The 55,030-nt window shown below is 67.5% G+C and carries 53 protein-coding genes, 1 tRNA gene and 1 pseudogene (1 of these 55 cut by a window edge); 34 read left to right on the top strand and 21 right to left on the bottom strand.

Translation table 11 applies throughout. From position 1 onward, the window contains the following. From petA to ACE3P6_RS06850, 7 genes are all read right to left on the bottom strand, one after another. Positions 1-99, bottom strand: partial view of a ubiquinol-cytochrome c reductase iron-sulfur subunit gene (petA, locus tag ACE3P6_RS06880; protein ID WP_374393082.1) — the 5' end (the start) only. It extends 474 nt beyond the left edge of the window; 99 of the gene's 573 nt are visible here — the first part of the coding sequence; it begins with the start codon at positions 97-99; its stop codon lies beyond the left edge, outside the window. A 191-nt stretch (positions 100-290) separates the two neighbouring features. Further along, entirely contained in the window at positions 291-899 is a 609-nt protein-coding gene (locus tag ACE3P6_RS06875) for a glutathione S-transferase (RefSeq protein WP_374393079.1), read from the bottom strand. Beyond that, the gene (locus ACE3P6_RS06870; protein ID WP_374393076.1) at positions 896-1,195 is read right to left on the bottom strand and encodes a hypothetical protein; all 300 of its coding nucleotides are present in this window, start codon (positions 1,193-1,195) and stop codon (positions 896-898) included. Before ACE3P6_RS06870 ends, ACE3P6_RS06875 begins: the two co-directional genes overlap by 4 nt. A gap of 57 nt (positions 1,196-1,252) precedes the next feature. Next, a complete protein-coding gene (locus ACE3P6_RS06865; protein ID WP_374393073.1) occupies positions 1,253-1,756 on the bottom strand; it encodes a hypothetical protein in 504 nt (167 codons plus the stop codon). A 75-nt stretch (positions 1,757-1,831) separates the two neighbouring features. Continuing rightward, complete coding sequence (locus ACE3P6_RS06860) at positions 1,832-2,458, bottom strand: FMN-binding negative transcriptional regulator (protein WP_374393071.1); 627 nt, start codon at positions 2,456-2,458, stop codon at positions 1,832-1,834. Between the two features lie 336 nt (positions 2,459-2,794). Beyond that, positions 2,795-2,920, bottom strand: coding sequence for a type B 50S ribosomal protein L36 (gene ykgO, locus ACE3P6_RS06855; protein WP_023666132.1), 126 nt, complete (start codon positions 2,918-2,920; stop codon positions 2,795-2,797). A 71-nt stretch (positions 2,921-2,991) separates the two neighbouring features. Beyond that, positions 2,992-3,066 (bottom strand) — tRNA-Val (locus ACE3P6_RS06850). A 165-nt stretch (positions 3,067-3,231) separates the two neighbouring features. Between ACE3P6_RS06850 and ACE3P6_RS06845 the strand changes: the two genes are divergently transcribed. Both ACE3P6_RS06845 and ACE3P6_RS06840 read left to right on the top strand, forming a co-directional pair. Then, positions 3,232-4,101, top strand: coding sequence for an N-formylglutamate amidohydrolase (locus ACE3P6_RS06845; protein WP_374393068.1), 870 nt, complete (start codon positions 3,232-3,234; stop codon positions 4,099-4,101). Between the two features lie 65 nt (positions 4,102-4,166). Beyond that, positions 4,167-5,003, top strand: coding sequence for an alpha/beta fold hydrolase (locus ACE3P6_RS06840; protein WP_374393065.1), 837 nt, complete (start codon positions 4,167-4,169; stop codon positions 5,001-5,003). A 260-nt stretch (positions 5,004-5,263) separates the two neighbouring features. On the opposite strand, the gene ACE3P6_RS06835 is transcribed toward ACE3P6_RS06840, so the two are convergent. Continuing rightward, the gene (locus ACE3P6_RS06835) at positions 5,264-6,520 is read right to left on the bottom strand and encodes a DNA polymerase IV (RefSeq protein ID WP_374393062.1); all 1,257 of its coding nucleotides are present in this window, start codon (positions 6,518-6,520) and stop codon (positions 5,264-5,266) included. A 115-nt stretch (positions 6,521-6,635) separates the two neighbouring features. Between ACE3P6_RS06835 and ACE3P6_RS06830 the strand changes: the two genes are divergently transcribed. The 7 genes from ACE3P6_RS06830 to ACE3P6_RS06800 all read left to right on the top strand — a co-directional run bounded on the left by ACE3P6_RS06830 (position 6,636) and on the right by ACE3P6_RS06800 (position 15,081). Next, positions 6,636-7,736 carry a GSCFA domain-containing protein gene (locus tag ACE3P6_RS06830; RefSeq protein ID WP_374393059.1) on the top strand — a complete coding sequence of 367 codons (1,101 nt, stop codon included), beginning with the start codon at positions 6,636-6,638 and terminating at the stop codon, positions 7,734-7,736. After that, on the top strand, positions 7,729-8,472 hold the full coding sequence (locus tag ACE3P6_RS06825; RefSeq protein ID WP_374393056.1) for a hypothetical protein: 744 nt from the start codon (positions 7,729-7,731) through the stop codon (positions 8,470-8,472). Before ACE3P6_RS06830 ends, ACE3P6_RS06825 begins: the two co-directional genes overlap by 8 nt. Positions 8,473-8,531: 59 nt before the next feature. Then, complete coding sequence (locus tag ACE3P6_RS06820; protein WP_374393053.1) at positions 8,532-9,278, top strand: hypothetical protein; 747 nt, start codon at positions 8,532-8,534, stop codon at positions 9,276-9,278. Further along, positions 9,279-10,217: a hypothetical protein gene (locus ACE3P6_RS06815; protein WP_374393052.1), complete on the top strand. Its 939-nt coding sequence runs from the start codon at positions 9,279-9,281 to the stop codon at positions 10,215-10,217. A gap of 235 nt (positions 10,218-10,452) precedes the next feature. After that, positions 10,453-11,343: a glycosyltransferase family 2 protein gene (locus ACE3P6_RS06810; protein ID WP_374393049.1), complete on the top strand. Its 891-nt coding sequence runs from the start codon at positions 10,453-10,455 to the stop codon at positions 11,341-11,343. Further along, positions 11,343-12,758 (top strand): hypothetical protein, encoded by a 1,416-nt coding sequence (locus ACE3P6_RS06805; protein WP_374393046.1) that lies wholly within the window; start codon positions 11,343-11,345, stop codon positions 12,756-12,758. Before ACE3P6_RS06810 ends, ACE3P6_RS06805 begins: the two co-directional genes overlap by 1 nt. Position 12,759: 1 nt before the next feature. Further along, complete coding sequence (locus tag ACE3P6_RS06800) at positions 12,760-15,081, top strand: sulfatase-like hydrolase/transferase (protein ID WP_374393044.1); 2,322 nt, start codon at positions 12,760-12,762, stop codon at positions 15,079-15,081. Here the strand turns inward: ACE3P6_RS06800 and ACE3P6_RS06795 are convergent. Then, entirely contained in the window at positions 15,065-16,087 is a 1,023-nt protein-coding gene (locus ACE3P6_RS06795; protein WP_374393042.1) for a TerC family protein, read from the bottom strand. The two genes, ACE3P6_RS06800 and ACE3P6_RS06795, sit on opposite strands and share 17 nt — an antisense overlap. Before the next feature lie 295 nt (positions 16,088-16,382). Between ACE3P6_RS06795 and aroC the strand changes: the two genes are divergently transcribed. Beyond that, on the top strand, positions 16,383-17,483 hold the full coding sequence (aroC, locus tag ACE3P6_RS06790) for a chorismate synthase (protein ID WP_374393041.1): 1,101 nt from the start codon (positions 16,383-16,385) through the stop codon (positions 17,481-17,483). Between the two features lie 57 nt (positions 17,484-17,540). Further along, complete coding sequence (locus tag ACE3P6_RS06785) at positions 17,541-17,936, top strand: DUF1761 domain-containing protein (RefSeq protein ID WP_374393038.1); 396 nt, start codon at positions 17,541-17,543, stop codon at positions 17,934-17,936. 267 nt (positions 17,937-18,203) lie between these two features. On the opposite strand, the gene ACE3P6_RS06780 is transcribed toward ACE3P6_RS06785, so the two are convergent. The 4 genes from ACE3P6_RS06780 to ACE3P6_RS06765 all read right to left on the bottom strand — a co-directional run bounded on the left by ACE3P6_RS06780 (position 18,204) and on the right by ACE3P6_RS06765 (position 22,073). Next, complete coding sequence (locus tag ACE3P6_RS06780) at positions 18,204-19,403, bottom strand: MFS transporter (protein ID WP_374393036.1); 1,200 nt, start codon at positions 19,401-19,403, stop codon at positions 18,204-18,206. Positions 19,404-19,478: 75 nt separating this feature from the next. Next, on the bottom strand, positions 19,479-19,820 hold the full coding sequence (locus tag ACE3P6_RS06775) for a DUF2853 family protein (protein ID WP_374375389.1): 342 nt from the start codon (positions 19,818-19,820) through the stop codon (positions 19,479-19,481). A gap of 94 nt (positions 19,821-19,914) precedes the next feature. Further along, positions 19,915-20,316: a GtrA family protein gene (locus ACE3P6_RS06770; RefSeq protein WP_374393034.1), complete on the bottom strand. Its 402-nt coding sequence runs from the start codon at positions 20,314-20,316 to the stop codon at positions 19,915-19,917. Beyond that, positions 20,313-22,073 carry a hypothetical protein gene (locus ACE3P6_RS06765; protein ID WP_374393031.1) on the bottom strand — a complete coding sequence of 587 codons (1,761 nt, stop codon included), beginning with the start codon at positions 22,071-22,073 and terminating at the stop codon, positions 20,313-20,315. The genes ACE3P6_RS06770 and ACE3P6_RS06765 overlap by 4 nt, the downstream gene beginning before the upstream one ends. 298 nt (positions 22,074-22,371) lie before the next feature. Between ACE3P6_RS06765 and ACE3P6_RS06760 the strand changes: the two genes are divergently transcribed. Next, positions 22,372-23,565: a glycosyltransferase family 2 protein gene (locus tag ACE3P6_RS06760; protein WP_374393029.1), complete on the top strand. Its 1,194-nt coding sequence runs from the start codon at positions 22,372-22,374 to the stop codon at positions 23,563-23,565. A 62-nt stretch (positions 23,566-23,627) separates the two neighbouring features. On the opposite strand, the gene ahcY is transcribed toward ACE3P6_RS06760, so the two are convergent. Next, positions 23,628-25,028, bottom strand: coding sequence for an adenosylhomocysteinase (gene ahcY, locus ACE3P6_RS06755; protein WP_374393027.1), 1,401 nt, complete (start codon positions 25,026-25,028; stop codon positions 23,628-23,630). A gap of 124 nt (positions 25,029-25,152) precedes the next feature. On the opposite strand from ahcY, the gene ACE3P6_RS06750 reads away from it, so the two are divergent. Both ACE3P6_RS06750 and ACE3P6_RS06745 read left to right on the top strand, forming a co-directional pair. Next, positions 25,153-26,097, top strand: coding sequence for a glycosyltransferase (locus tag ACE3P6_RS06750; protein WP_374393024.1), 945 nt, complete (start codon positions 25,153-25,155; stop codon positions 26,095-26,097). 6 nt (positions 26,098-26,103) lie between these two features. Next, complete coding sequence (locus ACE3P6_RS06745; RefSeq protein WP_374393022.1) at positions 26,104-26,694, top strand: hypothetical protein; 591 nt, start codon at positions 26,104-26,106, stop codon at positions 26,692-26,694. Positions 26,695-26,707: 13 nt separating this feature from the next. Here the strand turns inward: ACE3P6_RS06745 and ACE3P6_RS06740 are convergent, their stop codons facing one another. Beyond that, complete coding sequence (locus tag ACE3P6_RS06740) at positions 26,708-26,866, bottom strand: hypothetical protein (RefSeq protein WP_374393020.1); 159 nt, start codon at positions 26,864-26,866, stop codon at positions 26,708-26,710. 97 nt (positions 26,867-26,963) lie between these two features. Here ACE3P6_RS06740 and ACE3P6_RS06735 point away from each other — a divergent pair, with 97 nt between their 5' ends. Beyond that, positions 26,964-27,839 carry a LysR family transcriptional regulator gene (locus ACE3P6_RS06735; RefSeq protein ID WP_374393017.1) on the top strand — a complete coding sequence of 292 codons (876 nt, stop codon included), beginning with the start codon at positions 26,964-26,966 and terminating at the stop codon, positions 27,837-27,839. Between the two features lie 3 nt (positions 27,840-27,842). Here ACE3P6_RS06735 and ACE3P6_RS06730 read toward each other — a convergent pair whose 3' ends face one another. The 3 genes from ACE3P6_RS06730 to ACE3P6_RS06720 form a co-directional block, all read right to left on the bottom strand. After that, positions 27,843-28,157, bottom strand: coding sequence for an H-NS family nucleoid-associated regulatory protein (locus ACE3P6_RS06730; RefSeq protein WP_374376274.1), 315 nt, complete (start codon positions 28,155-28,157; stop codon positions 27,843-27,845). 70 nt (positions 28,158-28,227) lie between these two features. Next, positions 28,228-28,779, bottom strand: coding sequence for an ActR/PrrA/RegA family redox response regulator transcription factor (locus ACE3P6_RS06725; RefSeq protein ID WP_374376276.1), 552 nt, complete (start codon positions 28,777-28,779; stop codon positions 28,228-28,230). A gap of 30 nt (positions 28,780-28,809) precedes the next feature. Beyond that, entirely contained in the window at positions 28,810-29,436 is a 627-nt protein-coding gene (locus ACE3P6_RS06720) for an SCO family protein (RefSeq protein ID WP_374393014.1), read from the bottom strand. 91 nt (positions 29,437-29,527) lie between these two features. Here ACE3P6_RS06720 and regB point away from each other — a divergent pair, with 91 nt between their 5' ends. The 13 genes from regB to ubiB all read left to right on the top strand — a co-directional run bounded on the left by regB (position 29,528) and on the right by ubiB (position 47,755). Further along, entirely contained in the window at positions 29,528-30,919 is a 1,392-nt protein-coding gene (regB, locus tag ACE3P6_RS06715) for a sensor histidine kinase RegB (protein ID WP_374393011.1), read from the top strand. A gap of 71 nt (positions 30,920-30,990) precedes the next feature. Further along, positions 30,991-32,559 (top strand): PAS-domain containing protein, encoded by a 1,569-nt coding sequence (locus ACE3P6_RS06710; protein ID WP_374393007.1) that lies wholly within the window; start codon positions 30,991-30,993, stop codon positions 32,557-32,559. A gap of 37 nt (positions 32,560-32,596) precedes the next feature. Beyond that, positions 32,597-33,061, top strand: coding sequence for a tRNA (adenosine(37)-N6)-threonylcarbamoyltransferase complex ATPase subunit type 1 TsaE (gene tsaE / locus ACE3P6_RS06705; protein WP_374393004.1), 465 nt, complete (start codon positions 32,597-32,599; stop codon positions 33,059-33,061). Continuing rightward, entirely contained in the window at positions 33,054-34,070 is a 1,017-nt protein-coding gene (locus ACE3P6_RS06700) for an aminoglycoside phosphotransferase family protein (protein ID WP_374393001.1), read from the top strand. The genes tsaE and ACE3P6_RS06700 overlap by 8 nt, the downstream gene beginning before the upstream one ends. Next, entirely contained in the window at positions 34,046-34,750 is a 705-nt protein-coding gene (locus ACE3P6_RS06695) for a nucleotidyltransferase family protein (protein WP_374392998.1), read from the top strand. The genes ACE3P6_RS06700 and ACE3P6_RS06695 overlap by 25 nt, the downstream gene beginning before the upstream one ends. Beyond that, positions 34,743-37,637, top strand: a complete 2,895-nt coding sequence (addB, locus tag ACE3P6_RS06690; RefSeq protein ID WP_374392996.1) for a double-strand break repair protein AddB — start codon at positions 34,743-34,745, stop codon at positions 37,635-37,637. Before ACE3P6_RS06695 ends, addB begins: the two co-directional genes overlap by 8 nt. Beyond that, positions 37,634-40,948, top strand: coding sequence for a double-strand break repair helicase AddA (addA, locus tag ACE3P6_RS06685; protein WP_374392994.1), 3,315 nt, complete (start codon positions 37,634-37,636; stop codon positions 40,946-40,948). Before addB ends, addA begins: the two co-directional genes overlap by 4 nt. A gap of 57 nt (positions 40,949-41,005) precedes the next feature. Next, positions 41,006-41,332 (top strand): thioredoxin, encoded by a 327-nt coding sequence (gene trxA / locus ACE3P6_RS06680; protein ID WP_374372713.1) that lies wholly within the window; start codon positions 41,006-41,008, stop codon positions 41,330-41,332. Positions 41,333-41,459: 127 nt separating this feature from the next. Further along, positions 41,460-42,350 carry a DMT family transporter gene (locus ACE3P6_RS06675; protein ID WP_374392991.1) on the top strand — a complete coding sequence of 297 codons (891 nt, stop codon included), beginning with the start codon at positions 41,460-41,462 and terminating at the stop codon, positions 42,348-42,350. Between the two features lie 172 nt (positions 42,351-42,522). Next, entirely contained in the window at positions 42,523-44,664 is a 2,142-nt protein-coding gene (gene pnp, locus ACE3P6_RS06670; protein WP_374392989.1) for a polyribonucleotide nucleotidyltransferase, read from the top strand. A gap of 127 nt (positions 44,665-44,791) precedes the next feature. Next, positions 44,792-45,376 carry a L,D-transpeptidase gene (locus tag ACE3P6_RS06665; RefSeq protein WP_374392986.1) on the top strand — a complete coding sequence of 195 codons (585 nt, stop codon included), beginning with the start codon at positions 44,792-44,794 and terminating at the stop codon, positions 45,374-45,376. 103 nt (positions 45,377-45,479) lie between these two features. Continuing rightward, positions 45,480-46,226: a bifunctional demethylmenaquinone methyltransferase/2-methoxy-6-polyprenyl-1,4-benzoquinol methylase UbiE gene (gene ubiE, locus ACE3P6_RS06660; RefSeq protein WP_374392984.1), complete on the top strand. Its 747-nt coding sequence runs from the start codon at positions 45,480-45,482 to the stop codon at positions 46,224-46,226. Then, positions 46,223-47,755 (top strand): 2-polyprenylphenol 6-hydroxylase, encoded by a 1,533-nt coding sequence (ubiB, locus tag ACE3P6_RS06655; protein ID WP_374392981.1) that lies wholly within the window; start codon positions 46,223-46,225, stop codon positions 47,753-47,755. The genes ubiE and ubiB overlap by 4 nt, the downstream gene beginning before the upstream one ends. 63 nt (positions 47,756-47,818) lie before the next feature. Here the strand turns inward: ubiB and ACE3P6_RS06650 are convergent, their stop codons facing one another. Beyond that, positions 47,819-48,478: a flagellar hook capping FlgD N-terminal domain-containing protein gene (locus ACE3P6_RS06650; RefSeq protein ID WP_374392978.1), complete on the bottom strand. Its 660-nt coding sequence runs from the start codon at positions 48,476-48,478 to the stop codon at positions 47,819-47,821. 7 nt (positions 48,479-48,485) lie between these two features. Then, the gene (locus ACE3P6_RS06645) at positions 48,486-50,336 is read right to left on the bottom strand and encodes a flagellar hook-length control protein FliK (RefSeq protein ID WP_374392975.1); all 1,851 of its coding nucleotides are present in this window, start codon (positions 50,334-50,336) and stop codon (positions 48,486-48,488) included. A gap of 109 nt (positions 50,337-50,445) precedes the next feature. Between ACE3P6_RS06645 and ACE3P6_RS06640 the strand changes: the two genes are divergently transcribed. From ACE3P6_RS06640 to ACE3P6_RS06615, 6 genes are all read left to right on the top strand, one after another. Then, positions 50,446-50,718 carry a rod-binding protein gene (locus tag ACE3P6_RS06640; protein WP_374372692.1) on the top strand — a complete coding sequence of 91 codons (273 nt, stop codon included), beginning with the start codon at positions 50,446-50,448 and terminating at the stop codon, positions 50,716-50,718. Continuing rightward, positions 50,708-51,016: a hypothetical protein gene (locus ACE3P6_RS06635; protein ID WP_374392973.1), complete on the top strand. Its 309-nt coding sequence runs from the start codon at positions 50,708-50,710 to the stop codon at positions 51,014-51,016. The genes ACE3P6_RS06640 and ACE3P6_RS06635 overlap by 11 nt, the downstream gene beginning before the upstream one ends. A gap of 194 nt (positions 51,017-51,210) precedes the next feature. Next, positions 51,211-52,416, top strand: coding sequence for a flagellin (locus ACE3P6_RS06630; protein WP_374392971.1), 1,206 nt, complete (start codon positions 51,211-51,213; stop codon positions 52,414-52,416). A 71-nt stretch (positions 52,417-52,487) separates the two neighbouring features. Continuing rightward, positions 52,488-52,859: a flagellar biosynthesis regulator FlaF gene (gene flaF / locus ACE3P6_RS06625; protein WP_374392969.1), complete on the top strand. Its 372-nt coding sequence runs from the start codon at positions 52,488-52,490 to the stop codon at positions 52,857-52,859. Then, positions 52,856-53,260, top strand: coding sequence for a flagellar biosynthesis repressor FlbT (gene flbT / locus ACE3P6_RS06620; protein WP_374392967.1), 405 nt, complete (start codon positions 52,856-52,858; stop codon positions 53,258-53,260). The genes flaF and flbT overlap by 4 nt, the downstream gene beginning before the upstream one ends. Continuing rightward, positions 53,257-54,048, top strand: coding sequence for a DUF1217 domain-containing protein (locus ACE3P6_RS06615; protein ID WP_374392964.1), 792 nt, complete (start codon positions 53,257-53,259; stop codon positions 54,046-54,048). Before flbT ends, ACE3P6_RS06615 begins: the two co-directional genes overlap by 4 nt. A gap of 126 nt (positions 54,049-54,174) precedes the next feature. On the opposite strand, the pseudogene fliI reads toward ACE3P6_RS06615, so the two are convergent. Beyond that, a pseudogene (gene fliI / locus ACE3P6_RS06610) lies at positions 54,175-55,030 on the bottom strand (flagellum-specific ATP synthase FliI); the annotation flags it as partial.

The raw sequence follows: 55,030 nt of genomic DNA, 5'->3' as shown, positions 1-55,030 counted from the left end.
GGCCCCGGTTGCAACCACCCCGGCGCCTGCCGTTGCGTAGTACAGGAAATCCCGCCGAGTGCCTTCGCCGGTGCCTGCGTGATCGTCTGCGTGGGACACGAGATCTTCTCCCCTTCCGGGCCGCCGGATGCCGACCCATATGACTTGAGGGGCCTTGGAAAACCATGCCCCGACGGGCGGTGTTTAGCCAAGGCGGCGTCCCTCGTCCAGCGGACAAAGCCTTTGGGCCGCGCATTTCTGTGCGGCAGACTGTCCTGTGTGTCGCAGGGGTCGCGGGTTCTGCCGCGCGCTCAGGCCTTGGGCGCAGTGGCCTGCATGGCCGGGCGGGCGGCGAAGGCCGCGTACCAGGCGGCCAATCCCGGATGTCCGGCGCGCCAGTCCCGCTCGGCCTGGCGGAAGTCGAGATAGCCAAGCGCGGCCCCGACGGCGACCTGGCCCATGTCGAGCGGGCCGGAGAGATGGCTCATCCAGCGCTGCTCCAGCGCCGTCAGGGCGCGGGCGATCTTCTGCCACTGCGCCTCGGCCCAGGCAGGGGAGCGGGCGGGTTCGGGGCGGACGTGCATTTCGTAGCGCATCAGGACGGCGGCCTCGGCGATGCCGTCGGCAGTGGCCTCGATCACCAGCGTGTCCCACAGGCGCGGAGCGGCGGGGTAGAGGCGGGCATGCAGGGTTTCGTCGAGGTAGCGGGTGATCACCCGGCTGTCGTAGAGGGTGGGGCCGTCCTCGCGCTCCAGCGCCGGGATCTTGCCGAGCGGGTTGCGGTCCACGGGCATTGTGCCGGGGTCGAGCGGGTGGCCCGAGGCAGGGATGAGGGTGACGCGGTCGGCGACACCGGCCTGGTGCAAAAGGACCATCACCTTGCGGACGAAGGGCGAGGCGGGGGCGTGGTAGAGCTTCATTCCCCGGTCGCCCGCAGGCGGAAGCGGGCCATCAGCCCGGCGTCGACCTCGTAGGCCCGACCCCGGAAGCGGATCACCCGGCGAAGCCGCGCCGTGGCGTTGGCCTGCTCGGCCCGGTCGGCGGGGCGGTGGAGCGAGAGGCCCTCGCCCAGCTCGTCCAAAGCATCCTCGGCCCGCTGGTCGGTGCGTCCGGGGTGGCTGGCAGCCTGGACCAGCCGGGTCAGGGCGAAGGTCGTTGTCGCGACCAGTCCCAGGCGGACGGCGAGGGGGATCAGGGGGGCAAGGGGCAGGGGCATGGGAACCTCCGTTTCCTGCGAACAGGATAGGGGGCCGGGGTGGCGATTGCAAACGGATCAGCGTTTTCGGTTCAGCCAGGAATTGACCGAGGCGGCAAGGGTTTCCAGCGGAGACTTGCTGACGGAGGTCCCGCGCGGCGGTCGCTGGTAGGCGCTTTGCAGCGGGAAAGGCGCGGCGCCGGTCTTCCAGACAAGTTCCAGTCGCCGGTAGGGTTGGCCCTCGCGCATCTTTTCGGTCGGATCGGTCGCCGCCCGGATCGAGGCGAGATCGGCCAGAGCCCAGTCCCGGTGCTGCCAGCCGCGCAGGGTGAACCGGCTGTAGGTGACACGGCCCGAGCTGCGGTCAAGCGTAAGGCGGACAAAGGCGCAGATGAAGAGCCCGCCGATCAGGACCGCGACAGCCACAAGAAACAGCACGCCCGCCTCGTCGCTGGCCCCGTCCCGTTGCTTTCCGACGCCAGCCGCCAGCATCGTCACCACGATGGCCGCGAAGAGCGCCGTCATCAACCAGGGCGAGGCGCTGAGCCGCAGCCGGTCGGCGGTCTTTTCCACGATCTTCATGGGGCGCTCCGATGGCTGGGTCCCAAAGGCGATCCTGCCACATTAGGCCGGTGATTTCATCCGCGTTGCGCGGGTTCAACCCGTCGGCAGCCCCTTCATCAGGGTTGCAATGGCCTGTGCCGCCGGATCGCCCCGCGACAGCGCCTGTGCGGCGCGCGCGCGGATCTCAGGGGTCTTGTTCTGGTTCAGCTTCCAGGTGCCCTCGACCGAGGTCACGCGGAAACGGAAGGGCAGGATCATCCGCAGCATCCGGGGCAGCGCCCCTTCGGTCATCTTGGCGCTGGTCCAGGGGCGCTTGCCCGCGATCCGCCCCTCGTGTTCGGCAGAGAGTGCATCGACGTGCGGGCGGAGCGCGTCGTCGGGCAGGGGTTCCAGCACGCCACGCAGGTGGACGGCGACATAGTTCCAGGTCGGGACCTGGTCGGGAACCTCGGAATGCGGACCGTACCAGTCGGGGGAGATATAGGTATCCGGCCCCGAGACGGCGATCAGCGCGGGGGCGGGAAGTGCAGCACGGGCGATGGGGTTGGAGCGGGCGAGATGCATCTCGGCGAAGCTCGCGTCGTCGTTCAACAGGAAGGGGATATGGGCGGCGATGGGGCCCTCGGGGCCGTTGATGGACAGGATGCCGAAGCCTCGGGCGCGGGCGAAGGCGAGGTTCTTCTCGCGGGGGTCCTGGCGGAAGGCGGGGTTCGGATGCATCTGATTCTCTCGTGGCGCGTCTTTGGGGAGGACAAAACCCTTCGAAGGGTTTTGCAAATCCTTTCGAAAGGATTTGACGCCCGGCGGGTCAGCGGGTCAGCGGGCCGCAGTCGGCGGGGATGTCGGCGGGACGGAAGGGACGGAGTGTCATTGCCGGATCATCGGAGCCTAGGCATCAGGCAACATGCCCCTTGCCCGGCCCCGGAGGCATCCTGCCCCCGGACCCCCTGGGAGTATTTCCGCCAAGAGGAAACACAGGGCACCCCGGCAGGACCCAAAGGAAAAGGCCGCCGGGGTTTCCCCCTGCGGCCCTGAATTCCGTCTCGCGGCGCGCGATCAGCCCTGGCGGGCCTTGTAGCGCTTCTGCGTCTTGTTGATCACATAGACGCGGCCTTTGCGGCGCACGACCTGGCAATCGCGGTGACGCGTCTTCAGCGAGCGGAGCGAGTTGGCGACTTTCATGGTCGACCCTCCTTCTACGCGGCGCATCACGCGCCAGATTGAAACCCATGCCCCCCGAAGGGGGCGGCGAATGGTGGGCGGTACTGGGATCGAACCAGTGGCCACTACGATGTCAACGTAGTGCTCTACCGCTGAGCTAACCGCCCACTTGAGCCTTGCGGGTCGCCTGTCCCCTTCGGTGAAACGAAAAGGACGCGGGGCGAACCGCGTCGACAGGGCGGTGCTATACTGGCAAGTGCGGGGGGCTGCAAGGGGTTTTGGCTTTCCGATTTCTGCGGCTATACCGGGGGGAAGGAAGACGGAGCCTGCCCTTGTCACGCACCGAGACCGAGGCCTATGTCCTGACCCGCCCGACCGGGCGGTTGTCGCCGGTCATCTTCGCCTCGCCGCATTCCGGGCGCGACTATCCGGCGGATTTCCTGGCCCGGGCGGTGCTGGACCGTCGCGCGATCCGGTCGTCGGAGGATGCCTTCGTCGACGAGCTGTTCGACATGGCGCCCGGCCTCGGGGCACCGCTTCTCTCGGCACGGGCGCCCCGGGCCTATCTGGACCTGAACCGGGGCGCCGACGAATTGGACCCGGCGGTGATCGAGGGCATCGCGCGGGTGCCGCACAATCCGCGAATCTCCTCGGGGCTGGGGGTGATTCCCCGGGTGGTGGCGGGCGGGCGCGCGATCTATCGCGGGAAGCTGCCGCTGGCCGAGGCGGAGGCCCGGATCCGGCGCTTCTGGCATCCCTATCACCAGGCGCTGAAAGGGCTGATCGAGGAGACGCAGGCAGCCTGCGGGCGGGCTGTGCTGATCGACTGCCATTCCATGCCGCACGAGGCGATCGAGGCGCATACCCGACCGGGGCACCCGCGGCCGGAGGTGGTGCTGGGCGACCGCCACGGCGCGACGGCGGGCTGCGAGGTGATGGAACGGGTGGAGGCGGCCTTTGCGGCGGCCGGGCTGCGGGTGGTGCGCAACGCCCCCTTCGCGGGGGCCTATGTGGCGCAGGCCTATGGTCGCCCCTCGCGCGGGGTGCATGTGGTGCAGGTGGAGATCGACCGGGCGCTCTACATGGACGAGGCAAGGATCGAGCCGCTGGCGGGCTTCGGGGCCTTCCGGTCGGTGATGGCGGGCGTGGTGGCCGAGATCATCCGCGACGGCGCTCCGGGGCTGACGCTGGCGGCGGAATAGCCGAATCTGTTGACTGGCGGCGGGGTCGCGTCAGTCTGGTGGCTTTCATGAGGGAGTGCCGGACCATGCGCCTGATGCTTGCTGCCGCTTTCGCCGCCTGCGCGACCGTCGCCCAGGCCGAGGACCGCTGGATGACGATCCCGAAACCCCCGGCGATGCCCGAGGCGGCCTCTTCGGGGATGGCTCCGGTCAACGGGATCGAGATGTATTACGCCACCTATGGCGCGGGGGACCCGGTCCTCTTGATCCACGGCGGGCTGGGGAACGCGGACATCTGGGCGAACCAGGTGATCGACCTGATGCAGGACCATCTGGTGATCGTCGCCGACAGCCGGGGGCATGGAAGGTCGACCCGGACGGAGGAGCCGTTCGGCTATGACCTGATGGCCTCGGACTATCTGGCGCTGCTGGACTATCTCAAGGTCGACAAGGTGGACCTGGTGGGCTGGTCGGATGGCGGGATCATCGGGCTCGACATCGCGATGAGCCACCCTGAGCGGCTGGACCACCTGTTTGCCCATGCGGCCAATATCACGACGGACGGGGTGGACCCGACGGTGGGGGATGATCCGGTGTTCATGGGGATCTATGCGGCCTGGATGGGGGAAGACTACAAGCGGCTCTCGCCCACCCCGGACCAGTTCGACGCCTTCATCGCGCAGATTTCGGAGATGTGGGCGTCGCAGCCGAACTGGACGGATGATCAGGTGAAGGCGATCACGGTGCCCACGGCGGTGGTGGTGGGGGACCATGACGAGGCGATCCTGCCCGCCCATTCCGAGAAGATCGCCGCGCTGATTCCGGGGGCGAAGCTGGTGATCCTGCCGGATGCCAGCCATTTCGCGATGCTGCAGGCTCCGGCGGAGTATACGGCGGCGATCCGGGCGTTCATCGACGGGTGAAGGGGCTGTCCACGGTGGACAGATTTTTCGATCCTTTGGAATCAAGGGGTTGGGCGTGGGCGTTTACGATTTGGTAAGCGTTTGGCGCGGGATGCCGCCACCCCGTCCCCTCCCCGGTCGGCGAGAGGCGACGCGGTTTTCGACGGGCGGGGAGTGGGGTGGCTGAGGGGGGGATGGTGCGCTGTAGCGCACCCTACAGTGTCGTCGTGTAGCGCCCGACGATCAGCGAGGAGCGAAGCGGGACGCGAGCGAGGAGCGGGTCAGCGCAAGCTCCGTCCCTTGATGATTGCTTCCGCCCCGAACTTCGCGCGGATTGCGTCGGTGGCGCGTTCGGCGGCGGCGCGGCGGGTGGCTTGCGGGTCGAGGAGGTCTTGGGACAGATCGGCCCGATCCTCGGGGGCGAGGTCGGAGATGCCGACGCCGATCAGGCGGAAAGGGCCTTGCGTCCCGGCATGGTCGAAGAGGTCCTTCGCGGCGCGGTAGATGCGGTCGGTGAGCTGGGTCGGATCGCTCAGCGCATGGCGGCGGGTGACGAGCTGGAAGTCGCCCTTCTTCAGTTTCAGCGTCACGGTGCGGCCGGACAATCGCTTGGCCTTGGCGCGGTCGGCGACCTGTTCGGAGAGCCGCCAGATATGGCCGTCGAGGAGGTCTGGGTCGGAGGTATCCTCGAAGAAGGTCGTCTCCTTCGAGATCGACTTCAGCTTCTCGTCACGGTTCACCCGGCGGATGTCCATCCCCCGCGCGAGGTGCCAGAGCCGGTCGCCCATGCTGCCGAACCGCGCGCCCAGATCGGCGCGGTCCCAGCGCAGGAGGTCGGCGATGGTGCGGATGCCCGCAGCCTCGAGCGCGGTCTGGGTGGCCTGGCCCACGCCCCAGATGATGCGGACGGGTCTGGGTTTCAGGAAGGCCTCGGTCTCGGCCTGGCCGATCACCGAAAAGCCGCGCGGTTTGTCGAGGTCGGAGGCGATCTTGGCCAGGAACTTGTTGTGGGAAAGGCCGATGGAGCCGGTGAGGCCAAGCTCGTCTTCCATCCGTTTGGTCAGGCGGGCGAGGAGGACGGCGGGCGGGGCGCCGTGCAGGCGGGTGGTGCCGGTGAGGTCGAGGAAGGCCTCGTCCAGCGAGAGCGGTTCGATGGCGGGGGTCAGGTCCTCCATCATCGCGCGGATGGCGCGGGAGGCTTCGATATAGGCAGAGAAGCGGGGTTTGACGACCACGGCTTCGGGGCAGAGCTTCAGGGCCTGGAACATCGGCATGGCGGAGCGGACGCCCTTGATGCGGGCGATGTAGCAGCAGGTGGAGACGACGCCGCGTTGCCCGCCGCCGACAATCACCGCCTGGTCGCGCAAGCTGGGGTTGTCGCGTTTCTCGACCGAGGCATAGAAGGCGTCGCAGTCCATGTGGGCGATGCAAAGCTGGGTCAGTTCCATATGTGCGACCAGGCGCGGCGACCGGCAGGCGGGGCAGCGCGTGGGCGTGGCATCGGTCAGGGTCAGGCAATCTCGGCAGAGGCTGGGCATGATGGGGCGAGGCTACCACGGCCCTTGGCCCCTGTGGAGGGCGACAAAGGAAAGCGGTTGACCTTCCCGCAACCTCTTCGTCCTATCCGGGGGCAAGACCAAGGACCGCCCGCGCATGTCGCATCCCTATGACAGCCTGCCCGAGGACCGCTTCTGGCGCACCGCCGTCGCGGACCGCGATGCGCTGGAGATTTCCGGTTTGTGGAAGCCCCGGCACCGGATCGGGCGCCGCACCGGGATCGTCACGGCGGGGTCGTGCTTTGCGCAGCATTTCGCCAAGGCGCTGGTGGCGCGGCGCTATCGCTGGCTGGACTTCGAGCCGGGTCCGGCGGGGCTGACGGCGGAGCAGCGAAAGGACTATCACTACGGCACCTTCAGCTTTCGCACCGGCAACATCTACACGCCGAGGATGCTGCGGCAGTGGCTTGCCTGGGCGCTGACCGACGCTCCGGTTCCCGAGGAAGTCTGGGAGAAGGACGGGCGGTTCTACGACCCGTTCCGGCCGGGGGTGGAGCCGGGGGGCTTCGTGAGCCGCGAGGAGCTTTACGCCTCGCGCAAGGAAACGCTGGCGGCGATCGCGGCGGCGGTGCGGGGCGCGCAGGTCTTCGTCTTCACGCTGGGGCTGACCGAGGCTTGGCAGGACAAGGCGACGGGGGTGGAATATGCGGTCTGTCCGGGCACGGTGGCGGGGGTGTTCGACGAAGGCGCGCATGGCTTCGTGAACCACGGCTTCGGGGCGCTGATGGCGGACATGACGGCGGCGCTGCGGCTGATGGTGCGGGCCAACCGGCGGCTGGGGGTGCTGCTGACCGTCTCGCCGGTGCCGCTGACGGCGACCGCCTCCGGTCAGCATGTGTTGACGGCGACGAGCCATTCCAAGTCGCTGCTGCGGGCGGTGGCCTCGGAGATGGTGCAGGCGCAGCCGAGGGTGGATTACTTCCCGTCCTACGAGATCATCACCCATCCGGCCTATCGCGGCCGCTTCTTCGCGCCGAACCTGCGGTCGGTCCTGCCCGAAGGGGTGGATCACGTCATGGCGCAGTTCTTCCGCGACCAGGCGGCGGCTTTCGGTGGGGCGGCTGTGCCACCGCCCCTGCCGGTGACCCCGCCGCCCCTCCCGGAAGAAGCGCCCGAGCCCGAGTTGACCGAGGCCGAGGAGCTGCGCTGCGAAGAGGAGATCCTGGCCGCCTTTGCGCCGGATCGGCGCAATGGCTGACCTGCCGCGCTTCTGCATCTTCGGCGACAGCCATTACGCCTGCCTGAAACAGGCCGAGGTGCAGGGGCTGGTCGATGTCTCGGGTGTCGAGCTGGAATACTGGGGCCATGTCGGCGGGCGGTTCCTCTATCTGCGGGCCCAGGACGGGGCGATCTACCCGAAGGACGATTTCACCGCGATGCGCTTTGCCAAGTTCAATGCGAAAGGGCGCACCTTCCTGCCGGCCGCCGATTTCGATGCGATCCTGGTGATGGGCGCGCGGGTCTATATCTGGCGGCTGTTCCAGCGGGTGCTGACGCTGCTGGGCTCGGGTCCGCTGGTGAGCGAGGGGTTGGTGCGGCGCATCCTGACCGACGACCTGCGCCGACACATCGGCTATCAACTGGCGCGGGGGCTGGCCGAAAGCGGGACTGCCCGCATCCTGCTGGCACCGACCGCCTATTATACCGAAGGGGCCGTGCATCTGGCGACCGCCGTTCCGCCCGAGGTGGCGGCGCTGGTCCCCGACCGGGTGCCGGGGTTCTGGCGCGTGCTGGAAGAGGTCGCGGCCGAGGATGGCATCACGCTGCTGCGCCAGCCCGAAGAGACGGTGGTCCAGGGCATCTTCACCGGCGTGGCCTATGCGGTGGACGGGCATGAGCGGAAGCAGGATTACGAGCACCACAACGCGGCCTTCGGCGCGGCGGTGCTGGCTCGGGTGATGCCGATCGTCCGCGGGGTGGCGCGCCGTGACTGAAGCGGCGGGCTTGCGGCGGGCGGGCCCCCCCGGCAAGATGACCGGGACAAGGAGGCGGAATGCTTGAGATTGCGGCGACACTGCCCCCCGGCGCGCTGGTCGGGGGGGACGACCGGCTGCTGGGCGAGGCCGTGCTTGCCACTGGCGGGGCACGGTTCGTTGCGCGCGAGGCCGACATGGTTCGCGCCGATGGGGCGATCACCGGCTGGCGGGCTGCAAACCTGGCGGTCGAGGCGATGGCGGCGGGGCCGAACACCGGCAACAGCCGGTTCGAGCCGGGGCCTCCGGGGGCGCTGGTCTGCCGGGAGGGGGTGAACTGCGGCTTCACCCTGCCGGGCTTCGCGCCCGAGGTCGAGGCCTTCACTGTGGCGGTGATCTACCGCTCGGAGGGCGAGGCGAAGACGCTGGCCTCGGTCTTCGCGGGGCAGGCGCATAACATGATCTTCCTGAAGGAAGGCGAGGGCCAGCTCCTGGCGATGGACAAGCTCGGCACGGTCGAGGTCAGGTTGCCGGTGCCGAAGGGCAGGGGCGCGAAACTGGCGGTGCTGGGCTTCGACAGGCGAAGGCTGAGGCTGGGCCTCGGCGATGCGGTGGCCGAAGCTGTCGGCAAGGTTCCCGGACTGGCACACCAGGCGGATTTCTTCATTGGGTGCCGGTCGAACCGGAGCGGGCTTGCCAAGCTTCTGGGCCAGTCGCTGCTGCACGAGGTGCTGTTCTGGCCCGACCGCTGCCTGCCGGGATCATCCGAGGCCGAGGACCGGGCGGCGCTGTCCGCGCTGCACCGCTATGTCCGCTGGACCTACTGAGTGGATACGTCCGACCCGCCGCCGCTGGACATCCCGCCCGAAATTGGGCTGGACAGGGCCGCAACGGCGGAGCGGTTCCTGATCCGGGGCGAGCACGCAAACCTGTGGTTCGAGGGGCAGGGAGATGCGCTTGTCGTCTCGTTCGACAACCTTGCCACCATCGACGAGGGCTGGCCGCGTGGGCCCTGGGCCTGGAAGCGGCTGGAGCCCTTGGGGCATGCGGTGCTGGGGGTGCAGAGCCATGCGAAGGACTGGTTCCGCCAACCCACCGCCCCGGCCCTTCTTCGCGGGCTGGAGGAGCGGGGCTTCTTCCGCCGCTTTCGCCGGGTGGTGCTGACGGGTGCCTCGATGGGGGGCTTCGCCGCGCTGAACTTCGCGCCGCTGATCCCCGAGGCGCGGGTGCTGGCCTTTTCGCCGCAGTCGACGATGAACAAGGTCATCGCCCCCTATGAGGCGCGGTTTCCCTTTGCGGTGAAGCGGTCGAACTGGGAGGGGATGCCCTTCCTCGATGCCGCGGCGGCGGTGCCCTATATCCGGCGCGCGGTGGTGGTCTATGACCCGATGGTGCCCGAGGACCGCGCCCATGCCGCGCGGCTGGCGGGGGCGAATGTCCAGCTTCTGCCGGTGCCCTTCGCGACGCATGAAGCGATCCGGGTGGTGTTGAAGACCGGGACCTTCCCGCTGCTGATCGAGGCGCTGATCGATGGTGATGGCGCGGGGCCGGAGTTCTGGCAGGCCTATCGTGCGCGGCGGAGCGTGACGAAATGGCAGCGCGCGCTGCTGGCGGCGGCGGCGAACCGGGGGCGGCATGGACTGGTGATCCGGGCGGCGGATGCGATGCTGCGGCTGGGCAAGGATCTGCCGGAAGAGGAGACGGTCTTCATCCGCCGGGCGCGGCGCGGGGCGGTGAACGCGCGGAAGGCGGAGGCTGCAAGCTGACCGTCGCGCCCGGTGCGGGCGGTTTTCAGATTGAGCGCTGGCGCGCAAGCCTTTGTCTCGCCTCTGCGCGTGAAGAACGCGCAACCGGCTCGGGCAGTTGGGGGTTTTCCACCCCCAAACCCCCGGAGGATATTTGGGCAAATGTGAAAGGCATTTGGAGGGTGAGGCGGGCTGCCCTCTAGGCCACGGCTTCGACCTCATGCTATGCGGGAAGCGACGGGCAGGAACGGAGCCGATGGACACGACGCGCGGCCGGATGATGGCGATGACGATGGTGGGGGGGGACCATTTCTTCCTGTCCCGCTGGGTCGAGTACTATGGGCGCCAGCTGGGCCGCGAGAACCTCTTCGTCCTCAGCCACGGCGGCGACCCCGAGCACAAGCGCATCGCCGAGGGCTGCAATGTCATTTACCTGCCCTTCGACGCGACGCGGAACTGTTTCAACCAGCGCCGCTGGCAGATGCTGTCGCGGCTGACGACGGGTTTCACCAATTTCTACAACTGGGTGCTGGTCGGCGACGTGGACGAGATCGTCTGTGTCGACCCGGCGGTGTCGGACAGCCTGCCGGACTATCTGGCGCAATATGCGGTGAGGGGTGGGCCGAAGGTGATCACACCCTTTGCGATCGAGATGGCGCACAATCCGAAGCTGGAGCCCGAGGCGATCAGCGAAGGGCGCAACATCCTGGACGTGCGCCGCATCTTCCGGCTGAACGCGAATTACGCCAAGCCCTGCATCACCCGCGACCGGATCGACCTTGCTCCGGGGGGGCATTTCGCCAACCATCCGAAGCTGCATCTCGACCCGCATCTTTTCCTCTTTCACCTGCGCTTCATCGACCACGACATGACCGAAGCGCGGCTGGCCACACGCCGGGCGCAGCGGGTGATCCAGAGCGGGGCGCTGGAAGAGGTGGAGCGCGAGAAGACCGGCTGGGATACCGCCTGGGAGACCTACAAGGCGCTGTCGACGGAGACGCCGCGCGCCGAGACGGTGGACTTCCCGGAATTCCGCAAGGAAATGGTCGATGGCTGGCGCGAGAAGAAGGTGGTCTATTTCGCCCCCGGCGGGGCGCGGCCCAAGGGGGTCTATCGGCTGCCCGAACGTTTCAAGGTGTTGTTCTGATGGCGGAAACTTCCACCGAAGGCGTGATCATCCGGGCCGAGAACGGCGATGTGATCCGCTATGACGAGACCGGGCTGGTGCTGCGCCTGTCGGACAAGGTGATCGCCGACATTGCGGCGCGGCTGGAGTTGAAACCGCAGGCGGTTCAGCAGGCGGAGGCGCTGCCTTTGCCAGATCTGCCGGATGACATCGACCTCTGGGCGCCCCGGCGTGAGGGGGACTGGGTGGTCTTCCAGGCCAACCTGCCGGGCGCGGACTCGGCCCGGGGGTATCGGCGGCATGTGGCGGGCGGGGCGATCATCGCCGAGGCGCGGGGGCCGCTGCTGGCGGTGCTGGGGATCGGCGGGGCGCGGGCGGGGCTTGGCTCGCCCGGTCCGGCGCGGTTCCGCTGGCATGTGCTGGCACCGGCGGATGACATTGGTGCCGTTGGCCAGGGCGGCGAGGGCGAGGCGGCGGTGACCGACGCTTTGGAACCGCTGCGCGAGCTGACGGTCGAGGCGCTGATGGCCGATGAGCTGCTGGCGCGGCGGCGGGCGGCGCACCAGCCGCTGCCCCTGATGCTGGTGCGGGCCGAGACGGACATGGCGGCGACGGCGCATGACCTGGGGACCGGGGCAGCGGTGGCGAACCTGGACCAGTGCTTCGCCAATCTGGTGGCGGCTTCGGCCCGGCTCGGGGCGGGCGCGCAGGTTCTGGCGGTGGTGCTGGACTATACGCTGGAAGACCTGACCGGCGACCCCGTGGCCTATCGCGACGGGATGATCGCGCTGATGGAGCGGATCACGCGCGGGATGGCGAAGCAGGGGCTGGCGCGGCCGGTGTTCCTGGCGGCCTTCGACTGCGGGACGCGGGATGTGACGCGGGGGCCGGGGCTGGAGGGCCAGTGGGAGCTGTCGTGGAACCACGGCGATCACCGGCTGGTCTTCGCCGCGCCCTCCTATGCGTTCCGGATCGACGATACCGGGCGGCTGACCGATGCGGGCCGGGCCGAGAAGGCGGTGCTGCTGGCCGAGGCGCTGCTGGCGGTGCAGGGCGGGGGCAAATGGCTGTGCCCGGTGATCCAGCTGGCGGAATGGTCCGAGGGCGGCATCCGGCTGATCTGCGAGGCGCAGGAGGGGCTGGTGATCGACGGGGACGATCCGTTCGGGGCGGGGCCTTTGGCGGGCTTCGCGCTGGAGGGGGTGACGAACGGGGCGAAGATCACCGGGGTTGCCGTCGATGCGGGTGATGCCAAGGTGGTGGTGCTGACGTGTTCCAAGCGGCCCGAGGGCGAGGTTTTCGTGACCTATGCCCATGCGGCTGCACCGGGGGAGGGGCCTTATCCGGCGAACCGGGGGGCCTTGCGCGGCGATTTCGGCGAGGGGGCGCTGCGGCGCTGGGCGCTGCCGGCCCGGCTGAAGCTGACGGGCCTCTAGGATGGGGTTCGACGCGGAGAGCATCCGGGGCGACAACATCTGTGTCATCTGGGTGGATGACATGATCGACGTCTTCACCTGGCGCGAGACGTTCGGGATCCGTATCCAGACGCCGAACCTGGACCGGCTTCTTAACGCCGGGGTGCGGTTCGGCAATGCCTATGCCACGATCCCGCTGTGTGCGCCCTGCCGGGCCGAACTGGCGACGGGGCTGTCGCCGTTCCGTACCGGGCTCGTGGACCTCAACCGCTTCTGGCGTCAGGTGCTGCCGCCGGAGAAGGCCTGGGCCTATGACCTGCGGCGGGCGGGGTTCTACACTTTCACCACCGGCAAGGTCGACGCGACCTACAAGCCGATGCCGGAACGCTACCGCCGGGTGCTGTTCCATGAGGACGTCCCCGCGCAGGATTCGGGTGGGCGGACGAAGATGCATCACTACCTCGACCGCGGGCCGGGGATTGCGGGGATCAACCATCCCGACGACGACGGGTCGCAGGACGCGCTGTTCTATGATTTCACCGTGGCGCAGAATGCGATCGATTTTCTGGGCCGGGCCGATCCGGCGCGGCGGCACCTGATCCAGCTTGGGTTCAAGCATCCGCATTACAACCTGGAATGCCCGGATCGGTTCTACCAGCTGTATGACCCCGCGCAGATCCGCTGGCCGGACATCGCCGCGCCTGAGGATTACTACGGCCCCCCACCCGGTTTCGCGGTCTATGAGGCGGCCTATATCGCCAATGGCAACTGGACGCCGGAAAAGGGCGGCGATGATGGCTGGCGGCAGGTGGTCCGCGCCTATTTCGCCGCGATCAGCCATGTCGACCATGAGATCGGGCGGTTTCTGTCGGCGCTGGAAGCCTCGCCTTTGGGCGAGCGGACGACGGTAATCTTCCTGTCGGACAACGGCTTCAACCTCGGGAACCACGACAGTTTCCACAAGATGAGCCAGTGGGATTCGGCGGCGCATGTGCCCTTGGCGATCTGGTCGCCCCGGATGACGGAGGGCCGAGTGGTGGACGTGCCGGTGTCCCTGCACAACTTCCCCAAGACGGTGATGCAGCTGGCGGGCCTGCCGCCGCGCCCGGACTGGGTGTCGGGGCAAAGCCTGCTGCCGCTGATCGACGCCAGTTTCGGCAGCTTCGACGACACGAAATCGCCGATCACCTCGGTGTTCGGGACGCTGTCGGTGCGGCCTTCCGTCGAGGGCTATAGCCAGTTCCGCTATTTCCGCTATCCGAACGGCGAGGAGCATGTCTACGACGTGGTCGCCGACCCCGGCGAGACGGAAAACCTGATCGCGACTGCGCCGATGGATGTCCTCCGGGGCGAGCTGGTGAAGGGGGCGCTGGATCTGGGGCTGGACCTGCGCGGGTTCGAGAATCCGGCGGATGGCGTGAACGCGATGATGGCGGTCGATGGGTCCGTGGTGCTGGAGGGGTTCCGGGGCAACGACAATTACTGGGCCTATGGCGCCGAGGCCGAGAAGATCAGGGAAACCAAGGACGGCGGCAACGATACGCTGTGGTATCTGGGCGGGCCGGACGGCTATGTCCTGCACTGCCCGATGAATGTTGAGAACATCCGCATCGCCACGGTGCTGGCGCGGCACGAGGATGCCGAGGCGGCGAAGAAATCCTCGCGCATGCTGCGGATCGTGGCCCACCCGGACAGCCCGATCCATTTCGAGACGACGGAACGGGTGATGGTCAGTGTCCGCGGCTCACGCGGGAACGACGTGATGATCGGGCCGAAATACGGCGGGGCGACGTTCTACGGTGGGGAAGGGGATGACGTTCTGCGGGCGATCTCGGTCAGCGAAAGCTCGCGGCATTATTTCTATGGCGGGGCCGGGAACGACCGGCTGGTCGGCGGCGGCGGGCGCGATGTGCTGGATGGCGGCACGGGGGATGACACGATCATCGGCACGGCGGCGCGGAACAAGATTTTCGGCGGGCATGGCAATGACGAGATCCATGATGGCGACGGGTCCTCGGTCGTGCATACCGGGCCGGGGCGGAACCGGGTGCGGCTGGGGGGCGGGAACGACACGCTTCATGCCGGGACCGGGATCACCCATGTCGACCCGGGGCCGGGGGCGGTGGTGTTCGTGCTGGCTTATGGCGGGGTGACGCATGTCAGCCAGTGGCAGGCGGAACAGGTTTATGACCTGACGGCCTGGCCGAAGCCGCCCCAGGTCAGCCGCCGCCCGGACGGGCTGGTGGACGTGACGCTGGGGCTTTCGCTGCTGCGGATCGCCGGGGTGCCCGGCGACCACGATGTTTCAGGCCAGATCAGGCAGGGAACTACTCCGCCGCCTTGACCGCCGTCCCGTGCCCGTCGTCATCGCCGCGCGTCTTCCACAGCGAATAGACGATGCCCGCCACGATGATGCCGATGGTGATGGCCAGCGACAGGTAGGGGTTAAACTTGCCGAAGAAGTAGCTGTAGAAGCCTTTCAGCCCGATGAAGATCAGCACCACGGCCAGCGCGTATTTCAGGTAGTGGAAGCGATGGACCAGCGCGGCCAAGGCGAAGTAGAGCGCCCGCAGGCCGAGGATCGCCATGATGTTCGCGGTGTAGACGATGAACGTGTCGGTGGTGATCAGGAAGATCGCGGGCACCGAATCCACCGCGAAGACCAGGTCGGCGAAGTTGATCACGACCAGCGCCACGAAGAGCGGCGTGGCGTAGAGCATCAGCTTGCCGGTGGCGGGGTTCGGCTGGCGGACGAAGAACTTCTGCCCGTGCAGCCCCTTGGTGACGTTCATGTGGGTCGAGATGAAGCGCACCACCGGGTTCTGCGACAGGTCGGGGTCGCTGTCCGGCACGACCAGCATCTTGACGCCGGTGAAGGCCAGGAAGGCAGCGAAGACCAGCGTCACCCAGTCGTAGGCCGCGATCAGCTCGGCGCCCACAGCGATCATCAGCCCGCGCAGGATGATCACGCCGATGATGCCCCAGACGAGCGCGCGATACTGGTATTTCCGCGGGATCGCGAAGTAGCCGAAGATCAGCGAGATGACGAAGACGTTGTCGATCGAGAGCACCTTCTCGATGATGTAGCCCTGGAAATAGCTGGCCACCGGGTTGGTGCCGTCGCTTGTGACCAGCGTGCCGTTCGACCAGGCCCACCAGATGTAGCCGCCGAAGGCCACGGCGATGCCGATGTAGAAGGCCGAGAGCTCCAGGCTTTCGGTAACGCCAAGCTCGTGGTCGTCCTTGTGCAGCACGCCCAGGTCGAAGACCATCAGTGTGACGACGATGGTCAGGAACAGAAGCCACAGCCACAAGGGCTTGGCCAGAAATGTCAGGAAGAGGAATTCCATCCCCGTTTGCCTCTCTTTCGGGTGCGTCGAGAGGTCAGCCTTGGTGAGGGGCAGTTTGCCGGGCTGACATCGAGCACGATTTCTCGATGCGGTCCGACATCACGACAGGTGTCGTCAGAGGGGCCCGGCCCGCCAAGGGGAGGTGGGGCCTGGGTGGGGCATTTCAACCCCTCTCGGGTCGAAAATCTCACGGAGCCGTGACCCTTCTACGCGCCGTGGCGGATTTTCCGTCGCTGCGGGGCTTGTGAGCGGGGCCGTGCGGCCTGTATTCCCATGCCCAAGCGAGGACATGCCCATGAGCCTGAACACCTTCGGCCACCTTTTCCGCGTCACCACCTGGGGCGAAAGCCACGGGCCGGCCATCGGCTGTACGGTGGACGGCTGTCCTCCGGGGGTGCGGTTGACCGAGGCGGATATCCAGCCGTGGCTGGACCGGCGCAAGCCCGGCACGTCGAAGTTCACCACCCAGCGGCAGGAGGCGGACGAGGTCCGGATTCTCTCGGGAGTGTTCGAGGGCCAGACCACGGGCACGCCGATCCAGCTGATGATCGAGAACACCGACCAGCGGTCGAAGGATTATGGCGAGATCGCGCAGTCGTTCCGGCCGGGGCATGCGGACATCACCTATCACCAGAAATACGGGCTGCGGGACTATCGCGGCGGCGGGCGGTCCTCGGCGCGGGAGACGGCAAGCCGTGTCGCGGCGGGGGGCGTGGCGCGGGCTGCGCTGGCGGCACTGGTGCCGGGGCTGAGGATCACCGGCTACATGGTGCAGATGGGGCCGAAGGGGATCGACCGCAGCCGGTTCGATGCAGGCGAGATCGAGCGGAACCCGTTCTGGTGCCCCGATCCGGTGGCGGCGGCGGACTGGGCCGAGTATCTGGACGCGCTGCGGCTGGCGCACAACTCGGTCGGCGCGGTGATCGAGGTGGTGGCGGAAGGGGTTCCGCCGGGGTTGGGCGCGCCGCTTTACGGGAAGCTCGACAGCGATCTGGCGGCGGCGATGATGTCGATCAACGCGGTCAAAGGCGTGGAGATCGGCGAGGGCATGGCGGCGGCCAGCCTGACGGGCGTGGAGAATGCGGACGAGATCCGCATGGGGGCCAAGGGGCCGGAGTTCCTGTCGAACCACGCGGGCGGCATCCTGGGCGGGATTTCGACCGGACAGCCGGTGGTGTGCCGGTTCGCGGTGAAGCCCACGTCGTCGATCCTGACGCCCCGGCAGACGGTGACGCAGGACGGTCGCGAGGTCGACCTGATCACCAAGGGCCGCCACGACCCCTGCGTCGGCATCCGCGCGGTGCCGGTGGGCGAGGCGATGATGGCCTGCGTGCTGCTGGACCACCTGCTGCTGGACCGGGGCCAGACCGGCGGGGTGCGGGGCCGGATCGGCTGACGCTTCCCCGAGGGCCGGATTTGCGGCATCCTTCCGGCAAAACAGGAAGGGACGGTCATGGAATTCCTCAACGTCATCGTGGCGGCGCTTGCCGCTTTCGCCTTCGGGGCGGTCTGGTACATGTCGATGTCGAAGGCCTGGATCGCGGCGGCGGAAATCCCGGTCGATGCGAACGGCAGGCCGCAGGGCAACGGTAGTCCGATGCCCTTCGTCGTCGGGCTGGTCGCGATGGGCATCGTCGCGGGAATGATGCGGCATGTCTTCGCGATGTCGGGGCTGGACACGATCGGCGAGGGGGTGATGGGCGGGGCCGGGATCGGCGCCTTCCTGATCACGCCCTGGGTCGCGATGAACTACGCTTTCGGGATGCGGAAACCGACGCTGACGCTGATCGACGGGGTGAACTCGGTCGTCGGCTGCACGATCATGGGCGTGGTGCTGAACCTGTTCTGAGGCGGGACTTTCGAGCGGCGCGCGCCCAAAAGTCTTCGAAGACTTTTGCAAATTCCTTCGAAGGAATTTGGTCCGCGCAGGTCATGTCGTGAAAAAGAATGGAGGGCCCCGCACCCCTACGGGACCCTCCATCCACCCCACGCGCACACCCCATCGCACCGCGTGATCTGTATAAGGGTCCCGGGCGTCCTGCCCTGACTTCACTGTGATACCCGACTCTGCCGCCCCGCTCAAATGCCAAGCGCGCGGCATTTAGGGCAAATCCGATCAGTCGCGCGGATTGGGCAGCAGGAAGGCCACCAGCCCCAGCAGCGGCAGGAAGGCGCAGATGCGGTAGACGGTGACGATGCCCCAATGGTCGGCCAGCACCCCGAGCCCCGCCGCGCCAAGCGCGGCGATCCCGAACGCCAGGCCGAAGAGCAGCCCCGCCACCATCCCGGTGCTTTGCGGCATCAGGTCCTGCGCGTAGACCACCATCGCCGGGAAGGCCGAGGCGAGGATCAGCCCGGCCAGCGACACTGCGATGACCGAAGGCACCAGCGGCAGCCAGGGGACCATCAGCGTCAGGGGCAGGATGCCCAGGATCGACCACAGGATCACGCGCCGCCGCCCGATCCGGTCGCCGATGGGGCCGCCGATGATGGTGCCGACCGCGACCGAGGCGAGGAAGATGAAGAGGCAAAGCTGGGACTGGCCCACGCTCAGCCCGTATTGCTCGATCAGGTAGAAGGTGAAGTAGCTGGAAAGCGAGACCGAATAGACGAACTTCGACAGCATGAGGAGGATCAAGAGGATGATCCCCAGCCGCACGGTGGTGGCGGGCAGCGGCGTCGCCGAGCGCGCGCGGCTTTTGCGGGCATGGGCCCGGGCCGCGCCTACCGCGACATACCAGCGCCCGACGCCCCAGAGGAGCGCCATCCCGGCCAGCGCCACGGCGGCGAACCATTCGATCGAGAGCTGTCCGCGCTGCATCACCACGAAGGCCGCCGCCAGCGGGCCAAGCGCCGACCCGGCATTGCCGCCGACCTGGAACAGCGATTGCGCGAAACCGGGACGCATCCCGGCTGCCAGCCTGGCGATGCGCGAGGCTTCGGGGTGGAAGATCGAGGAGCCGAGGCCGATGCAGGCGACAGCCATCAGCACCAGTCCGAAACTGTCCGCCCTGGACAGGAGCACCAGCCCGATCCCGGTCGAGGCCATCCCCGCCGACATCGCATAGGGCAAGGGCCGGCGGTCGGTGTAAAGCCCGACCAGCGGTTGCAGGACAGAAGCGGTGCCCTGGAAGACGAAGGTGATCAGACCGACCTGCGAGAAGTTGAGCGCGAGGTTGCTCTTCAGCAGCGGATAGGCTGCCGGGATCAGCGACTGCATCAGGTCATTCAGGAAATGACCGAGCGCGACAGCAAGGATCACCTGGACGACGGTGCTGTCGACCGGGCTTTGCGCGGGTTCGGGAGTGGCGGACATCGGGGCTTTCCGGCTGCGGGCGGGCCAACATGACCCGCCCCGCGCGCAAAGACAATGTCCGCCGGTCCGCCTTGATCAGGCGTAGACCTTTTCCTTGCCGAAATGCTTGACGAGCAGGTAATAGAACACCGCGCGGAACTTGTTGCGCTCGGACTTGCCGTAGGTGTCGATGGCGGCGTTGATGCCTTCCATCAGGTTCGCGCCGTCGCTCAGCCCCAGCTTCTTGATCAGGAAGTTCGCCTTGATCCGCTCCAGCTCTTCCTTGTCGGATGCGGCGACGGTCTGGGCGTCGTTGTCGTAGATCGACGGGCCGCAGCCGATCGTCACCTTGGTCAGCAGCGCCATGTCCGGCGTCACCTTGCACTTGTTCTTCAGGTCATCGGCATATTTGGCGATGAGATCGTCCCTCTTGCCCATCCTTTGTCTCCCTTGACTGGAACGGTGATCGTTAACGGCAGCGACGGTAGACGCAGCGTCCGGTTTCGGGAAGGGGAAATTCTTCGGGTTGCCGTCAGTCGGCCGAGGGGAGGGGAAAGACGATCCAGCGGGAGATCAGGTAGCTGGCCACCGCAGCCAGGCCGGAGGCGAGGAGATGGACGAACAGATCGTGCCGGAAGGCGCCGTTGGCCAGAAGGTAGCCGACGGATGCGGCGATGCCGATCCCCAGCCCCTGCGTGGCAGCGTATAGCCAAAGGCCGTGTCGGTGCGGCGTGCGGGTGGTGAAGGTGAAGCGGCGATGGCACCAGAAGCCCAGCGGGATGCAGAGCACCCAGACCATCCCCGAGGCCAGCGCCTTGGGCAGCGGCAGGTGCGATGTCGCAAGGGCGGCCAGCGTGGCATAGACAAGCGCAAGGCCGCCGCCCACGACCAGGAAACGCAGAAGGGTGTTCCGCGAGCGTTCGGTCATGGTCATGATCCGCCGATCTCACGGGCAAGGGCGGACTTGTCGACCTTGAAGGCGCGTATCTGCTTGCGGTCTCCGGTCACTTCGACCAGCCAGTCAGGCCAGTCCGCGCCCTCAAGCCGGGTGACCACCCGTTCCTCGCCTGCGCCGGCGCAGACCACCAGATAGTCTGCATCGGAACTGGCCAGGTGATCGCGCAGGTGATCGCGGTCCTGGAAGCCGATGATGCCGTTGCTGAAGGCCGCCGTGTTGCGGTGATAGCCCGCTGCGGTGACGGACTGCTGCGTATAGACGATGATCGCCGGGCCAAGGTTCAGCGACGCGAAGATCACCGACTTTGGCAAGCTTGCAATCTCGGCCATCGCGGCCTCGTTGCGGCAATAGGCGGCGGTGAACGACCCGTCCTGCGCGGTGACAAGATCGACGCTGCTGTCCTGGCCGGGCAGGGCAGGAGGCCCGGCGATGAGACGGGTCGCGGCCTCGACGACGGTGGGCATTGCGAAGAGGAGCAGCAGTGCTGCCGGGGCCCGCAGTCGGTGGTCGCGGGGAATGCTGACGAAGACATGGCCCAGAAAGGCCGCCAGGACCGTGACCGCCGGCGTCATTAGGTTCGCGGCGCGAATCTGCACCAGGGCGAAGACAAACCCGACCAGGAAGAGGACGAAGGACTGGATCAGGGCGATGCCGATGGTCTTTCCGATCCTTCCCCGCTTCAGGACCGCTGCCCCAAGGGCAAGCCCGGCAATGACGACGGGTGGCAGCAGCACCCGGAACAGAAGCTCGGGGCGATCGAAAAGCAACATGCTGGCAGGCAGCGCCTCGGTCACTTGCGTCTCGATAAGCCGGAGCACCTCTGGCGAGACCTCGGCATAGGGACCGGCGCGGCAGGGCAGGAGGAGGGGCGAGATCAGCCAGAGCCCGGCGCCCGCAACGACCGCAGCCAGCAGGATGCGGGCCAGAGGATTGCGAAGAGTGTTGGCAAGGGCGACCGTTGCCAGGCTGGCTGCGATCCCGACTCCGGCAAGCGACAGGACGGGTGGCGCCAGCACGTCGCAATAATTGGTTCCCCAGGCGGTGATCGGGGTCTGGCCAGCCAGGAACAACGGGGCGGCGATGGCAAAGGCAGTGCAGAAGCCGGTCAACCAGTGGCCGATGCCGTCTTCGTCGAACGCCTGACGCAGGATCATCACCGCCCAGTTCACCGCCAGGAAAGGCAGCATCTCAAGCCCGATGGCCAGGGTGAAGGCCGTTGCGATGCCGGCCAGAACCCCAAGTAGCGCCCGCCGTCCGGGCACAAGCGACAGGTAGAAGACCGCCAGCGAACCAAGGATCTGCATGTTGTGGTGGTCGATCCGGCCCGCGGAGAACTCTCCGCCAAGCTTGCTCCAGGTCAGGAAGACGACGAGGGCGCCGATTGCCCCCGCCGGACCCATCAGCCGGTTCGCGCCGGGACCGATCACCAGGACTGCCAGACAGCCAAGGAAAGTCGGCCAGAGAATGACGGCCGCAAGTTCGGCCTGGGTGGCGGGCAGCACCCAGGACGCAGGAACCAGGAAGGCGGCAATCCCGAGGTCTATGTAGCGCGACCAGTGGATCGAAATGCCCTCGGGCGGAAGGATGCGATACTGCCGCGTGTCGAACCAGGACTGGCCCGCCAGCCAGTCGCGGACCTCCTGCAACCGGGTGAGATCATCGCCGTCACCGGTTATCAACAGATCGGCGATCTGCGGCAGGCTGCGGGCGGCGTTCAGGACCAGGATCGCCATAGCTCCGAGGCAAATCCACCAGTTGATCCTGGACCTTGATTCGATTGACGCGCTCATCTGTAGACCCAATTTATTCTGTTTCCATTGCCTATGGCATCGCTCGATTGGTCGCGGATCACCTGTCGTACTGGAAACAGTCAAAACTGTGGCCGAATTCATCTGCTTCGGCGGCTTTTCCCGCCTCTGCCCTGTTTGCAACCCCCGTGCGCCCAATTTTTGGCGCAAATCCGGGCGCATCTTCCGGAGCAACCCAAGGTGTTGAACCAGGTGCCCGCTGTGCCCCGGAAGGATCCTCCGAATGCTTGAACTTACCATCCTGATGCCCTGCCTGAACGAGGCCGAGACGCTGGCAATCTGCATCGAAAAGGCCAAGGGGTTCCTTGCCCGGACCGGAATCGACGGCGAAGTACTGATTTCCGACAACGGCTCGACCGACGGCAGCCGCGAGATTGCCGAGGCGCATGGCGCGCGGGTGGTGCTGGCGCCGCGTCGCGGCAACGGAATCGCGCTGTCCACCGGGATCGCGGCGGCGAAGGGCCGGTTCGTGATCATGGGCGACAGCGACGACAGCTATGATTTCTCGCGGCTCGATGGCTTTGTCGAGGCCTTGCGTGGCGGTGCGGACCTGGTGATGGGCAACCGCTTTCGCGGCGGGATCGAGCCCGGTGCGATGCCGTTTCTGCACCGTTACCTCGGCAACCCAGTGCTTTCGTTCATCGGCCGGGTGCTCTATGGCGCTCCGGTCGGCGACTTCCAGTGCGGGCTGCGCGGGTTTTCGCGCGACAAGATCCTGGCGCTGAACCTGATCACCGAACAGCTGGAATTCTGCCCCGAGATGGTGATGCGCGCAGCGATGGCCGGGCTGAAGATTGTCGAGGTCCCGACGACGCTGAAGCCCGATGGCCGGTCGCGCAAGCCGCATCTGAGGACCTGGCACGATGGCTGGCGGCACCTGAAGCTTTTGCTGACCTTCGCGCCGTTCAGCCTGTTTCTGTATCCGGGCCTTCTGTTGCTGGGCCTTGGATCGCTGCTGTTCCTGCCGCTGCTGTTCACCCCCGTCAGCCTGGGCGGCGTGACGCTGGACACCGGCACGATGATCTTTGCCGCGACCTTCATCATCACCGGGTTCCAGCTGGTCTGGTTCCACGCCCTTGCCCGGTTGTTTGCCGTGCGGATGAGCCTGCTGCCCACCTCGGAGCGGTTCGAGGCTTTGCGGGCCCGGCTGTCGGTGGAAGCGGCTTGCCAGGTCGGGGCGGTGTTCCTGGTGATGGCGGTGCTGGCGACGCTGGGATCGGTCGGCTTCTGGGCTGCGCATGACTTCGGCCCGCTGCAACCCGGAACGATGACCCGGATCGCCTCGCTGGTGGCGGTGCTTGGCGCGCTGGGGATGCAGTCGGTGACGAACGGGTTTCTCTGGGGCCTCTTGAACCAGAAATCGCCCGTTGCTGCGATGGATCATCCAGCCGGTGTTCCGACTGTCCAGAAGGCCTGAGACCAGAAGGCGCGATAGCCTGAGAACGAACCGGCCCGGACGAACCGGGCCGGTTTTTGCATCTAGTAGCGGTAGTGGTCCGACTTGAACGGGCCTTCCACCTTCACGCCGATATAGTCGGCCTGGTCGCGGCGCAGCTCGGTCAGCTTGACGCCGATCTTCTTCAGATGCAGCCGGGCGACCTTTTCGTCCAGTGCTTTCGGCAGGATGTAGACGCCGGGAGCGTAGTCCTTGCCCTTGGTCCACAGCTCGATCTGCGCGAGGACCTGGTTGGTGAAACTGGCCGACATCACGAAGCTGGGATGGCCGGTGGCGTTGCCGAGGTTCAACAGGCGGCCTTCGGACAGAAGGATGATGCGCGAGCCCGAGGGCATCTCGATCATGTCCACCTGGTCCTTGATGTTGGTCCATTTGTGGTTGCGCAGCGCGGCGACCTGGATCTCGTTGTCGAAATGGCCGATGTTGCCGACGATCGCCATGTCCTTCATCGCGCGCATGTGCTCGATGCGGATCACATCCTTGTTGCCGGTGGTGGTGATGAAGATGTCGGCGCTGGCGACTTCGTCTTCCAGAAGCGTCACTTCATAGCCGTCCATCGCGGCTTGCAGCGCGCAGATCGGGTCTACTTCCGTGACCTTCACCCGGGCACCCGCGCCGCGCAGCGAGGCGGCCGAGCCCTTGCCAACGTCGCCATAGCCGCAGACGACGGCGACCTTGCCGGCCATCATCGTGTCGGTGGCGCGGCGGATGCCGTCGACCAGCGATTCCTTGCAGCCGTACTTGTTGTCGAACTTCGACTTGGTGACAGAGTCGTTGACGTTGATGGCAGGGAAGGGCAGCTGGCCGCGCTTGTGCAGCTCATACAGGCGATGGACGCCGGTGGTGGTTTCCTCGCTGACGCCCTTGATCGCGGCGCGCTGCTTGGTGAACCAGCCAGGGGAAGCGGCCAGGCGCTTCTTGATCTGGTTGAAGAGGCAAACCTCTTCGTCCGAGGTCGGCACGGCGATCAGGTCGGTCTCACCGGCCTCCACCCGCGCGCCGAGCAGGATGTACAGCGTCGCATCGCCGCCATCGTCGAGGATCATGTTGCAGGTCCCGCCTTCCCCGCCGAACTGGAAGATCTTGTCGGTATAGTCCCAGTACTGCTCCAGGCTTTCGCCCTTGATCGCGAAGACCGGGGTGCCCGAGGCCGCGATGGCCGCCGCCGCATGGTCCTGGGTCGAGAAGATGTTGCACGACGCCCAGCGGACATCGGCGCCAAGCGCTTTCAGCGTCTCGATCAGCACGCCGGTCTGGATCGTCATGTGCAGCGACCCGGCGATCTTCGCGCCCTTCAGCGGCTGCGACGCGCCGAATTCCTCGCGGCAGGCCATCAGGCCCGGCATCTCGGTTTCGGCGATGGTCAGTTCCTTGCGGCCGAAGTCGGCCAGGGCGATGTCCTTGACGATGTAATCCGCAGCCATCCTGCGCTCTCCTTGATCCTGGGTCAGGCGGGGCCATAGCAAATGCGGGCGGTCAAGACAACGTGGGGCACTTGTCAAGCATCCGGCATTGTGAAGAGTGCAAGGACCGGCAGAGAGGAGCCCGATGCCCGCCCCCCAGAGCCACGACTGTGCCGTCGCGTTCTGCTGCGACCGCAACTATTATCACCTGGCGCTGTTCATGGTCTGGCAGATCGCGCACTACAACCCGCATCGCCGGTTCGACATCGTCATCTCGTCGATGGACGACCTGGAACTGCCCGACTGGGCGAAGGCGCTGGGGATCATGTTCCACGCGACTGGGGCACTGCCGGACTATGCGGAAGTGGCGCGTTTCCGCGGGTCGCTGGCGATGCTTTACCGGCTGAATCTGGTGGCCGAGCTTGGGCACCGCTATCGGCGCATTCTCTATCTCGACAGCGACATGTTCGTCGAGGGCGGTGACCTCAACCGGTTGTTCGAGATTGACCTTGGTCCGCATCCGATCGGGGCGGTTCTCGACGCGCCGTTCTTCTACGAGGCGAACCATCATGCGAAAGAATTCGTTCTCGCCGATCTGCCGGCGCTTCCCTATGTCAATACCGGCTTTCAACTCATCAACTCCGGCGCCTATGCCGAGCAGGACGTTGCACGCCGATCGTTCGAGGTCTTGAAGACGCATCCGCAGGCGATCGTGCTGACCGACCAGTCGATGACCAACCTGGCACTGCGCGGCGGCTTTGCGCTGCTTGCGCCGTGCTGGAACTGGCAGACAAACGGGCGCTATCCCTTGGTCCCGATGCGCTACCCGGTCTTTTTCCGGCATTTCATCGGACGGATCAAGCCGGACCGCGAGTCGAAGGGCGCGTTTGACGCGCGCTTCAATCACGCCTACCGGCACTTCTGCGAGGCCATGCGGCCCGAGGCGCTGCCCCTGATCGCGCCGCCCGCCGATCCGATGCCGATGCCGCTGCGCGATCTGGCCAACATCGTGCTGCGGCATCACCGGGGCGCGGGCATCCTGCGCAAGATGCTCACCCGCTTCGCCGATCCCTATCGCGCCGAAATCTAGGGGCAGATGATGACCAAACGTGCATGGCAAAGGATGTTGTCGGGGCGTCGGCTGGACCTCCTGGACCCGACGCCGGTCGACGTCGAGATCGAGGACATCGCGCACGGCCTGGCGTTCGTTGCGCGCTGGAACGGGCAGACGCGGGGCGACTGGCCCTATTCGGTGGCGGAACATTCGCTGCTGGTGGAAGAGATCTTTGCGCGGGGCAATCCCGGCATCGCGGCGAAGTGGCGGCTGGCGGCGGTGCTGCATGACGCGCCTGAATATGTGATCGGCGACATGATCAGCCCGGTGAAGGCGGCGGTCGGACCGGGCTACGGCGAGCTGGACCAGCGGCTGACGGCGGCGGTGCACCTGCGCTTCGGCTTGCCTGCGGTGCTGCCCGCGCCGATCAAGAAGGCGATCAAGGCGGCGGACAAGGTCTCGGCCTGGCTGGAGGCGGTGCGGATCGCGGGGTTCCGGGAAGCGGAGGCCGACAAGCTGTTCGGGCGGCCCGTGCCGGAGCTGGTGCATCGGCTGGAGATACGGCTTCGTCCGCCCGCAGAGGTGCGGGCGGACTATGTCTCGACAGTGGCGAGACTGCTGAAGGACTTCTGACAGCGAGAGGGCATCAGCGACCCATGTGCCGCAGATGGTCGGCGGTGCGCAGGCCTGCGTCATCCTGGAACTCACGCGGGGACCGGCGCGGATAGTGGCGCGGCAGGTAGTCCTCGGTCGTGCGGCCGAACCGCGTGGCAACCAGCAGGGCATCGGCGAAGATATTCAACATGATCTTTCTCCTTTTCGTCTTGTCATGATCCCTTTTGCCATGAAACGTGGCATGATACGATTCAATAAGGCTTCCATATTGTAAGGCTGGCTAACATATGGCGACCGACTGGCGCAGCATCCCCTCACTTACCGCCCTGCGCGCCTTCGCGGCGACGGCGGAATTGCGCAGCTTCTCGCAGGCGGCGCGGGTGCTGAACGTGACCCATGCCGCCGTCGCCCAGCAGGTGCGCGCGCTGGAGGATCAGCTGGGCCGCCCGCTGGTGCAGCGCGAAGGCCGGGGCGTCAGCCTGACTACCGACGGCGAACAGCTGGCTGAAGCGCTGGGCGAAGGCTTCGGCGCGATCCAGCGTGGGCTGGAGGCGCTGCGGGCGGGCGAGGCGGATCGCCCGGTGCGGGTGACGCTGACGGCGAGCTTTGCGGCGCAATGGCTGATGCCGCGGCTGAAGGATTTCTGGGAAGAGCAGCCTGACATCGGCCTGTCGCTGCATCCCGACAGCAAGGTCGTCGACCTGCACCGCGAGCGGATGGACATCGGTATCCGCTATGGCAGTGGCGACTGGCCGGGGCTGGAGGTGCAATACCTCGCCTCGGCCCGGCTGGTCATTGCGGGGGCTCCGTCACTGATCGGCGACAAGACCAGGATGACGACGGCCGAACTGGCGGACATGGACTGGGTCCTGTCGCGCAGCTGGCCCGAGCAGGATGCGCTGTTGCGGCAATTGGGGCTGGACCCGGATGCCCTGAGCCGGACCGATATCAGCAGCGAGGAACTGGCCATCGCGGCGGCGCGGCAGGGGCTTGGGCTGGTGGTGGAAACCGCGGCGCTGATCGAATCCGACGTGGCGGACGAGCGATTGCGCATCGTGCACGAGGCACTGGAAAAGCTTCCGGCCTATTTCATCGTGACATTGCCCGGGCCAAAGCGTGCTGCGGCCCGGGCATTCCTGAAATGGCTCAAATCGCAGATCTGAGGCTCAGATCGCCATGTCGTCGGGTTTCTTGCCCTTGGCCAGCGCTTCCGAAAACCAGCGCGGCTTGCGGCCCCGGCCCGACCAGGTATCGGCGGCATTTGCCGGATTGGCGTATTTGGCCATCGAAGGCGAGCGTTTCCGACCGGCGGTGATCCCCATCAACTCGGCCAGCGAAAAGCCCATTGCCTTCGCCTTTTCGTCCAGTTCCGCCAGCGCCTCGCGCTTGCGCCGATCCTCATATCCCGAAATTGCCTTTGCTACCTGCGATTGCAGATCCTTCAGCTCTTTCAAGGAGAGCGTATTCAAATCCAGTTTCAATGCCTGATCCCCCTCGGATAAAGACATCTCCTCAATAGGGCCAATAGCGCAATCGCGCAAGAATTGTTGATTACCTCGGGCTTCTTTTCGCCAGAATGCGCTGCAGGGTGCGGCGGTGCATCGAAAGGCGCCGCGCGGTTTCCGAAACATTCCGGTCGCACATTTCATAGACGCGCTGGATATGTTCCCACCGCACGCGGTCGGCCGACATCGGGTTTTCCGAGGGCTCCGGCAGATTGCCACCCTTGGCCAGGAGCGCATTGGTCACGTCATTGGCATCGGCGGGCTTCGACAGGTAATCCACCGCCCCGATCTTCACCGCCGCCACTGCCGTGGCGATTGCGCCATAGCCGGTCAGCACGACGATCCGGCAGGATGGCCGCTTCTCACGCAGGGCCTCGATGACCTCAAGCCCGTTGCCGTCTTCCAGTCGCAGGTCGACCACCGCATAAGCCGGCGGGCGTGCAATTGCCTTGGCCCGGCCTTCGGCCACGCTTTGCGCGGTGTCGGTCAGGAAGCCGCGCTTTTCCATCGCCTTCGCAAGCCGTTTCAGAAAGGGCTCGTCATCATCGACAAGCAGAAGCGTCGGGTCCGGTCCCAGATCGGCGATGTCTTCGGTCATGCGTCTTTCCTGATCTTCGCGAGCCATGCCCTACGATCTAGCTTTGCCTGCCTTCACGAAACAAGCAACGCTTTCCGCCATCTGGTCGGAACTGACCTCTTGCCGGAAGAAATCGACGAAGCCGGTGCCGGGAAGCATCAGATAGGTGAAGGTCGAATGGTCCATGAGGTAATATTCGTCGCCGGTCTCGCGTTTCTTGTAGAAGGTCTTGTAGGCCTGCGAGGCCGCCTTGACCTGTTCGGGGCTGCCGGTCAGCGCAACCAGCTTCGGATGCAGGTTCGAGGCATAATCCGCCAGAGCGGCGGGCGTGTCGCGTTCGGGGTCGATGGAAATGAACACCGGGGTCACGTCAAGACCCTGCGCATCCAGCTTGTCCACTGCCTCGACGTTGCGCGCCATGTCCAGCGGGCAGACATCGGGGCAGAAGGTATAGCCGAAATAGACGAGGCTTGGCTTGGTGATCACGTCCTTGTCCGTCACGGTCTTGCCTGTCGTATCCACCAGCGTGAAGGGCCCGCCGATATCGCCGCCCGCCACCTGGCCCTGGCGGCATTCGGCAAAGGCGTCATCGGCCCGGTTCGCCACCACATACCAGGCCGAGGCCCCAAGAAAGGCCGCAACCGCCGCCGCCGCCACGCCTGCATATAGCTTTGTCATGTTCATCCCCAGGTCCGATGGGCCGCATTGATCTCAGATGCGCCGACCCGTACCAATGGTCAACCCGCTTGGGAAGATATCCGGTCACGGCATGGTCACTGCGCTCCCCGCCCTTCTGTCCCGCGATGCCGGGGCCAACATGGTGCGCCTGCGCACGCTGATCCTGGTGCGCTGGATGGCGATCGCCGGGCAGATCGCGGCAATCCTGGTGGCCAGCCAGGTCTATGGCCTCTTGCTGCCCCTGGGCCTCTGCGCGCTGGCCGTCGGGTTTTCGGTGCTGGCAAACCTGCTTCTGGTCGGGCTTTACCCCGAGAACCGGCGGTTGAGCGAGGCCGAGGCCTTCCTGACCCTGCTCTTCGACCTGGCGCAACTGGCCTTCCTGCTGGTGCTGACCGGCGGCCTGACCAATCCCTTCGCGATCCTGCTGCTTGCCCCGGTCACCATCTCGGCCAGCATGTTGCGCCTGCGCTCCACGCTGCTGCTCGGCGCGCTGGCAATCCTGTCCGTCTCGGTGGCGATGGTCTGGTATCTGCCGCTGCGCTTTGCCGACGGGACCGAACTGGTCATTCCCCGGCTTTTCGCCTTCGGCTTCTGGCTGTCCATCGTCATCGGCATCCTGTTCCTCGGGCTGTACTCCCGCCGGGTCGCGACCGAGATGCGCCACATGTCCGAAGCGCTGCTGGCGACCCAGATGGCCTTGGCGCGCGAGCAGAAGCTGACCGACCTGGCCGGGGTCGTCGCTGCCGCCGCACATGAACTGGGCACGCCCCTGGCCACCATCAAGCTGGTCAGCGCGGAACTGATCGACGAGCTGGACGCCCAGCCCGAGTTGCAGGAGGACGCCCGCCTGATCCGCGAGCAGGCCGACCGCTGCCGCGACATCCTGCGCGACATGGGCCGTGCCGGGAAGGACGACCTGCACCTGCGGCAGGCGCCGCTGTCGGCGGTCCTGCGCGAGGCGGCCGAGCCGCACCTGGCGCGGGGCAAGCAGGTGGATTTCGCCTTCGTGCCGATCATGGACGGCGACGAGGCGCAACCGACGATCCTGCGTCGCCCCGAGATCATCCACGGCCTGCGCAATCTGGTGCAGAACGCGGTGGACTTCGCCCGCTCGACCGTCTGGGTCGAGGGGGAGTGGACCTCGCGCCGCATCGTCGTCCGCATCACCGACGATGGCGAAGGTTTCCCGCCCAGCGTGATCGGCCGCATCGGCGACCCTTTCGTGCGCGCCCGCCGTTCCGAGCCGGAGGCCGAGAAGCGTCCGGGCTACGAGGGCATGGGGCTGGGGCTCTTCATCGCCAAGACGCTTCTGGAACGGTCCGGGGCCGAGTTGTCCTTTGCCAACGGAACCGACCCGTTCCTGCCGCCGGAAGATCGGCCAGACCGCTGCGGGGCGGTGGTCGAGGCGGTGTGGGATGCCGCCGACCTGGTGCCGCCACCCTCGTCCGGCGGCCTGGGCGAGAATACCCGTTTCGAAAGCTGAGGCGCAGTTAACGGGCAATTAACCGAATCCGGCCTAGCCTTGCGGGGTGCTTTCAGTCCCGGAGGGTCCAGATGGCGGGCGAATGGTCGATGGCGTTCGGAATGGTGGTGACCGGCTTTCTTGTCGCGCTGTCCGCGCTTCTGCTCCTTGCGGCCTGGCAAGGCCGTCGCCAGCCTGCCCGCCCCAGCATCTTCGACCAGGGCTCGCCCCAGGTCACCTATCTCTTCGACGGCGAGCGGTTGATCGACGCCTCGCCCGCCGCGCGCGCCCTGCTGCCCGAGGGGGAGGACAACCGCGCCTGGTCGCGGCTTGTCGCGCGGTTCGGGCCGGACTTTCCCGATCTTTCCGAACGGCTCGCCAATCTGCCCCGCGTCGGTCAGATGCATGTCCCCTCCCGGCCCGGTGCTGATGCCCCGCTGGTTCTTCGCGCCGAACATATCTCCGGCCTGACCCGGGTGACGCTGGACGGCGGGCAGACCGCCGGTCAGGCGGGCCAGGCCGATGCGGCGACGGTGGCGGCGCTGCAGCAAGAGGTGATGGCGCAACGTGCCATCCTGTCGCGCGCGCCCGTCCTGATGTGGAAGGAGGCGACGGAAGGCGCGGTGATCTGGGCGAATCACGCCTATCTCATCCGCGCGGTGGAGCTGCTGCCCGAGGGCGAGGACCTGTCCTGGCCCCTGCCCAGGCTTTTCGACCAACCCGAGCCGACCGCCCGCCTGCCCCGGCTGAAGCTGCAGATGCCGAGCGGCCCGGAATGGTTCGACCTGGTGCGGATGCCGCAAGGGGACGAGACGCTGTGCTACGCGCTGGCCGCCGACAAGGCGGTGCAGGCCGAATCCGCGCTGCGCGAATTCATGCAGACCCTGACCAAGACCTTCGCCGACCTGCCCATCGGCCTGGCGATCTTCGACCGCTCGCGGTGCCTGCAGATGTTCAACCCCGCGCTCGCCGATCTGACGACGCTTGCGCCCGAACTGCTGATCTCCCGCCCGACGCTGAACGCCTTCCTCGACGCGATGCGCGCCACGGCGATGATCCCGGAGCCGCGCGACTATCGCAGCTGGCGCAAGCAGCTGGCCCGGCTGGAGGAAGAGGCGACGATGGGTCTCTTCGAGGAAACCTGGAGCCTGCCGGGCGGCCAGACCTACCGGGTCATCGGGCGTCCGCATCCGAACGGCGCGCTGGCCTTCATGTTCGAGGATATCTCGAACGAGATGTCCCGCACCCGCCGCTATCGGGCGGACCTGGAACTTGGCCAGTCGGTGATCGACGCGGTGGAGGATGCGGTCGCCGTCTTCTCGCAGGGGGGACAACTGGTGATGTCGAACCACGCCTATGCCCAGCTCTGGCAGCACGACCCGCAGGTCCTGCTGTCCGAGGCAAGCATCGCCACGCTCTGCGCCTGGTGGCGCGACCATGCGGCTCCCTCGCTTCTGTGGGACGACGCGACCGACTTTGTCACCAGCGCGGGTGATCGCACGCCCTGGGAGGGCGAAGTGCGCCTGCTCGACGGGCGGCTCGTCTCGTGCCGGTTCCGCCCGCTGACCGGCGGGGCGACGCTGATCACCTTCCGGGCGCAGGCCGCGCTGGCGTTCCACACCGTCCGCGACGCGACCCCGATGGGTCTGCTTTCGGCCTGAGGCTTGCGGCGGCCTGCCCCGCCGCTACAGTCGCGCCATGACCGTTGCCGCCCCGCTTGCCCTTCACCTGCCCGACGCCGATGCGACGGAAGCCTTGGGCCACAGGCTTTCCGCACTGGCCCGGCCCGGCGACGTGATCCTGCTGGAGGGCCCGATCGGGGCGGGGAAGAGCAGCCTCGCCCGCGCCTTCATCCGCGACCGGCTGGGGAACGCGGAAGAGGTGCCCTCGCCCACCTTCACCCTGGTGCAGGTGTATGACGCGGAGGGGGTGGAGATCTGGCACGCCGACCTTTACCGTCTGACCCATCCCGACGAGGTCTGGGAGCTGGGCCTTGACGATGCCTTCCAGTCGGCGATCTGCCTGGTGGAATGGCCCGACCGGCTGGGCGCGCATCTCCCGCCCGAAGCACTGCGGATCAGGCTGGAAGCGGCGGGCGAGGGGCGGCGGGCGGTGATCAGCGGCGGGCGGGCCGGGCTGGGAAGGGCGCTCGCCGATGGCTGACCGGCCCGCAGAAATCACCGTCTTTCTTGCGCGCGCCGGGTGGGGCAGGGCCGGACGCCACCACCTCGCGGGCGACGCCTCCGACCGCCGCTACGAACGGCTGCGGCTTGGCGCGGCAACCGCTGTCCTGATGGACAACCCGCCCGGCGGGGCCGACGACCCTGCCGCCTTCGCCAGCATGGCCCGGCACCTGCGCAGCCTTGGCCTTTCCGCCCCCGCTATCCTGGCCGAGGACCTGTCCCGCGGTTTCCTGCTGCTCGAAGACCTGGGCGACGATGTTTTCGCCCGTCTCCTGACCGCCGACCCCGCCCGCGAGGCCGAGCTATACGCCCCGGCGGTCGACGTTCTCCTCCACCTGCAAACCGCCTCGCACCCGCCGGGCCTGCCGAATCTTTCCGCCAGGGACTGGGCGACGGCGGCGGGCTTCGCGCTGGACTGGTATGCCTTCGCCGCCAGGGGAGCCAAACCGGACGGGGCCGATTTCCACGCCGCCCTCGCCGCGGCGCTGACCGCTCATGCCGACGGCCCCCGCGTGCTGATCTTGCGCGACTACCATGCCGAGAACCTGCTCTGGCTGCCCGGTCGCGAGGGGCTGGCCCGCGTCGGGCTGCTCGACTTCCAGCTCGGGCAGCTGGGCCAGCCGGGCTATGATCTCGTCTCGCTCCTGCAGGACGCCCGCCGCGATGTCCGGCCCGAAACCGAGGCCGCGATGATTGCCCGTTTCGCCAATGCCGCCGGAGCCGACCCCTCTGCCTTCGCCGCCCACTACGCCACCCTCGGCGCGCAGCGGGCGCTGCGCATCCTTGGCGTCTTCGTGCGGCTCTGCCTCGTCGCCGGGAAACCGCAGTACCTGCGCCTGATCCCGAGGGTCTGGGGCCAGTTGCAACAGAACCTTGACCACCCGGCCTTGACCGACCTGCGCGCGATCTGCAACCGGCTGCTGCCCGCGCCCTCCCCCGAACTCTTGCACAAGATCGAACGGCAATGCCCGACTTCCTCTTCCCGCTGATGATCTTCGCCGCCGGGTTCGGCACCCGGATGGGCGCGCTGACAGCCGACCGCCCGAAGCCGCTGATCCCGGTCGCAGGACGCGCGCTGATCGACCATGCGCTTGAGGTGGGGCAGCGGGCGGGCGTGTCCCGGACGGTGGTGAACACGCACTATCGCGCCGGACAGATGGCGGCACATCTTGCCGGTCGCGATATCCTCATCAGCCACGAATCCGGACCCATCCTCGAAACCGGCGGGGGCCTGAAAGCCGCGCTGCCGCTGCTGGGCGATGGCCCCGTCGCGATCCTGAACAGCGACGGCATCTGGACCGGGGCGAACCCCCTGCGCGAACTCGCCGCCGCCTGGGACCCCGACCGGATGGAGGCGCTGCTCCTCCTCCTCCCGCTGGCCGACACGCTGGCCCACGGCCCGAAGGGCGATTTCCGGCTGGCCCCCGATGGCCGCATCCGCCGGGGTGAGGGCGGTGAGGACCATGTCTACATCGGCGCGCAGATCCTTGACCCGGCCCGGATCGCCGCCACCCCCGACGCGGTCTTTTCGCTCAACAAACCCTGGACGGAAATGATCGCCGCAGGTACCGCCTACGGGATCGTCCACCAGGGCGGCTGGTGCGACGTGGGCCACCCCGAGGGGATTGCGGCGGCGGAAACGCTCCTCCACTCTGCGCAAGATGACTGAGCCGAACCTCTACGCCCTGCCCCCCGGCGTCGATTTCCCCGCCGAACTGGTCGAGGGGCTTCTCACTCGCATGGCCGGTCAACCGCCCGAAGCGCTGGCGCGGGTGGTGCTGATCGTCAACACCCAGCGGATGCGGCGGCGGGTGACGGAATGCCTGCAAGCCAAGGGCGCGCTGCTCCTGCCGCGGCTGCTGCTCGTCACCGAAGCTGCCGCGCTGGCGCAGGTCGCGCTGCCGCGCCCGATTTCTCCCCTCCGCCGCAGGCTGGAGATGTCGGTGCTGCTCGACGGTCTCCTCGCCACCGGCTTCACCCAGTTCCCCCGCACGGCGCTTTACGATCTGGCCGACAGCCTCGCCGCGCTGATGGAAGAGATGCAGGGCGAAGGCGTCGCGCCCGAGCGCATCGCAAGGCTGGACGTCGCCAACCACTCCGCCCACTGGGCGCGGACGCAGGCCTTCCTCGGCATCGTGACCGAGGCCCTGCGCGGTGAGGCGCCCGATGCCGAAGCCGTGTTGCGCGCGGCGGTGACACGGCTGGCCGACCAGTGGTCGGCCAAGCCCCCCGCCGACCCGGTGATCCTCGCGGGCTCCACAGCCTCGCGCGGGACCACGGCGCTCTTGGTGCAGGCCATCGCCCGGCTGCCGAAGGGCGCGGTGGTCCTGCCCGGCTATGACTTCGACACGCCCGATCCGGTCTGGGCCAGCATGGACGACGCGCTGACCGCCGAGGACCATCCGCAATACCGTTTCCGCCGGGTGATGGACCTCCTGGGCTGCGGCCCGCAGGCGATCCGGCGCTGGACCGACGTGCAGCCCCCCGATCCGGGTCGCAACCGGCTGATCTCGCTCTCGCTCCGCCCCGCGCCGATCACCGACCAGTGGCTGACCGAAGGGCCGATGCTCCCCAACCTTGGCCCCGCGACCGAGGCGCTGACCCTGATCGAAGCCCCAAGCGAACGCGCCGAGGCCATCGCCATCGCCCTGATCCTGCGTGAGGCGGCGGAGACAAACACCCGCGCCGCGCTGATCTCGCCCGACCGCAACCTGACCCGCCGCGTCACCGCCGCGCTCGACCGCTGGGGCATCCGCCCGGACGACTCGGCGGGCCGTCCGCTGGCCTTGTCGGCGCCGGGGCGGCTGATGCGGCAGGTCGCGGCGCTCTTCGGCCAGAAGCTGACCGGTGACGCGCTGCTGGCGCTGCTGAAACACCCGCTCGCCTTCTCCGGTCCCGGTCGTGGCCCGCACCTGATCCTGACCCGCGAGTTCGAGCTGCATCTCCGCCGTCACGGCCCCGCCTTTCCCACGGCGGAAAGCGTCCAGACATGGGCCGAGACCCAGACCCACGACCGCGCCGCCGACTGGGCGCGGATCGTGGCGGCGACGCTTTGCGGGCACGAGACGATCCCGAAGCTGCCGCTGGAAGACTTCGTCGCGATGCATCTGGTCCTGACCGAAGCCCTCGCCCGCGGCTTTGCCGAAACCGGCACCGGCGCGCTGTGGGAGAAGGCCGCGGGGGAGGAGGCGCTGAAGGCCGTCTCCGAATTGCAAGCCGACGCCGGGGCCGGGGGCGAGATGACGCCTGCCGACTATGCGGGCGTGTTCCTCGGGGTCCTCAATCGGCATGAGGTGCGCGAGACGGAAAGCGTGCATCCCGGCATCATGATCTGGGGCACGCTGGAGGCCCGCGTGCAGGGGGCCGACCTGGTGATCCTCGGCGGGCTCAACGATGGCACCTGGCCCGCCCAGCCGCCGCCCGATCCCTGGCTGAACCGGGCGATGCGGAAGGAGGCCGGGCTTCTGCTCCCCGAACGCCGGATCGGGCTTTCGGCGCATGACTACCAGCAGGCGGTGGCGGCGAAGCGGGTGGTCCTCAGCCGCTCGAAGCGGGGGGCCGAGGCGGAAACCGTCCCCTCGCGCTGGCTGAACCGGCTGGTGAACCTGATGTCGGGGCTCCCGGAGCGGAGCGGCCCCGAGGCGCTGAAGGCCATGCGCGCACGGGGCGACGACTGGCTCGGCAAGGCGCAGGCCTTCGACGCGGCGCCCCTCGAAGACCCAGCGAAGCGCCCCTCGCCCCGCCCCCCCGTCGCGGCCCGGCCGAGGAAGCTGTCCGTCACCGAGATCAAGACCCTGGTCCGCGATCCCTATGCGATCTACGCCCGCCATGTCCTGAAACTGCGCCCGCTCGATCCGCTACGCCCCGAAGCCGACCCCCGGTTGCGCGGCACCGTGCTGCACGAAATCCTGGAGGTCTACCTGCGCAGCGGTGGCGGCGACCGCGAGCGCCTGCTTTCGATCACCAGTGCCGTGCTGGCCGACCGGGTGGCCTGGCCCCTGGCCCGCACCATCTGGCAAAGCCGCATCGCCAAGGCGGCGGACGCCTTCCTTGCCTTCTCCGCCACGACCGGAGGCCAACCGGTGCTGATCGAGGAGAAGGGCGCGGTGACGCTTCAAGGCCTCGATTTCACGCTGACCGGCAAGCCCGACCGGATCGACCTTCAGGCGGACGGGCGGCTGTACCTGATCGACTACAAGACAGGCGCGCCGCCGACCAAGGCGCAGCAGAAGCATTTCGACAAGCAGCTGTTCCTGACCGCCGCGATGGCCGAAGGCGGCGGGTTCAAGGGGCTGGATCCGGCAGAGGTGGCGAAGCTGTCCTATGTCGGGCTGAAGGCGGAACTGGCTGAAGAGACAACGGACCTGCAACCCGGCGAGGTGGCGGAAGTCTGGGCCGAATTCGGTCGGCTGATGGCCAGCTACGCGCGTCCCGGCCAAGGCTACACCGCCCGCCGCGCGCTGGAATCCGTGCGCGACCCCAGCGACTACGACCACCTCTCGCGCTTCGGCGAATGGGACATGACCGACGATCCCGCACCGGAGGACCTGTCATGACCGACGCCTCCACCCGCCAGATCGCCGCCGCCGATCCCGCGCGGAACACCTGGCTTTCGGCCAATGCCGGGTCGGGCAAGACCCGCGTGCTGACCGACCGCGTGGCGCGCCTCCTCCTGGGCGGGGTCGAGCCGCAGCATATCCTCTGCCTGACCTACACCAAGGCCGCCGCGTCCGAGATGCAGAACCGGCTGTTCAAGCGGCTGGGCGAATGGGCGATGATGCCCGAAGCCGCCTTGCGCGAGACGCTTTCCACCCTGGGCGAGGGCGCGCTGTCGGCACAGCGCCTGTCCCGCGCCCGCCAGCTGTTCGCCCGCGCGATCGAGACGCCGGGGGGCCTGCGCATCCAGACCATCCACAGCTTCTGTGCCAGCCTTCTGCGCCGCTTCCCGCTGGAGGCGGGCGTGCCCCCCGGCTTCACCGAGATGGACGACCGCGCCGCGCGCCAGATGCGCGCCGAGATCGTCGAGGAAATGGCTGACGGCCCGGACGCAGCCGTGGTTCGCCGCCTGACCGAGGTGCAGGACGGCGAGGATTTCGCCAAGCTGGTCGAGCAGATCGCCAGCCACCGCGCGGCGTTCGAAACACCGCTGACCGCCGCCGAAATCTGGCCTCTCTTCGGCCTGACGCCCGGTTTCAGCCTGGGCGACGTGCTGGCCGACGTGTTCTTCGGCGACGAGGCAGTCTGGATGTCCGGCGTGATCGGCATCCTTGCCCACGGCTCGAAGACCGACGCCAAGGCCGCCCAGACGCTCGGGTCGCTGGACCTGCGCGCGCCCACCTCGGACACGCTGGTGGCGCTGGAGGATTGCCTGTTGAACAAGGGCGGCAGCAAGGACCCGTCGCAGCACTATGCCGCGAAGATCGGCAGTTTCCCGACAAAGGATACCCGCCCGCTGCTGGGCGAGTTGATCGACCCGCTGAACAACCTGATGGCCCGTGTCGAGGCGGCGCGTGCGAAACGCGTTGCCCTTTCCGCCGCCGGGAAGACCCTCGCGCTGCACGATTTCGCCGCCGTCTTCCTGAGGCACTACGCCGACCGCAAGGCCGCACGGGGGTTCCTCGATTTCGACGACCTGATCGCCCGCGCCAAGGCCTTGCTCACCGACCCCTCGCTGGCCGCCTGGGTGCTGTATCGGCTGGACGGCGGTATCGACCATATCCTGGTCGACGAGGCGCAGGACACCAGCCCGGAGCAATGGCGGCTGATCGAGGCGCTCTCCGCCGAACTGATCGCTGGGGAGGGCGCGACCAATCGGCAGCGGACGCTTTTCGTCGTGGGCGACAAGAAGCAGTCGATCTATTCCTTCCAGGGCGCCGATGTGACCGCCTTCGACCACATGCGTGGCCATTTCGGCAGTCGTCTGGCCGGAGGCGCGGGCCTTGTGGAAGGCGCGCTGGAACATTCCTTCCGTTCCTCACCCGCCGTTCTGGAGGTGGTCGACCGCACCTTCACCGCCGACCAGCACGCAGCACTTGGCGGCGGCTCGCATCACCTGGCCTTCAACGAAGCGCTGCCCGGACGGGTCGATGTCTGGCCGGTCATCGGCAAGGAAGACAAGGCCGAGCCCGGCCCCTGGTTCGAACCGCTGGACACCCCGCACCCGGAGGACCCGAACGTCGCGCTGGCGAACCGGATCGCCACATGGATTCGCGACCGGGTGGACGGCGGCGAACAGATCCCGCAGGCGGGCAAGCCCGACCGCCCGATCCACTACGGCGATTTCCTGATCCTGGTGCAGCGCCGGTCCGAGCTGTTCCGCGAGATCATCCGTGCCTGCAAGACCCTGGGCCTGCCCATCGCCGGGGCCGACCGGCTGAAGCTGGGCGGCGAACTGGCGGTGAAGGACCTCGCCGCGCTGCTCGCCTTCCTTGACACGCCCGAGGACGACCTGTCGCTCGCCGCCGTCCTGCGCTCCCCCCTCTGCGGCTGGTCCGAGGCGGAGCTGTTCCGTCTTGCGAACCCGCGCAAGGGCTATCTCTGGGAGGCTTTGCGCGACCATCCCGGCCACGACGCGACCCGCACATTCCTGAACGACATGCGCGGCCAGGCCGATTTCCTGCGCCCCTACGACCTGATCGAGCGCGTCCTTCACCGCCATGACGGCCGCCGCAAGCTGATCGGGCGGCTGGGGGCCGAGGCCGAGGACGGGATCGACGAACTGCTCTCGCAGGCCCTGTCCTACGAGGCGACCGAGGTGCCGAGCCTCACCGGCTTTCTCGCCTGGATGGAGACCGACGAGGTCGAGGTGAAGCGCCAGCTGGACGGCGAGGGCCAGCGCATCCGCGTGATGACGGTCCACGGCGCCAAGGGGCTGGAGGCCGAAATCGTCATCCTGCCCGACACCTGCGACCGCACCCCGCAGGACCGCGACCAGCTGTATCGCCTGCCGGGCGGCTCGCCGGTCTGGAAGGTCGCCAAGGACGAAAGCCCCGCGCTGATCGCCGAAGAACGCGCCGCGCGGGCGGAACGGGATGCGGCGGAACGGTTGCGGCTCCTCTACGTCGCGATGACCCGCGCCCGGTGCTGGCTGGTTGTCGCCGGGGCGGGCAAGACCACGCAAGCGACCTGCTGGCACAACCTGATTTCCGCCGGGGTCGCCGCCGCCGGGGCCACGATCACGGACGGCATCCTCCGCCACGCCTTCGGTGACTGGCCCGGCCCGGCCCTGCGCACCGTGACCGCTGCGACACCCCCCGCCGTTTCTGTCTGGGCCTCGCACCACGCCCCCGAGCCCCTCCGCGCGCCGAAGGTGCTGTCGCCCTCCGACCTCGGTGGCGCCAAGGCGCTGCCCGGTGAGCCGCTCTACCCCGAAGCCGAGGCCAAGGCGCGCGGCACCGCGCTGCATCTTCTCCTCGAACGGCTGCCGGGCCGCGATCCCGGCGACTGGAACAGCCTCGCCGCCACCCTGGTCCCCGACCCCCTGCACCTGACCGATGCCCTCGCCGAGGCGCGGCTGGTCCTTGCCCACCCCGACCTCGCCCCCCATTTCGGCCCCGAAACGCTGGCGGAAGTTGCCGTCACCGCCCCCTGGGGCGACCGGACGCTGGCGGGCACCATCGACCGGCTGGTGATCACGCCCGACCGCATCCTGATCATCGACTACAAGTCGAACGCCGTGATCCCCGACCGGCCCGAAACGATTCCCGAAGGCATCCTCCGCCAGCTTGGCGCCTATGCCCACATGCTGACGCAGATCTACCCCGACCGCCCGGTCGAGACCGCGATCCTCTGGACCAAGCACCCCCGCCTGATGCCCGTCGATCCCGACATCGTGAGGCAGGCGTTCCTCAGAACCACGATCCCTTGACGTTCCGCCCCCCGATCCATACCTTCCTTACCCGACAAATCCCGCAGGAGAACGATCATGGGCGCTGCCACCGTCGCAGTCACCGACGCCACCTTCGACACCGAGGTCCGCAAATCCTCCATCCCGGTCGTCGTGGACTTCTGGGCCGAATGGTGCGGCCCCTGCCGCCAGATCGGCCCGGCGCTGGAAGAGCTTGCCACGCAATACGCGGGCAAGGTCAAGATCGTGAAGGTCAACGTCGACGAGAACCCCGACAGCCCCGCCGTCCTCGGCGTTCGTGGCATCCCGGCGCTGTTCATGTTCAAGGACGGCCAGGTCGTCTCGAACAAGGTCGGCGCCGCGCCCAAGGCCGCGCTGGAGAACTGGATCAAGTCGGCGATCTGACCCGCCCGACAGGCATCGAACGCCCGGCCCCACAAGGCCGGGCGTTTTTTCTTTGCCCGGTCGCTTTGCCCCCGGCATAGGTCGCAAGCCAGACGGCACGGGGCCACCCAACCGCCAGAGTGGCCCCATGCGCCCTTCGCCCCTCCTCTTCACCACCCTCGCCGCCGCGCTGGTCATCTGCTGGAGTTCCGGCTTTGTCGGCATCCGCTTCACCACCGACGCCGCCACCGTCCCGCAGATCCTCTTCGGCCGCAGCCTGATCTCTGGCCTTTGCCTCACTCCCTTCCTCCTGCGCGGCCCCCGGATCACCCCGCGCGCCGTGCTGGAACAGGGGCTCTACGCCTTCCTCGGCATGTTCCTCTACCTTGGCGGCTTTGCCCTGGCGATCGGCGAGGGCGTGCCCACCGGCCTCGTCGCGCTGATGAGCGACCTCGTCCCCCTTGGCATCGCCGTCCTGTCAGCCCCGATCCTGCGCCAGCCGCTTTCCCCCCGGCAGTGGACGGGCACGGGCATCGCTTTGGCCGGAGTCCTCACCGTCTCTGCCGACGCCCTCGCCCTCGGGCAGGCGCCGGTCTTGGCCTATGCCCTGCCGATCCTCGGGATGCTGGCCTTTGCGCTCTCGACCGTGGTGCAGGAGCGCCGCGCCGCGATCCCGCTGACCATCCCGCAGCGGCTCTGCCTGCAATGCCTCTGGGCCGCGCTGATGTTCGCCCCTTTCGCGCACACCGGCGGCGGCCTCTTCCCGCCGCTTTCCCCCGGCTACCTGATGGGGATGGCCTGGCTCGTCCTGCTGGCCACCTATGGCGGGTGGTTGATCTACTACCAGCTCCTCCGCCTCTACCCGCCCGCGATGGTCTCGGCCACCGTCTACCTCAGCCCGCCGGTGACGATGCTCTGGGCCTGGGCGCTGTTCGGCGAACCCCTGACCTGGGCGATGGCCACCGGCCTTGCCGTAACCCTTGGCGGCGTGGCGCTGGTGGCAACGGGGCGGATCGGCGCCCCGGCGGCGGCGGAATAGGGCTGCGCAGGTCTTTGCTTCCCAACCCCGCCGTTTTCCTGTAAGGCCCCCGCCATCTGAGACGTGAGGCCCGCCCCCGGGGCCCGTGCGAAGGATTTGGGGGATGGGCGGCAATGGGGCCGCCATTTATCGGGGGCACCGGCAGGGGCCGGGTCCTCAGAGGAAACGATACATGTTCAATGTGACCAAGAAATCCATCCAGTGGGGCAGCGAAACGCTCACTCTGGAAACCGGGAAAGTTGCGCGCCAGGCCGATGGGTCGGTGATCGCGACGCTGGGCGAGACCCAGGTGATGGCCAACGTGACCTTCGCGCGCGCCGCGAAGCCGGGCCAGGACTTCTTCCCGCTGACCGTTCACTATCAGGAAAAGTACTACGCAGCCGGCAAGATCCCCGGCGGCTTCTTCAAGCGCGAGGCGCGGCCTTCGGAGAAAGAGACGCTGGTTTCGCGTCTGATCGACCGGCCGATCCGCCCGCTTTTCGTCGACGGCTTCCGCAACGAAGTGCTGGTCATGGCGACCGTGCTGTCGTGTGACCTCGTCAACGACCCCGACATCGTGGCGATGATCGCGGCCTCGGCGGCGCTGACCGTCTCGGGCGTGCCCTTCATGGGCCCGATCGGCGCGGCCCGCGTCGGTTTCGTCGACGGCCAGTATGTGCTGAACCCGGCGATGGACGACATGACGCAACTGCGCATGAAGCCCGACCAGCGGCTCGACCTTGTCGTCGCGGGCACCAAGGACGCCGTGATGATGGTGGAATCCGAGGCCTACGAGCTGACCGAAGAGGAAATGCTCGGCGCCGTGGTCTTCGGCCACCAGCAGATGCAGCCGGTGATCGACCTGATCATCGACTTCGCCGAATCTTCGGCGAAAGAGCCCTTCGACTTCACCCCGCCTGACTATTCGGCGCTCTATGCCAAGGTGAAGAAGGCTGGCGAGGCGCAGATGCGCGCCGCCTTCGCGATCCGCGACAAGCAGGAGCGGACCGGCGCCATCGACGCCGCCGTCGACGCGATCAAGGCCGCGATGGGCGAGGAAGACCTTGCCGACGCCAACCTCGGCCCGGCGATCAAGCAGCTGGAATCGGCGGTCCTGCGCGGCGACGTGGTCAAGCACGGCCGCCGGATCGACGGTCGCGATACGAAGACCGTCCGTCCGATCGTCGCGGAGACCGGGGTTCTTCCCCGCGCCCACGGCTCGGCGCTGTTCACCCGGGGTGAAACCCAGGGCCTCGTCGTCACCACCCTTGGGACGGGCGAGGATGAGCAGATCATCGACGCGCTGAACGGCAACTACCGGTCGAACTTCCTGCTGCACTACAACTTCCCGCCCTATTCGGTTGGCGAAGTGGGTCGCGTTGGCTCGCCCGGTCGCCGCGAGATCGGCCACGGCAAGCTCGCCTGGCGCGCGCTGCAGGCGGTGCTCCCGGCGCCGACCGACTTCCCCTACACCATCCGCGTCGTGTCCGAGATCACCGAATCGAACGGCTCCTCCTCGATGGCCTCGGTCTGCGGCGGATCGCTGTCGATGATGGACGCGGGCGTGCCGCTGAAATCGCCGGTCGCGGGCGTCGCGATGGGTCTGGTGCTGGAAGATGACGGCTCCTGGGCCGTGCTGACCGACATCCTGGGCGACGAGGATCACCTCGGCGACATGGACTTCAAGGTCGCGGGCACCGCTTCCGGCATCACCTCGCTGCAGATGGACATCAAGGTCGCCGGGATCACCCCAGAGATCATGAAGCAGGCTCTCGCCCAGGCGAAAGACGGCCGCCTGCACATCTTGGGCGAAATGGCCAAGGCCCTCAGCGCTCCGCAGGGCTTCAGCGAATACGCCCCGAAGATCGAGACGATGCAGATCCCGACCGACAAGATCCGCGAAGTGATCGGCTCCGGCGGCAAGGTCATCCGCGAGATCGTCGAGGTCTCGGGCGCCAAGGTCGACATCAACGACGACGGCGTGATCAAGATCGCCTCGAACGACCAGAAGGCCATCAAGAAGGCGCATGAGATGATCTGGTCGATCGTCGCCGAGCCGGAAGAGGGCCAGATCTACACCGGCAAGGTGGTGAAACTGGTCGACTTCGGCGCCTTCGTGAACTTCTTCGGCAAGCGCGACGGTCTGGTGCACGTCTCCCAGATCGCCAACAAGCGCCTGAACCACCCGAACGAGTTGCTGAAGGAAGGCCAGGAGGTCAAGGTCAAGCTTCTGGGCTTCGACGACCGCGGCAAGGTGCGCCTGGGGATGAAGATGGTCGACCAGGAGACCGGCGCGGAAATCACCGAGAAGAAAGAAGAATCCGCCGAGGGCTGATTGTCCTTGCTGGCGTGAACGTGAAGGCCCCGGGCGAAACCCCGGGGCCTTTTCCGTCTTGTCTCACGCCATCTTGTGGTGCGCGTTACCCGCGTCCCCGCAAGGATTGCCCGAAAAGGACAAGCACATGACCCTTCTCACCCGTCGCACCTTCGCCGTCACCGGCCTGGCCGCCACCCTGCCCTGGCGCGCCTTTGCCGAAACCGAAGACGACTGGGTCATGCCCGAGGACTTCCTGCCCCGCCCCGTCCGCTTCCAGGACGAGCAGGAGCCCGGCACGATCATCGTCGACCCGGACTATTTCGCGCTCTACCTCGCGCTGACGCCCCGGCGGGGGATGCAGTACAGCGTCGGCGTCGGGCGGGGGAACCTTTATGAATCCGGCTGGTTCAGCGTCGGCGCCAAGAAGGAATGGCCCAGCTGGACCCCCACGAAGGAGATGATCGCCCGCGACCCCGACCACTATGCGCAATATGCCGACGGGATGCCCGGCGGGCCGAAGAACCCCTTGGGCGCCCGCGCGCTCTACCTTTTCAACGAAGCGGGGGCCGACACCTTCCTGCGCATCCACGGCACGCCCGAGCCCTGGACCATCGGCACTGCCGTCTCGAACGGCTGCGTCCGGCTGGCGAATGCCCATATCGCCGAGCTTTACGACCAGGTCGAACTTGGCGCGCCGGTCCTGCTGTTGCCCAAGGTGGAGACGGCCTAGAGGGCGCCCCTGCCCCGGCGCGCCCTCCTGCGGCAGATTGCGGTTTCCCTTCGCGCGCCCGGAGCGCTATATCCCGGCGGATGGCAATTTTCGGGCGGGCAGAATGACCGGGAACAAGACCACGCACTTCGGGTTCCAGGACGTGCCCGAAGCCGAGAAGGCCGGGATGGTGCATGGCGTCTTCAGCCGGGTCGCCTCGAAATACGACATCATGAACGACGTGATGTCCGTCGGCATCCACCGCATCTGGAAGGACGCGATGATGGACTGGCTGGCCCCGCGCCCCGGCCAGCGGCTGCTGGACGTGGCGGGCGGCACCGGCGACGTGGCCTTCCGCTTCCTGAAACGCGCGCCGGGGGCGAAGGCCGTTGTCTGCGACATGACCGAACCGATGCTGGTCGAGGGCCGCAAGCGGGCCGAGGCCGAAAGCCTTGCGCAAAGCCTGGACTGGGTCGTCGGCGATGCGATGGCATTGCCGTTCCCGGACAATTCCTTCGACACCTACACCATCTCGTTTGGCATCAGGAACGTGACCCGCATCCCCGACGCCCTGCGCGAAGCCTACCGCGTGCTGCGCCCCGGCGGGCGGCTCATGGTGCTTGAGTTCAGTCAGATCCCCAACGACCTGATGCAGAAGGCCTACGATCTGTATTCCTTCAACGTCATCCCGGTGATGGGCCAGATCATCGCGGGCGACCGGGCCAGCTATCAATACCTCGTCGAATCGATCCGCAAGTTCCCCGATCAGGAAACCTTCGCCGGAATGATCCGCACCGCCGGTTTCGGCCAGGTGAAATACCGCAACCTCTCCCTCGGGATCGCGGCCCTCCATTCCGGCTGGAAACTGTGAAGGGTCCGCACAACATCATCCGCCTGATCCGCACCGGCGCCACGCTGGAGCGTACCGGCGCGATGGACGTGGTGCTGGAGGCCTTCCGCGCGCCCCCGCACCTGCGCCTTGCCGCACGGATGCTGGGCTGGCCGTTCAAATGGCTGGGCCTGAAGGGCGACCCGGCGCTCCCCCCCGCCACCCGGGCGCTGACCGCGCTTGGCCCGGCCTACATCAAGTTCGGCCAGGTGCTTTCGACCCGCCCCGACATTGTCGGTGACGACCTGGCGGACCAGTTGAAATACCTGCAGGACAAGCTTCCCCCCTTCCCGACCGAGATCGCCAAGTCGATGATCGAGGCCGAGCTTGAGTTGCCCGTTGCCACGCTGTTCAGCGATTTCTCCGAACCCGTCGCCGCCGCCTCCATCGCCCAGGTCCACCGGGCGCGGATGGCGGATACGGGTGAGGACGTGGCGGTCAAGGTCCTCCGCCCCGGGATCGAGCGCGCCTTCCGCAAGGACATCGACGCCTTCTACCTTGCCGCCCGCTGGATCGAGCGCCTTGCGCCGTTTTCCCGCCGCCTGCGCCCCGTCGACGTGATCGCCCATTTCGAGGGCGTGGTGATGGGAGAGCTGGACCTGCGGCTGGAAAGCTCTGCCGCCGCCGAATTCGCCGCGAACACGGAAAAGGACGAGGGCTTCCAGGTCCCGAAACCGGTCTGGTTCCTGTCCAGCCGCAACGTGATGACGCTGGGCTGGGCCGAGGGGATCGGCCTGAACGACATCGCCCTGATCGACGCCGCCGGGATCGACCGCAAGGTGGTCGCCGCCCGCGTGCTGCAACTGTTCCTGAACCACGCGCTGCGCGACGGGTTCTTCCACGCCGACATGCATCAGGGCAACCTGAAGGTCGCGGCGAACGGCGACATCATCGCCTATGATTTCGGCATCATGGGCCGGATCGACGAATATACCCGCCGGGTCTATGCCGAGATCCTGATGGGCTTCATCCGCAAGGATTACCGCCGCGTCGCCGAGGTGCATTTCGAGGCGGGCTACGTCCCGGCGGACCGCGACATCGACGAATTCGCCCGCGCGCTCCGGGCCGTGGGCGAGCCGATCTTCGGCATGGATGCCAGCCGCATCTCGATGGCCCGGCTGCTGGCGTATCTGTTTGAAGTGACGGAACGTTTCGGGATGGAGACTCGGACCGAGCTGATCCTGCTGCAACGGACGATGGTGGTGGTCGAAGGCGTGGCGCGCAGTCTGGACCCGCATATCAACATCTGGCAGGTCGCCCGCCCCGTCGTCGAGCGCTACATCCGCGAGAACCTGGGCCCGAAGGCCGTGCTGCGCGACCTTCTGAAGACCACGCGCGTCCTGGCCCGCTTCGGCCCCAGGCTGCCCGCCCTGGTCGAGGCGCAACTTATCCGGACCGGGAACCCCGCCACTCTCCCGCCCCGACCGCAACACCCGCTCGCGCCGCTCTTGTGGATTGCGCTGGCAGTGGCGGCCTTTGCGACGGGGATGCTGGTCGACCGCCTGCTCTGACCGCTGGGCCGGACCAAATTCCTTCGAAGGAATTTGCCAAGAATTTTCGAAAATTCTTGTCCCTCACCCCTGAGGTTCGCGGAGCGCGGTGACCTCGCTGGCCAACACTTCCGCCCCGCCTTCCAGCACCAGCCGGGTTCCGCTGCTGCCCCCGCCCTTAGCCTCGATCACGCGGGCATAGTGCTCGACCGGCGTCGTCGCGATCGCCGTCTCGCCGTTCAGGCTTTCCAGCGTGATGGAATAGGTACCTGGCGGCAGGGGGTTGCCGTCGATCCCGGCGCCAAGCCACTGATAGGGCGCCGTGCTGACCGGGATCTCCTCGCGCGAGACGAGATTGCCCTGCGCATCCTTCACCACCAGCACGGCCCGGTTGGCGCCCGCAGCCGGGTTCGGCGACAGGGTCACCGCCGAGCCATCATAGCGGACAGGCGCTGCCGACCGCGCCTCCTTGCCGATCCAGCTTGCCATTTCCGCCATGCCGAGCTGCTGGAACTTGCCCTGCATCTCGGCGAGAAGCTGGTTGGTCTGCACCTGCTGCTCGACCCCCGAGAAGGTGGCGAGCTGCACCGCGTAGTCCGCCGAATCGATCGGGTTCATCGGATCCTGGTTCTGCATCTGAACCGTCAGCATCCGCAGGAATGTATTGAAATCCGAGCTGATCTTCGGCGCGGATGTCGAAGGCGCCGTCGCGCTGGTTGCGGAAGTGGCAGAGGTGACGTCCATTCTGGCCTCACAGTCTCAGGTCAAGGGAAGCTGCGCCGAGAAGACGCGGCGAAGCATGTGAAGGGGCGGCGGGATCAGGCCGGGAAATGCCATCGAAGACCTGTCCGGTCCCGCCTTCGTGCCCGTCCGTTCCCGGCTGTCGGTCGCCCTGCTGGCCAAAGCCGATATCCGCCCCGGCATAGCCTGCCGACCGGAAGGCGTCGGCCAGTTCACCCGCATGGCGACGGAACAGGTCCAGCGTCTCGGGGCGTTCGAAGGTGATCATCACCACCAGCCGCTCCGGGTTGGCCGCATCCGGTTTGAGTTTCACCCGGACATGCCCCAACTCTTCCGGCGACAGCGCAAGCTCTGTCTCGCCCTCCGCTCCCGGATTCAACGCAGCGGCCATCCGGGCCACAAGCTGCGGAACCGGCATGGGGGGGGCAGCGGGACCAGGGCCCACCGCCGCCGCGAGCGGAGCCGGGAGGCCAGCCCCTGCGGCAAGAAGGCCGGGATCGCCGGACACCTCTCGCGCGGGGGCAAGGTCTGGCGCAGCGTCCGGGGCAGCGAGAGCGGGCACGCCCATCCCTGGGTTGGGTGCGGCGGCTGTGCGCGTATTGTCCGGAGGGGCAACTGCTTCCGGTACGCGTGATCCAGCGGACACGACAGCCCCCGAACCACCTGCGGGTGCTGTTCCAACGCCGGAATCGACGGCACCGACCGACCCGGGGCCGCGACCCGCCGACCCGATCGCCATGCGGGACTCCTGGCTCGCGACCCTTGCGGCCACGGCGCGGTCTTCGGGGCCAGGAAAGCCGTCCTGATCCATCGGTGCGGCCCCGGCTTCGACCGCATCCTCCGTCCGTGCGGCCCCGGAGAGAAGCCGCTCCCAGATGCTCGCCGGTGGCACCGCGTCGGCGCCCCTGTTCCCTGGGCCGATCCCAGCCTCTTCCCGCATCCGGGTCGGGGCAATCGACCTTTGCAGGCCTGCGACATGTTCCCCGCGCAGGATCGTCTCTCCATCCGCCACCGGAAGCGCGGGGATGGCAACCGGATTGCGCAGGGTCCCATCATCAGGGAGATCGGGCCGGACCAGCGGTGGGGTCGGGCTTGCCGCCAGCCCCGGCCCGGCCCCGGACAGGAAAGGTGCCGGCCGTTCGCCAGCGACGGCAACCTCTCCAAGACCAAAGCCCGGAACACCGGCACCGCCATTGCCCCCATCGCCGGGCCTGGCCGCAGGTCCCTGCCCTGGGTCCGGCCAGGCCCGAAGAGCCTGCGCCGTGACGAAGGACCTTGCCGCGCGCGATCTGGTGCCCTCCGGTCGCCCACCCGGGCGCTCGGGACTGCCGGATTCTCCCCTGCTCCCAGGCCCAGACTCTCCCGCCCCGGCAAGGACAGGGGCGACCTCCCCGTCCGTATCCGCCGCGAATGCGATGGCCCCGGCGGACCCTTCCCCGCCCGGAAAAGCCGCCATCTTCCAGTCGCCGCCGCCCCCGAGCGGCTCGGAAGCCGACTGCGACGACAGCCCCGGTTCCCCTGCCAGGACCATGTCGCCCGACCCACAGGAAGACCGTGCGACGGCGCCCCGGTCCGCGCGACCGACCACCACGCCCCGACCGGCCGCATCCACCGGCCCGTCGGCCTCCGCCTCGCCGTCCATCGGCATCGCAGTGCGCCAGAGCAAGACCGGAACCGCCACCGAAACCATGCCTTCGGCCACGGGCGGGTCGTCCGTCGCCGCCCCGCCACCGGGTTCGGTGCCGTCCTCGGCCAGCGCAAGACTGAACCCTTCGCAAGACCCATCCTCCACCGGCGAGGCGGGCCCGGCACCGGACTTGGCCAGAGGGAGAGACGGGGACAGGACCAGGGCGCTTTGCATGATTCCACGACTTCTGCCGCATTTGCCCCGTTATCCCGGCAAGAAGTTACCCATTCTTTACTCCCCTCGCGGATCGTTGCGGAAAATCCGACCGATCCCGGAGACCCCGATGGACATCCAGCCGATCACCGCCCAGCCGCCCTCGCGCCACGACCAGCTCATGCACAAGGCCGAGGAGCTGGAGGCCACCTTCCTCTCCGAGATGCTCGCCCATTCCGGCCTGGGCGAGATGCAGGGCAGCTTCGGCGGCGGCCAGGGCGAGGCGCAGTTTTCCTCGTTCCTGCGCGACGAACAGGCGAAGCTGATCGTGCAGCAGGGCGGGATCGGGCTGGCCCAGCTGATCTTCGATTCGATGGTGAAGGCCGAAGACCATGCCGCTTGAAGCCCTGCTCGACCAGGCCGCCGCCGCGCTGATGGCAGGCGATCTTGCCGCCCTCGCGCGCCTCGCACCAAAGATCGAAGCCGCGCGAATCGCCCCGACCGACCGCGCCAGCGCCGAGCGGTTGCAGGCAAAAGCCCGGCGCAACGCCCGGCTGCTGGAGGCGGCGACCCGTGGCGTGAAGGCCGCGCGCCTGCGCATGACCGAGATCGCCCGCGGCCCGACGCTCACCACCTACGACGCGCGCGGGCACAAGGCCGAGATTGCACCGCTTGGCCTGACCCCTGCGAGACGCGTCTGATCTGTCTCAAATGCCGGGCATTTCCCGGACTGCGCTTAGGAATTGGTTAGCTGCTTTGAGGCTTCATCGTCCTTGCGTCCCATGCCGGGGCGGCGCTTCCCGGAAGACCGGCAAGCACGGACAGAAGCCCAATCTGCCACGCCTCGTGGCTTTCCGGCCGTGAAACCTGCGGCCCTCACGTGAAGGACTGAAACATGTCGTCGATCCTGACCAATACCAGCGCGATGGTTGCCCTGCAGACCATGAAGGGCATCAACGCCAACCTGAACAAGACCCAGGCCGACATCTCGACCGGCAAGTCGGTCGCCAGCGCCAAGGACAACGCCGCCGTCTGGGCGATCTCCAAGGTGATGGAATCGGATGTCGAAGGCTTCAAGGGCATCTCCGACAGCCTGTCCGTCGGTTCGGCCACGCTGACCGTCGCCCGCAACGCCTCGGAAACCGTGACCAAGCTCCTGACCGAGATGAAGGGCAAGATCGTCGCCTCCCAGGCCGAGAACGTCGACCGGACCAAGATCCAGACCGACATCGACGCGCTGACCAAGCAGATCGAATCGACCGTCGGCGCCGCGCAGTTCAACGGGCTGAACCTGGTCAACGGCTCGCAGACCACGGTCAACGTGCTGTCCTCGCTCGACCGCAGCCAGACCGGCGTGACCTCCTCGAACATCACCGTCGATGCGCAGAACCTGTCGACCAACGCGGGCGCCGCGCTGACGGCGGGGGGCGGCACCCTGTCGGCGGCCAGCGTCGTCACCGGCACGCCGGTCACGCTGGACGCCTTCGCCTTCCAGGGCGGCGCCGGGGCGCTGGCCGCGAACGATGCCACCGCCGACCCGGCCGACCTGACCGAACTGGTCGCGGGCGACAAGATCAGCCTGAAGATCGGCACGGTCGAAGGCAGCTATGTCGTGCAGAAAGGCGATACCGGCGATGCGCTGGTGGCGGGCCTCAAGGCCTCGCTGACCTCGAACGGGTTGTCGGACAGCGACTTCACCCTGACGCTGAACGCGGGCGAGCTGGAGGTGGCGAACAACACCAACCAGGCGGCGGCCATCTCGGCGACCGCGACGCGCGGCACCGGCGGCCTGGCCGGGCTGAACACCATCGACGTCGTCAACTCGCCCACCACGGCCCTGCAAGACATCGAGGGCATGCTGCAAACCTCGATCAATGCCGCGGCCTCCTTCGGTTCGTCGCAGAAGCGCATCGACATCCAGAACGAGTTCGTCGGCAACCTGACCGACTCGCTCAAGACCGGCATCGGCGTGATGGTCGATACCGACATGGAGGAAGCCTCGGCCCGGCTGCAGGCGCTGCAGGTCCAGCAGCAGCTTGCGACCCAGGCGCTGTCGATCGCCAACCAGCAGCCGCAGGGCCTGTTGTCCTTGTTCCGCTAAGCTTTTCGGGCCGCGGGGGTTGACCCTCGCGGCCCGGCCCACCCCAACGCTTTCGAACAGATGGACACCCCATGACCTTCTATTCCGCCATCAGCTATGCCCAACGCGCGGCGCCGACCCGGTCGCTGCGTTCCGTCGAATACGACCTGCTCGCGCAGGTGACGCAGCGCCTGCGCAGTGCCTGGACCAACCGGACCACCGATTTCCCCGCCCTTGTCCGCGCCGTGACCGACAACACGCAGCTCTGGTCCACGCTCGCCTCCGACGTGGCGCTGCCTGGCAACGGCCTGCCGCAGGCTTTGCGGGCGCGGCTGTTCTACCTTTACGAATTCACCGCGAAGCACAGCCGCGCCGTGCTGGACGACAAGGCCAGCGTCGAGGTTCTGGCCGACATCAACATGGCCGTGATGCGGGGCCTGCGCGGCGACGGGGGGGTGAAATGACCGGCCTCGTCCTGAAGCTCGGCCCGCATGAACGGGTGCTGATCAACGGCGCGGTGATCGAGAACGGCGAGAAGCGCTCGCGCCTCGCCATCATGACGCCCAACGCCAACATCCTGCGCCTGCGCGACGCGATCCACCCCGAGGAGGTGAACACCCCCGTCCGCCGGGTCTGCTATATCGCCCAGCTGGTGCTGACCGGCGATGCCAACCCCGACGAGGCGCGATTGCAACTTCTGCGCGGGATCGAACAGCTTTCGCAGGTGCTGACCGACTACGACAGCCGCACCCAGCTGACGCTCGCCAGCCGGGCGGTGATGGAGGATCAGCACTACCAGGCGCTGAAGGCGCTGCGGTCGCTGCTTCCGCGCGAGGAGCGGCTTTTCGCCGCCGGCCGCGCGTGAGCTTCCAGCCGGTCCTGCCGCTGTCGGGTTACACCGGCTGGGGGTTCCTCAAGCGCACGATGGCGCGGCAGCAGGCCGTGCAGCAGGCGGCTCCGGCACAACAGCGGGACGAGGCCTATTTTCGCGACCGGATCGGCAAGGCCGACACCGCCGAGAAGCTGGTCAGCGACAAACGGCTGTTGCGCATCGCCCTCACCGCCTTCGGGCTGGAGGGCGATGTGAACAGCAAGGCCTTCGTCCAGAAGATCCTGGAAGGCAGCACGCTGAAGGAGGGCAGTCTTGCCAACAAGCTGGCCGACAAGCAGTACCAGAAATTCGCCGCTGCCTTCGGTTATGGCGATTTCTCGGTGCCCCGGACCAAGCTGTCCACCTTCGCCGACGAAATCCTGACGCAGTACCGCGCCCGCAGTTTCGAGACGGCGGTGGGCGAGCAGAACAATACCTACCGGCTGGCGATGAACGCCGAACGCGAACTGCCGCTCCTGGCCGCCAGGACCAGCAGCGCGGAGGCGAAGTGGTACACGATCCTCGGCTCCGCGCCGCTGCGCGAGGTGATGCAGACCGCGCTGGGCCTGCCCGCCAGCTTCGCCTCCATCGACATCGACCAGCAGGTCTCGGTGCTGAAGGCGAAGACCGAGGCGGCGTTCGGCTCCGCCGACCCGGCGCAGTTCAAGGACACGAAGACGATGGATGCGCTGGTGCGCCGCTATCTCCTGCAGTCCGACATCCAGGCCCAGGCCAGCAACAGCTCCCCCGCCGCACGGGCGCTGGCGCTGCTGCAGCGGTGATTGGGCGGACTGCGGCAAATCTTAATCAATCCTGAACGTCCGCGCGCAACTTATTGAAATCACTCGCACGAATTTTCTGTCCACCGTGGACATCCCCGCCGAAGGCAGCCCCTTGCGGCCCCCGGATCACCCCTTCAGGCTCGCCTTCAACCGCTCGAAGCTCCCCACGATCCCCGTCTCCGGCGCCGCCTCGGCCAGGAACCCGTCCAGCCCCGGCCAGACCTTGATCGCCCGGTCGATCACCGGGTCCGACCCGGTCGCATAGAGCCCGGCCTGGATCATCATCTCCGCCCGGTCGTAGGCCCCCAAGAGCCGCCGCGCCTCGCCGATCAACCCGTTCTCCTCCTCCGTCGCCGCCTCCGGCAGCGAGCGGGAGACCGACCGGAGCAGGTCGATCGCCGGAAACCGCCCCCTTTCGGCAATCCGCCGGTCCATCACCACATGCCCGTCCAGCACCCCCCGCAGGATGTCGGCCACCGGCTCCTCCATGTCCGACCCGGCGACGAGGACCGAGAACACCGCCGTGATATCCCCCGCCCCCTCCGGCCCCGGCCCGGCACGCTCGGCCAGCCCCATGATCGCCTGCGTCAGCGAGGGCGGGAAACCGCGCAAGGACGCCCCCTCGCCCCCCGCCAGCGCGACCTCGCGGTGGGCCTCGGCGAAGCGGGTGACAGAGTCGACCAGCAGCAGCACATGCTTGCCCTGGTCCCGGAAGTGCTCCGCCACCGCCATCGCCGTCAGCGCGCACATCCGCCGCATCAGGGGCGACTGGTCCGAGGTCGCGGTCACCACCACGCTGCGGGCCATCCCCGCCGGGCCGAGCACCCTTTCGGTGAACTCCCGCAGCTCCCGCCCCCGCTCTCCCACCAGGGCGATGACGACGACATCGGCCGCCACCCCCCGCGCGAACTTGGCCAGCAGCGAGGACTTGCCCACGCCCGACCCGGCGAACAAGCCGATCCGCTGCCCGCGCACCAGGGGG

It is taken from the genome of Tabrizicola sp., from assembly GCF_041911175.1.
Classification (GTDB): Bacteria; Pseudomonadota; Alphaproteobacteria; order Rhodobacterales; family Rhodobacteraceae; genus Tabrizicola.
This window is presented reverse-complemented; position numbering and strand designations above follow the sequence as displayed.

What these genes read in the sequence shown, in the direction of transcription:
- ACE3P6_RS06875 (WP_374393079.1), bottom strand. Translation starts at nt 899, where the DNA reads ATGAAGCTCTACCACGCCCCCGCCTCGCCCTTCGTCCGCAAGGTGATG.
- ACE3P6_RS06870 (WP_374393076.1), bottom strand. Translation starts at nt 1,195, where the DNA reads ATGCCCCTGCCCCTTGCCCCCCTGATCCCCCTCGCCGTCCGCCTGGGA.
- ACE3P6_RS06865 (WP_374393073.1), bottom strand. Translation starts at nt 1,756, where the DNA reads ATGAAGATCGTGGAAAAGACCGCCGACCGGCTGCGGCTCAGCGCCTCG.
- ACE3P6_RS06860 (WP_374393071.1), bottom strand. Translation starts at nt 2,458, where the DNA reads ATGCATCCGAACCCCGCCTTCCGCCAGGACCCCCGCGAGAAGAACCTC.
- ykgO (WP_023666132.1), bottom strand. Translation starts at nt 2,920, where the DNA reads ATGAAAGTCGCCAACTCGCTCCGCTCGCTGAAGACGCGTCACCGCGAT.
- ACE3P6_RS06840 (WP_374393065.1), top strand. Translation starts at nt 4,167, where the DNA reads ATGCGCCTGATGCTTGCTGCCGCTTTCGCCGCCTGCGCGACCGTCGCC.
- ACE3P6_RS06835 (WP_374393062.1), bottom strand. Translation starts at nt 6,520, where the DNA reads ATGCCCAGCCTCTGCCGAGATTGCCTGACCCTGACCGATGCCACGCCC.
- ACE3P6_RS06830 (WP_374393059.1), top strand. Translation starts at nt 6,636, where the DNA reads ATGTCGCATCCCTATGACAGCCTGCCCGAGGACCGCTTCTGGCGCACC.
- ACE3P6_RS06825 (WP_374393056.1), top strand. Translation starts at nt 7,729, where the DNA reads ATGGCTGACCTGCCGCGCTTCTGCATCTTCGGCGACAGCCATTACGCC.
- ACE3P6_RS06820 (WP_374393053.1), top strand. Translation starts at nt 8,532, where the DNA reads ATGCTTGAGATTGCGGCGACACTGCCCCCCGGCGCGCTGGTCGGGGGG.
- ACE3P6_RS06810 (WP_374393049.1), top strand. Translation starts at nt 10,453, where the DNA reads ATGGACACGACGCGCGGCCGGATGATGGCGATGACGATGGTGGGGGGG.
- ACE3P6_RS06805 (WP_374393046.1), top strand. Translation starts at nt 11,343, where the DNA reads ATGGCGGAAACTTCCACCGAAGGCGTGATCATCCGGGCCGAGAACGGC.
- ACE3P6_RS06800 (WP_374393044.1), top strand. Translation starts at nt 12,760, where the DNA reads ATGGGGTTCGACGCGGAGAGCATCCGGGGCGACAACATCTGTGTCATC.
- ACE3P6_RS06795 (WP_374393042.1), bottom strand. Translation starts at nt 16,087, where the DNA reads ATGGAATTCCTCTTCCTGACATTTCTGGCCAAGCCCTTGTGGCTGTGG.
- aroC (WP_374393041.1), top strand. Translation starts at nt 16,383, where the DNA reads ATGAGCCTGAACACCTTCGGCCACCTTTTCCGCGTCACCACCTGGGGC.
- ACE3P6_RS06785 (WP_374393038.1), top strand. Translation starts at nt 17,541, where the DNA reads ATGGAATTCCTCAACGTCATCGTGGCGGCGCTTGCCGCTTTCGCCTTC.
- ACE3P6_RS06780 (WP_374393036.1), bottom strand. Translation starts at nt 19,403, where the DNA reads ATGTCCGCCACTCCCGAACCCGCGCAAAGCCCGGTCGACAGCACCGTC.
- ACE3P6_RS06775 (WP_374375389.1), bottom strand. Translation starts at nt 19,820, where the DNA reads ATGGGCAAGAGGGACGATCTCATCGCCAAATATGCCGATGACCTGAAG.
- ACE3P6_RS06770 (WP_374393034.1), bottom strand. Translation starts at nt 20,316, where the DNA reads ATGACCATGACCGAACGCTCGCGGAACACCCTTCTGCGTTTCCTGGTC.
- ACE3P6_RS06765 (WP_374393031.1), bottom strand. Translation starts at nt 22,073, where the DNA reads ATGGCGATCCTGGTCCTGAACGCCGCCCGCAGCCTGCCGCAGATCGCC.
- ACE3P6_RS06760 (WP_374393029.1), top strand. Translation starts at nt 22,372, where the DNA reads ATGCTTGAACTTACCATCCTGATGCCCTGCCTGAACGAGGCCGAGACG.
- ahcY (WP_374393027.1), bottom strand. Translation starts at nt 25,028, where the DNA reads ATGGCTGCGGATTACATCGTCAAGGACATCGCCCTGGCCGACTTCGGC.
- ACE3P6_RS06750 (WP_374393024.1), top strand. Translation starts at nt 25,153, where the DNA reads ATGCCCGCCCCCCAGAGCCACGACTGTGCCGTCGCGTTCTGCTGCGAC.
- ACE3P6_RS06745 (WP_374393022.1), top strand. Translation starts at nt 26,104, where the DNA reads ATGATGACCAAACGTGCATGGCAAAGGATGTTGTCGGGGCGTCGGCTG.
- ACE3P6_RS06740 (WP_374393020.1), bottom strand. Translation starts at nt 26,866, where the DNA reads ATGTTGAATATCTTCGCCGATGCCCTGCTGGTTGCCACGCGGTTCGGC.
- ACE3P6_RS06735 (WP_374393017.1), top strand. Translation starts at nt 26,964, where the DNA reads ATGGCGACCGACTGGCGCAGCATCCCCTCACTTACCGCCCTGCGCGCC.
- ACE3P6_RS06725 (WP_374376276.1), bottom strand. Translation starts at nt 28,779, where the DNA reads ATGACCGAAGACATCGCCGATCTGGGACCGGACCCGACGCTTCTGCTT.
- ACE3P6_RS06720 (WP_374393014.1), bottom strand. Translation starts at nt 29,436, where the DNA reads ATGACAAAGCTATATGCAGGCGTGGCGGCGGCGGCGGTTGCGGCCTTT.
- regB (WP_374393011.1), top strand. Translation starts at nt 29,528, where the DNA reads ATGGTCACTGCGCTCCCCGCCCTTCTGTCCCGCGATGCCGGGGCCAAC.
- ACE3P6_RS06710 (WP_374393007.1), top strand. Translation starts at nt 30,991, where the DNA reads ATGGCGGGCGAATGGTCGATGGCGTTCGGAATGGTGGTGACCGGCTTT.
- tsaE (WP_374393004.1), top strand. Translation starts at nt 32,597, where the DNA reads ATGACCGTTGCCGCCCCGCTTGCCCTTCACCTGCCCGACGCCGATGCG.
- ACE3P6_RS06700 (WP_374393001.1), top strand. Translation starts at nt 33,054, where the DNA reads ATGGCTGACCGGCCCGCAGAAATCACCGTCTTTCTTGCGCGCGCCGGG.
- ACE3P6_RS06695 (WP_374392998.1), top strand. Translation starts at nt 34,046, where the DNA reads ATGCCCGACTTCCTCTTCCCGCTGATGATCTTCGCCGCCGGGTTCGGC.
- addB (WP_374392996.1), top strand. Translation starts at nt 34,743, where the DNA reads ATGACTGAGCCGAACCTCTACGCCCTGCCCCCCGGCGTCGATTTCCCC.
- addA (WP_374392994.1), top strand. Translation starts at nt 37,634, where the DNA reads ATGACCGACGCCTCCACCCGCCAGATCGCCGCCGCCGATCCCGCGCGG.
- trxA (WP_374372713.1), top strand. Translation starts at nt 41,006, where the DNA reads ATGGGCGCTGCCACCGTCGCAGTCACCGACGCCACCTTCGACACCGAG.
- ACE3P6_RS06675 (WP_374392991.1), top strand. Translation starts at nt 41,460, where the DNA reads ATGCGCCCTTCGCCCCTCCTCTTCACCACCCTCGCCGCCGCGCTGGTC.
- pnp (WP_374392989.1), top strand. Translation starts at nt 42,523, where the DNA reads ATGTTCAATGTGACCAAGAAATCCATCCAGTGGGGCAGCGAAACGCTC.
- ACE3P6_RS06665 (WP_374392986.1), top strand. Translation starts at nt 44,792, where the DNA reads ATGACCCTTCTCACCCGTCGCACCTTCGCCGTCACCGGCCTGGCCGCC.
- ubiE (WP_374392984.1), top strand. Translation starts at nt 45,480, where the DNA reads ATGACCGGGAACAAGACCACGCACTTCGGGTTCCAGGACGTGCCCGAA.
- ACE3P6_RS06650 (WP_374392978.1), bottom strand. Translation starts at nt 48,478, where the DNA reads ATGGACGTCACCTCTGCCACTTCCGCAACCAGCGCGACGGCGCCTTCG.
- ACE3P6_RS06645 (WP_374392975.1), bottom strand. Translation starts at nt 50,336, where the DNA reads ATGCAAAGCGCCCTGGTCCTGTCCCCGTCTCTCCCTCTGGCCAAGTCC.
- ACE3P6_RS06640 (WP_374372692.1), top strand. Translation starts at nt 50,446, where the DNA reads ATGGACATCCAGCCGATCACCGCCCAGCCGCCCTCGCGCCACGACCAG.
- ACE3P6_RS06635 (WP_374392973.1), top strand. Translation starts at nt 50,708, where the DNA reads ATGCCGCTTGAAGCCCTGCTCGACCAGGCCGCCGCCGCGCTGATGGCA.
- ACE3P6_RS06630 (WP_374392971.1), top strand. Translation starts at nt 51,211, where the DNA reads ATGTCGTCGATCCTGACCAATACCAGCGCGATGGTTGCCCTGCAGACC.
- flaF (WP_374392969.1), top strand. Translation starts at nt 52,488, where the DNA reads ATGACCTTCTATTCCGCCATCAGCTATGCCCAACGCGCGGCGCCGACC.
- flbT (WP_374392967.1), top strand. Translation starts at nt 52,856, where the DNA reads ATGACCGGCCTCGTCCTGAAGCTCGGCCCGCATGAACGGGTGCTGATC.